This window comes from Syntrophorhabdaceae bacterium (genome assembly GCA_035541755.1).
Lineage (GTDB): Bacteria > Desulfobacterota > Syntrophorhabdia > Syntrophorhabdales > Syntrophorhabdaceae > PNOF01.
In genome coordinates, this window is record DATKMQ010000068.1 from 1 (window position 1) to 48800 (window position 48800).

Sequence of the window (48800 nt, forward strand, 5' to 3'; positions counted from 1 at the left end):
GAAGATTTGTCCTCCACGATGAGTAATATATCATCTTTGCTCTGTTTTATCTCGTCAATATCGACTCCTATGTGAACCGGCTTACCGAGGTAGAATATGATCCCCGCCGAATTGAAGCCGAGCGTGTAGAACTCCTTGGTGTTCTTGTACGGGGCAAGCTCATCGGTGATGAGCTTGAGAGACTTCGTCGATTTATCCACAAGTGGCATGTACCAAGCATTATAGAAATAGCCGGCCACAACAAGATAGACGATGAACATACCGAGGGCCAATCTTCCCGATCGCTTGACAAGCATGGCAAAAAACAATGCACCCGTGGCAGAAAGAAGGCCAAGATACGCATACAGGGACTTAGGACCGCTCCTCACCACATCGATCACGTCCGAGCCCCGCATGGAGGGAATCATGATCATGGCACAGGCTGGAAGCAGGACAAGGAAAGCGGCGAGCGCCTTGAGAGTACGATTTGTCCCGACTCCGTCCACGAGGCCGACCCAGGCATCCTTCAAAAAGAGGCCACAGATGAGCGCCGACGCCGGATACAGGGAAAGCAGGTATATGGCCCGTTTGCTCTGAGAAAACTCAAAGAACAAAAAGGTCAGCACAAACCATATAAGGGGCAGCCAGTACTTCTTTTTCCACGCGTGAACCAGGGCAAAAGGCAGAAACATGCTCCAGGGAAGAAAATTGAAGAAGAGTTTGTGGAAATAATAGAAGAACGATTCCCTATGGTCGAAGGCGTTCGCATAGCGGGTTATGTTCTGATGGAGGATGAACTCCCTGATGTAGGCTTCACCCGCGGCAAAAAACCAGATGGAGGCAACGGCAGCAGATAAAAGACATCCGCCTATGAGGGGTATAATGAACCGTTTCCATTTCCCCTCTGTAAGCAGGTAGACAAAGGCCACGCCGGCCGGGATGACAAGGCCCGCCGGGCCTTTTGTGAGGATCGCGATCGAAGCGGGAAGAAAAGAGAGCGCAAAAAAGAACCTCCTGTCTTTGGCCGAAGCAACATAATTCAGGAAGATTGTGAGGCCGATGAAAAATGCAAAGGTCATATCCATGACCGATTCCCTGGCGTTTGAGAGATACTGGTAATTAGTTGCAAGCACGAGCGCGGAGAGGAAACCGCACTGTACACCGACGAGCATCCTGCCCAGGAAAAAGACCACGAAAATAAGGAGCGTAGCCGCAATAGCCGAGGGTGCCCTTGAGGCAAATTCGTTGAGAGCTCCCCCTATCTTTGCGGCCGCCACAATCATCCACGGATAGAACGGAGGCTTCTCGAGATACGGCTGACCGTTGAGATAGGGATGCACATAGTCGCCCCTTTGCATCATCTCCCGGGCCATAATTGCCTGCCTGGGTTCGTCGGGGTCCCAGAGAGAAGTGGCCCCCAGATAGGAAAAGAAGAGCACTAAGGCGAGGGCAATCACGATTAATATTCTCAAGCGCATGAGTCTACCTGTCCTGTCAAGGGTACGGTAAAGAGAGGAGAAGACATCCGAGAGGAGGTACGCTTTCAAAACAACATTTTTTCTGGATGGATGTGCGACTCCTCGGTCGCCAAATATTTGGTAACTTTTATATGCTAATATTTGACATTTTTCAATAATTTTTATACCATATCCTTCAATTGTCATATGGAAAATATTGAAAGTAAAGAAGAAATCTATAAGCGGGCAAAAACCCAGCACGTTCTCTTGGATAAACGTTTACAGATACTGTTGAAAAAACCGTATCTTACCGACGAGGAAGAGCTTGAGGTGAGGGTCCTCAAAAAGAAGAAACTTTACTACAAGGACATTATGGAGAATATGAGCAAAACCGGGGAACCAGAGGAGAGGGATTGAAGAAGACAGGCGCCCAGATATTAGTCGAATCATTGAAAGCGGAGGGTGTGGAATCCCTGTTCTGTTACCCCGGAGGCGCCACACTCAATATCACTGACGCCCTCACCTACGCCGATGTCGAACAGATCGTTGTGAGGCACGAGCAGGCTGCGGTACACGCCTCTGACGGATATGCCCGCGCGTCGGGAAAGGTCGGCGTGTCGATTGTAACGTCCGGTCCGGGAGCCACGAATACCGTAACGGGCATAGCCACGGCCTACATGGACTCAATCCCGCTTGTCATCTTCTCCTGCCAGGTGAATACGGCGCTCATCGGCAACGACGCCTTTCAGGAAGCCGATATTGTCGGGATAACCCGACCCTGCACCAAACACAGTTACCTCGTGAAAGACGTGAGAGATTTGAGCCGAATCATCAAAGAGGCCTTTCATATTGCCAAATCGGGCCGTCCAGGGCCTGTGCTCGTCGATATCCCGAAAGACGTGTCGGCGCACGTCGCCGAATTCAAGTACCCCGACAAGGTCATGATCAGAAGCTATCAGCCCACGTATTCGGGCCATATAGGCCAGATCAAGAAGGCCATGCGGCTTATCGCGAGCTCGAAGAGACCCGTGCTCTATACGGGCGGCGGGATCATTTCCTCGGGCGCGGCCGAGGAGCTTCTCAAGTTCGCCGAGACGCTGTCGATTCCGGTCACGAATACCCTCATGGGGTTGGGTGGCATTCCGGGGAACCATCCACTTTTCCTCGGTATGCTCGGAATGCACGGCACGTACGCTGCCAATATGGCCGTCACCGAGTCGGACCTGATCATCGCCATGGGGGCGCGCTTCGACGACAGGGCAACGGGCAAGACCGATGAATTTGCCTCACACGCAAAGATCATACACGTGGATATAGACCCCACATCCATCAGCAAGAACATACAGGTCGACATACCGATCGTAGGCGACACAAAAAACGTCCTCCTTAAGATGTTTGAACTGATCGATGAAGAAAAAGAGACGTACAAACATCACCACAAAACCGTGTCCGAATGGCTCGCGAAGATCAATAAATGGAAAGAAGAGTACCCGCTCACGTACCAGAAGAACGGGACATTGAAGCCCCAATTCGTCATCGAGAGAATTTATGAACTCACTAAAGGCAAGGCCATCATCACGACCGAAGTGGGACAGAACCAGATGTGGACGGCCCAGTTCTACAAATTCCTCAAACCGAGGACCATGATCACCTCGGGAGGACTCGGTACCATGGGCTTTGGGTTCCCTGCCGCTATCGGCGCTCAGGTAGCTTTTCCAAAATCACTGGTTATCGACATAGCCGGTGACGGAAGCATCCAGATGAACATCCAGGAGTTGGCAACGGCGGTGCAACATAACCTGCCCGTCAAGGTCGTTATCCTCAATAACAGATTTCTCGGCATGGTCAGGCAATGGCAGGACCTCTTCTACGAGAAACGACATACGTGGACGCATCTTCACTCACCCGATTTCGTAAAAGTAGCAGAGGCTTATGGGGCCGTGGGATACAGGATTGAAGCGGAACATGAAGTCGACAAGATATTGAAAGAGGCCTTCCGCAATAACAAGCCGACCTTTATCGATGCGCGGGTAAACCCCGAAGAATGCGTCTATCCCATGGTACCGGCGGGAGCCGCGTTAAAAGAGATGCTTCTTGTTTGAGAAATGAGGTGAAGGCGTGACCTGTGGCCACATGGTTGCCAAGCTTCGGCACGGAAAAGTATCGAGATACGAACCCCATGTGTTCAGCCCGAACTTGTCTAGCATGTGCCCGACAGGAAGGGAAGTTCAGTTACCGGATTGCGGATGAATCTTTGCTGATGGAAGGGGCGCATGTCACACCCCTGAGAATCTAGGAGGAAATGGTGCGACACACAATATCGTTGCTCGTAGAGAATGAATTCGGAGTCCTTGCCCGGATCGCAAGCCTTTTCAGTGGTCGGGGCTTCAATATCGAAAGCCTCTGCGTGGCCGAGAGCCTCGATCCCACGATCTCCACCATGACAATCGTTACTCGCGGGAATGACGCAGTACTTGAACAAATTCTCAAACAGCTCAACAAGCTGATTAACGTGGTAAAAGTCGTCGACTTTAAGGAAATGGACTATGTCTCAAGGGAAATGGTTCTTGTCAAGGTACATGCGGACGACAAAACCAGGGAAGAAATCCTGCGCATGTCGGAAATATTCAGGGGAAGGATCATCGATGTGTCCAGCAAATCATACACAATTATGATCACCGGCGATGAAAACAAGCTCCAGGCCTTCTTGAATCTCATCAGGCCGCTCGGCATCAAGGAACTCGTCCGTACAGGCCCTATCGCTATGGCGCGAGGCGAAAGAACCATTAAAATGAAGGAAACCAATATAAAAGGAGGAGAACAAGATGGCTAAGATGTATTATGACCGCGATGCGGACCTCGGCGTACTAAAAGGGAAGAAGGTCGCCATCATCGGTTATGGCAGTCAGGGACACGCACAGGCGCAAAATTTGAGAGATAGTAAGGTCAACGTGATCGTTGCGGAGCTTCAGGGCACGGCCAATTATAAACTTGCTTTAAGCCACGGTTTCAAGCCTTTGAGCGCTGCCCAGGCGGCAAAGGAGGCTGATATTGTCCAGATACTCGCTCAGGACAACCTCCAGGCCCAACTTTACAGAACCGAGATTCAGACCCATCTGAAGAAAGGCAAGACCCTTGTCTTTTCCCACGGGTTCAATATCCACTATAACCAGATCGTGCCCCCGGCCGACATCGACGTGATCATGGTCGCCCCCAAGGGTCCGGGACACCTTGTGAGACGCGAGTTCGAAAGAGGAGCCGGCGTCCCCTCCTTGATCGCCGTATATCAGGACTACACAAAGAAGGCAAAAAAGACCGCCCTGGCCTATGCTAAGGGCATCGGTTCAACGAGGGCCGGGGTGCTGGAGACCACGTTTAAGGAAGAAACTGAGACTGACCTCTTCGGAGAGCAGGCCGTGCTTTGCGGCGGGGCTTCAGAACTCGTGCGGGCCGGATTCGATACGCTCGTGGAGGCAGGTTATCAACCGGAGATCGCCTATTTCGAATGTCTCCACGAATTAAAGCTCATTGTGGACCTCATGTACGAGGGCGGTATCGCCAACATGCGATACTCCATCAGCGACACCGCTGAGTATGGCGACCTCACAAGGGGTCGCAGAGTCATCAATGAGGATACCAGAGAAGAGATGCGGGCAATACTCGACGAAATCCAGACGGGCGAATTCGCTCGGGAATGGATACTGGAGAACATGGCCGGACGGCCCGTCTTTAACGCTGTACGAAGAATAGACAGCGAACATCTCATTGAAAAAGTCGGCAAGCAGCTCCGCTCCATGATGGGCTGGATCGGGAGAAGAGATTGAGACAAGCCTGTATCGCCAGGGAGGGGTGGAAACTGACTATCCCCTCCCTGGCACTTTTTTTTGTGCTCCTGTCTCTTCATTTCTGGAGCCTTGCAGCCCCCGTCTTCCTTTTCTGTGCATTCTGTCTTTACTTCTTCAGAAATCCCAGGCGTGAGACCGCGGCAGGCCGTGAGGCCCTTATCTCTCCGGCGGACGGCAGGGTAACCGAGATCAAGGACATGGTGGAGCCCGAGTTTGTAGGCGGGGAATGCAAAAGAATCAGTATCTTCATGTCTCCTACGGATGTGCATGTGAACCGGGCGCCCTGCGAGGGCCGCATCGTTCGGATGGTCCACAGGGCCGGCGATTTCGCGCTCGCCTTCAAGAAGGATATCGACAAGGAGAATGAGCGCAATTACATACTCCTGGACCGTGAGGGGGAGAAGATCCTCCTTGTCCAGATAGCAGGATTTCTCGCGAGAAGGATCATCCCCTACGTGAAAGAGAACGATCAGGTGAAAAGGGGCGAACCTGTCGGTATCATTGCTTTTGGGTCACGGGTTGATATTTACTTTCCCAAAATGTATGAATCTATGGTACAATTGCACGAGAAAGTAAAAGCGGGTCTTACACCGCTGGCACAGAAAAAGGGGAGTTTATGAAATACACAAAGAGACGAAAAGGCAAAGGGATCTATCTGCTTCCCAATCTTTTGACCTCTATCAGCCTGCTCGCCGGTTTCTATGCAATCGTGACGGCCATGGACAGGAATTTTGCCTATGCCGCGTATGCGATCTTTGTATCCTGCCTTTTCGACATGCTCGACGGCAGGGTCGCGCGACTTACCCATTCGAGTAGCAAATTCGGTGTGGAATACGACTCACTCTCTGACCTCGTGGCCTTCGGCGTGGCCCCGGGCGTGCTCGTCTATCTTTGGGCGCTGAAAAGCTATGGCAAGTTCGGCTGGCTCGCCGGTTTTCTCTATGTGGCCTGCGGCGCCGTCAGGCTTGCGCGGTTCAACATACAGGTCGATACTGTCCAGAAGAAGAGCTTCCTCGGTCTTCCCATACCGGCCGCCGCGGCAACAATTGCGGGCAGCGTGCTCTTTTACGCATGGCTCGAATACAAGGGCATGTTCAAATCAACCTTGATCCCGATACTCGTCTACGCACTTGCATTCCTTATGGTCAGCAACATCCGTTATTTCAGCTTCAAAGACATGCGTTTCTTTAAGGAAAAACCCTTTCGCTCAACCGTGGCAGCAATAATACTGCTTGTCATCATATTGAGCGAGCCCAAGATTACCCTTTTTGTGGCGACCCTGGGCTACGCTTTGTCAGGACCAGTCTATTCGCTTATTTTAAAAGTGAGGAAACCGGTGACTGAGGACGCTACCCATCCGCGAGAAACCTCAGCAGATCAAGGTGCTCGTCTATAGCACCGTCCGCTTCGAGGCCCTGATTCTTATAAGCGATAAATTTGACACCGGCCGCCCTCGCCGTACCCCTGTCAACCTCTGAATCGCCCACATAGAGCACCCGCTCACGGTCCATCTTCATTACATCGAGGATCTTCTCCACGCTCTCCGGATGGGGCTTGGGATTTTCCACATCCAGAGCGGTCACCACCATGTCAAACCACTTATTGAGACCGAACGCCTCCATAATGTGTTTCATGGTGGTGGTTCTGTTCGTGCTGATGGCGAGCTTCACGCCCCGCTCTTTGAGAGCGGCCAGTGTTTCCGTGAGGTGGGGCTCCATCTTGAGATAGACGATGAAATCCATAAAGTTTATGCTGCTCTTCCAGAAGGCAACGGCCCCCTCTTCTTTGTCAGAGGTGTCTTTAAAAACATAATGGATCGATTCGTAGACCGTATGAGCGTGGCAGTAATGGGCCTCTTCATCGGTAAGCGGTGCTCTTCCCTGAGATTGGGCGATATAATTGTAGAGCATTCTATTCTGCTCGAAAGAATCAAAAAGCACCCCGTCACAATCGTAGATCACGCAGTCGATATCCCATTTCTTTGTTTCCATATGCACTTTCTCCAAACGCTTTTTTTCTCGCTGTTTTAAACTCTATTTAAAAAAAAATCAAGCAAAAATGGGTGCGACGCCCGACTTTGCAGAGCGTTAAATCGTCTATCGCCTGCACTTAGGCTTCACGCATGCAAAATTTTAGTTTTAAATGCCTCAAGATATGGTACAATGGGTGTGGCAAATAAGAACAGGAGGTTGTAATGATAAGTGTTTCCATTCCAGGATGGGGAGATCTTGATATCGAATATCTTGTTGTGGACTATAACGGGACATGCGCTTTTGACGGCAAAATAAAAGAAAACGTAAAAGAAATGCTGGAGAAGGTGTCCCGGTACATCAAGGTCTTTATTATCACATCCGACACGTACGGCAATATTGACAGCGAAGGTAATACCATAGGGTTCAGCATAATCAAAGTCGGAAAAGAGGCAAGCGGTCAGGAAAAAGCGAAGATCATACGGGAGCTTGGACCGGAAAAGATCGTGGCCATAGGCAACGGGGCCAATGACGTTCTCATGCTCAGGGAAGCATCGCTCGGCATCGGCGTAATCGGCGGTGAAGGCTGTTCAAAAGATGTACTCAAAGAAGCTGATTTTGTGGTCAACAATATTCTCGATGCCCTAAGCATTCTTCTGCACCCTGAAAGAATCGTCGCGACATTGAGAGAGTAATTGGATTACAAAGGGTTACGGCTTGGCGAGGTCACCCGTAACCCTTTATTCATACGCCCCTAACCATGATTGGTAATCTCATAAAAAAAATCGTCGGCACCAAGAACGAGCGGGAACTCAAGCGCATTGAGCCGCTCGTCCAGGCGGCGAGCGGTTACGAAGAAGAGGTGAAGGGTCTCACCGATGACGCCCTCAAGGCAAAGACCCCCTATTTCAGAGAAAGGCTCGCCAACGGAGAGAACCTTGATGCCCTGCTCCCCGAGGCATTTGCCGTCACCCGCGAGGCAGCCAGGCGAGCTATCGGTATGAGGCATTTTGACGTGCAACTCATCGGCGGCATCGTGCTCCATGAAGGAAAGATCGCCGAAATGTCCACCGGCGAAGGAAAGACCCTCGTCGCCACCCTGCCCGTGTATCTCAATGCCTTAAGCGGACTCGGCGTGCACGTAGTTACCGTCAATGATTACCTGGCCAAAAGGGATGCCGAATGGATGGGACCAGTCTATAAGTTCCTCGGTCTTTCCGTGGGGACCATCGTAAACGACATGGACAACGAAGAGCGCAAAAAGGCCTATGGCTGCGACATTACCTACGGAACCAACAACGAATTTGGGTTCGACTATTTAAGAGACAACATGCACTATTCCCTCGATGATTGCGTACAGCGGGAATTCAACTACGCCATCGTGGATGAGGTGGATAGCATACTTATTGATGAGGCGAGGACACCGCTCATTATTTCGGGGCCTGCCGAAGAATCGACTGATAAATATTACAAGATCAACAAGCTGATTTATCAGCTCCAGAAAGAAAAAGACTTCATGCTCGATGAGAAGGCAAAAAGCGCTTATCTCACGGAAGAGGGAGTAGCAAAGGTCGAACGCCTCATCAACGTGGACAATCTCTACGATCCCAAGTATGTGGATTTTCTCCACCATATCAATCAGGCGCTCAAGGCGCACCAGTTCTTTGCCCGGGACGTAGATTATATCGTAAAAGACGGACAGGTCATCATCGTCGATGAGTTCACCGGACGGCTCATGCCGGGCAGACGCTATAGCGAGGGACTCCATCAGGCCCTGGAGGCAAAGGAAAACGTCAAAATAGAGCGGGAGAACCAGACCCTTGCCACGGTCACCTTTCAGAATTACTTCAGGATGTACAAGAAGCTTGCCGGCATGACCGGTACGGCGGACACGGAAGCGGTGGAGTTCAAGAAGATTTACAACCTCGAGGTCATTGTAATCCCCACAAACAGGCCGCTCATCCGCACCAATAATGCGGACGTGGTCTATCGGACGGAGAAAGAAAAATTCAAGGCCGCCGTGAACGAGATCGCCGACCTCTATGGTAAAGGCAAACCCGTGCTCGTGGGCACCCTCTCTATCGACAAATCTGAGCGTGTCTCTGAGATGCTCAAGCGCCGCGGCGTACCTCATCATATTCTCAACGCAAAGAACCACGAACGGGAAGCCGAAGTCGTGGCCCAGGCGGGCAGGTCCAAGGCCGTCACCATTTCGACTAATATGGCTGGCCGCGGCACCGACATCCTTCTCGGGGGCAATCCCGAGTTCCTGGCGCTCTCCATGTGTAAGGGACAGAAAGAGAGCGAGGAATATCAAAAGGCCCTTGAAGAGGCGAGGAAGATCTGCGAAAAGGATAAGCAGTACGTGATCAGTCTAGGTGGTCTCCATATCCTCGGCACGGAACGGCACGAATCCAGGCGCATCGATAACCAGCTGCGCGGACGATCGGGCAGGCAGGGAGATCCCGGTTCTTCGCGGTTCTACGTGTCGCTCGAAGATGAGATCATGCGGATCTTCGGATCGGACAAAGTGTCTCCTATCCTCGCAAAGCTGGGCATGGATGAGGACATGCCCATCGAGCATCCCTTCATCTCAAAGGCCATAGAGAACGCCCAAACAAGGGTGGAAGGACATAACTTCGAGATCAGAAAATATCTCCTCGAATATGATAATGTCATGAACAAACAGAGAGAGACTGTTTATGGCATGAGACGCGAGATCATGAAAGAGCAGAGCGTCAAAGACCGGATCAGCGACATGGTCGAAGACCTATGCGAGGACATAGTCTTCGAATGCGCTCCGGAGAAGGTCTATCCTGAGGAGTGGGACCTGGCCTCCCTGAAAAACAGGGTGTATGAGACGTTCTTTTTTCACATAGACCTCGAATCGATGCACGTGAAGGATATGACCCGGGAAGGGCTTTTCGACTCGGTGCTTCAGGCTGCGAAAACCTTTTACGAGAACAAGGAAAAGCAATTCGGAGAGGGCGAACTCCGTCCGGTCGAGCGATTCCTTGTGCTCAATTCACTCGACACGTTTTGGAAAGAGCATCTGCTCGCCCTGGATCACCTCAAGGAAGGCATAGGTCTCAGGGGATATGCCCAGAAAGACCCTTTGCGAGAGTATCAGCGGGAGAGTTTCGAGCTCTTCCTCGACATGCTCGAACGCGTGAAATACGACACCGTGAGAAAGCTTTACGCAGTCCAGCCCGCCAAAGAAGAGATCGAATACAAAGAACCGGTCATGTCCTTTAATCTTGGCGGCGACGGCAGTCTGTCCGGTCAGCAGGAAAAAAAGGGCAAGAAGGTCGGCAGAAATGATCCCTGTCCCTGCGGCAGCGGAAAGAAATACAAAAGGTGCTGCGGACGCTGAGATAAACGCCGGCCCGCGCATTCAGAGACTCGTAACTTGCGGATCCGACGTTTGACCTGAAAGCAGGATAATAAAACCATCGGCAGGTGAAACCATGATCAAAGGCATCAAGTTTTCGGGCATTGCATCGGGTATTAAACCATCGGGGCTCGATCTGGGGCTTGTTCTGTTTCAGGAGAAAACGCATGTCCTGTCTCTCTACACAAGCAATAGAGTAAAAGCCGCACATATACTCTACGACAGGAAATATGAGGGAGACCCCGTCAGGGCTCTTGTCGTGAACAGCGGATGCGCGAATGCGTGTACGGGAAAAGAGGGCATAGCCGATCTCGAGGTAATCGGCGAAAAGCTTGCTAAACTGCTTAAAATAGGACGCACGGAAGTGCTCTTCGCCTCTACAGGGGTTATCGGTAAAAGACTTCCCGTGGATACAATTAAGAGCGCCCTGCCCGTTGCGGTTAAGAGCTTGAGGGAAGGACACGCCGAGGATTTTGCCAAGGCCATCATTACGACAGACACCCATCACAAGTTGGTCAAGGAGACCTTCAAAGGAAAAAAAGACTATAGCATCATTGGTGTTGCGAAGGGATCAGGCATGCTCAACCCCAACTTCGCTACCATGCTCGCCTTTGTGTTTACGGATTATCCAATTGCACCCGATGCAATAAGGGCCGCCTTCCGCCAGGCCGTAACGGAAAGCTTTGAGAAGATAACCGTTGACGGTGAATGCAGCACCAACGACACGGTCATGCTTTTCACCAGGCGGGGGGAGCAGGACCTCTCGGCGCTCGGTGAATTCAAGGCAAAATTGCGCTCGGTGCTCAAGGACCTCGCCATAATGCTCATCCGGGACGGAGAGGGCGCCACAAAAGTCGCCCATATCATGATAAAGGGCGCCAGGAAAAAGGAAACGGCCGAGAAGATCGCCCGAAGGATAGCCATCTCGCCGCTCGTAAAGACCGCCTTTTTCGGTAGTGACCCCAATTGGGGACGGATCATCTGCGCTGCCGGCGACGCGGGCGTGCCCGTGGAACCGGCTAAGGTGGATATCACGCTGCAAGACCAGGAGATTGTTAAGGCGGGCGTTGAGCTACCCTTTGACGAAGAGAAGATGAAAAGAATGATGAACAAGAATGAAATAGCCGTTGTAGTGAACCTCAATGAGGGGAAGGCGGTATTTGATATATATACGACTGATCTTACCTTTGATTATGTCAAAATAAACGCTTCATACAGGTCATGAAGCGTTTATTTTGACATATGATCGTCTTAAGGCCTCGTGCTTTTCGCGGCAAGCTTTGTCAGCTGCGGCGCCTCACAATCCTCGATGTACGCTGTGGTACACCTCCCGTTGGCGGCGCCTTGTTTCGCGTTATCCATCGAAAATCTCTTCGGCCTGAAGAATCTGCGTAGCCGATAGACATCCACTTTCCCAGGAAAGCCGCTCGTGCCCTTCCGGGCGAATAAAGGTCCGCTCTGTGTTTTTTAACTATTAGCTGCACAGCGGCCCTGTCGAGCATGCCCGCCCTTGAAATCCATCGTGGAATGCTTAGAGGATATAAAGACAAACCTCTTGAAGACAGAACATAGGAGATATGATATGCCTGCATGGTACAGCGCAATCATGACGGAATCGGAGGAGATTAAATGGCGGGCTAAGTCTAACACCGAGCTTTCCGCCTTAGGGCCCGACGATCGCAGGGTCGTTATCGAGTTCGAAGGTGATCTCGAGAAGGTGCCGTGGATAGACGATATTCACTGCGAGGATATTACCGTGGACCTGGGAATGCTCGCTGATTCTGCTCCACAGCTCTTTGACAAGCCCTGGATCAAGGGTCGGCATGCCCGAAAGGTAACCCTTGCCGCCATGGGACACCATTATCTCATCGATATACAGCTATAGGCATAAACGTTCGCACGGGCAAGTTTGGCAGAGCTTAGTCTCGTTCACGAATTTGTCATCAGAGATTCTGTTTTAAGTCTCGGGCAAAGAAACGGGTTTTGCATCTCGCAGGCCAGTGACGGGGATGCACGAGTGAGATAAGGGCCGACCTCACCGGCCCAAAATACTCCGGGCAGACCGTAGCGTCTCCGTAGGCCTCCTTATTGAAGGCGCCCACAATAAGATTCACTTGAGCGGCCAAGTCAGGGAAATAGCCGTTTAAGCGCGAGCCGAACTCCAGAGGTGTTTCCTGAATTCCACGATGAATGCCGCTATGGTCTGCCCACCGCAGAAGTGCCTGAAAAACCTCGGATGCTCTGTCATATCCCCGGACGCGTTGCAGAATCGAACGATAGAGAAAGATAACGATCCGCCATAAACGCACGTACCACGGGATGTTCTCACCCGTCGCCCTCATCTTCTTGAGCCCGTACGAGGTCCTCGAAAAAAGCCATTTGACGAGATAGTAGATTAACATTGCACAGAGAAAGACGAGAAGCGCTACCGCGAGACCTCTTATCCCCCAGGCAAGGATCTTATCGAGAAGTCTCATCCACCAGGTGTCCGAGCCAAGCAACCGGTCGGCCACCATGCCTTTAAGCGAGGAGCCGGCGGGCTCGGGCCGCACGTTCCTGGCCCCGAAAACGAACCGCAAGACCGTCTCTATGCCGGGCACCATCCAACGCGCTCCTGTATGAAGCGCGCGATAGCCAACCGTGGCAGCGCCCTTGAGCACAGGCACAAAGAAGAGCGCCAGGCTGCCCGCCGACAGGAAGATAGCGGCTATGAATCCGGCCATGGTACCGACTCCGCGATAACCGGGCAGGAAATCAGTGGTCTCCCCGTTCTCGTCCTTTGCCATGCCAACAGCCATGAGACTGAACAGGAAGAATGGAAAGATCAAAGCAAGGGAAGTCCTATCCTCGATCACTACACCGCCTTTGGTGCCCAATAATAGTTTCAGGATGGAAAGGCCGAAGAATGCCGCGAGACCGGCATCGAACCGGTAACAGAGGTCGTAGTAGCTCATGGGCCGCCGGCAAAAGGTTATCCCACCTACCCAGAAAGCAAGTATCCAGAAAATAACGAGAAAAAGAACGAGCCATTCGAGAGGATCTCTTGCCATGTGGATAAATGCGACGCACCAGCCTGAGCTAAAGAGGGGACGCGTCTGTTCGTATATATCGTGGATGACGAGAAGGCTGACGCATAGAAAACCGAGTACTTGTAAACCTCCCACATAGATGACCCGCCACCCTTTTCCCTGGGAGATACGGGTGAGCATGGCCGCACCGACAAACGCAAGCAGGGCGCCGAGAATAGGAAAAGGCTGGTGCATGCAGGCCGTGACGGAGAATATCGCCCAGCTGTAAAGCCAGCATATCTCCATGCCTCCTGATGTAAGCGCGAGCGCGACCGTGGCTTGTTTTTTCATGTCCTCTCGACCCGCACTCCGACGGGACCATCCGTATGGCTCGTGTAAGCCCCCTGCGCTTGCCCATCCCTTCGCAAGAGACTCATCCCTTCACAGGTGATAACGGTTACGGGCGTCCTGCGGCTCCTGCCGTATTCTTTTACCATGCGAGTCATGTAATCTTCCTTCCTGGTAATATATACGCAGCTTGTTCCCCACGGAATTTCAAGGGAATCGCGTAGTACCTCCAATAGGGTTGCCCGCGGTTTCATTTCAAGCCTGGCCAGGACCTCCAAAATGGCCGGCACCTGTCGCGCGCTTCGCGCGACCGAGACAAATGCAGAGGTGCCTCCAACTATGGCGCCATTCGTCAGCATGCCTATAGCACATCCTTGCCTGTCAAACTTGACTGCGAGGGAAGCGGCCACCTCCAGTGAACGCTCAAAAGCTTGCGTGTCGGCATCGGTGAATTGTCCCACATCGACGATCAGGAGCACTTTCTCCTGCTCGGTGGATTCAAAAATCTTCTCCTGCAGGCGGTGGTGTCGAGCAGACGCTTTCCAGTGGATATACTTTGCCGGTCGTCCATATTGATAATCGGCGGTACCCAGAATGTAAACAGGATCGTTGACCGGGCTTTCACCCCCGGGCACGCCGAAAAAATCACGCTTAGGCAACGTAATCGGGTTAAGAGGCAAAAGCTTCGGGTAAACAATCACTTCAGTTGCCTCGCCGATACTCTGCTGTCTCACGAAAAACCCGAAGAGATCGCCCGACGATGCTTGTATCGGACCGATTGTGTGGACGCCCCGGTGGGCGGCCACAAAGCTCCACCGGAACTTCGTGATCTGATACCAGAGCAGGCTTCTTTGCGCGGTGAGCGGCGCATCAAAGAGCCGAGCGTGGCCACCGTCACCTACCGGGATCTCAACCTCCAGCCAGACAGGCAGGGCTTTTCCGTTTTGCGCATTGATGGTAAGCGTCATCTCTTCGCCCGCGAACACACGGACTTTGTCGAGCACCTGCCTCAAGCCGATCTTCGAGTGGGAGAACGCCGTCCAGAGTTTCAATCCTCCCATCATGACTATTACGAGGAGGGAAAGGATAAGGAGATCGTGGCCACCCCTTGAGACGTTGAGCAGGGCCACGAAAAGCAGTATGCCCACGAAAAAAATGATCATCGCTGTGGAGAAAAGGGTTGAGACCCTGCGCTGAGATATCGTCATCTGCTTTGAGTCCTTCGGATTTTATGCTTGAGGAACGGGTACAGGTATCCGCTCCATGATCTCATCGACCACGTGTCTCTGCGTGGTCCCGCGTAGGTGCTCCTCTTCCTTGAGAATCAGCCGGTGTGCAAGGACCGGGACAGCGAGGGATTTGATATCATCGGGTAACACATAATCGCGCCCACTCAGGGCCGCTTTCGCTTGGGCAGCGCGCATAAGCCCCAACGAACCGCGTGGACTCGCCCCGAGACGCAAAGCCGGATGGTTCCTCGTTGCCGCCACGATGGCCGTGATATACTCCTTGATGACAGCTGCCACATGGATTCTTCTTCGTGCAAGTTGCAGTGCGGAGATCTGCTCGGGGCTCCCCACCGGAGCGAGGTCGAGCAAAGGGTCCTGCTCCTGAAAGCGATCCAGGATATCTATCTCCTCTTGCTGCTCGGGATACCCAAGGCTGATCCTGAGCAGAAACCTGTCGAGCTGGGCCTCCGGCAAGGGGAAGGTGCCTTCAAGCTCGATGGGGTTCTGGGTCGCCATAACGAAAAAGGGATGGGGTAGGATATAGGTCTTGCCGTCCACGGTGACCTGTCGCTCTTCCATGCTCTCCAAAAGACTTGACTGGGTACGGGGAATCGTGCGGTTGATCTCGTCGGCCAGAAGCACGTGGGTCATAACGGGGCCGGCCTGAAACACAAACTCACCGGACTGCTGATTGTAGATATTGAATCCGGTAATATCTGCGGGCAGCAGGTCCGGGGTGAACTGCACCCGCTTGAAGGAGGCGCCCATGCTGCGCGCCAGCGACTTGGCAAGAAGGGTCTTACCAAGTCCGGGGAGATCTTCCAAAAGTACGTGGCCGTCAGCTAAGAGCCCTACGAGAAGCAGCTCTACGGAATCTCGCTTGCCCACGATGACCCGAGAGATATTCTTGATGATCTGCGTGCACAGTTCGAAATCCATGGCAATGCCTCCTACTTTGTAAACACTCCATATTGTCGCGTATGTCAGTCAGGATACGGATTGAACTCGCGTACTCGCGGCATGCGCATGTTCTTGTTATACCAGGCTATCTTCTTACGCTCGTCCTTCGCTCTCTTTTTACCGCTCTTTTCGAGGTACTTTCATGTACACCCGCCTTTGGGCCCGCCGGCTGACGAGCGTTCATCGCCATCTCATTCAAGCCCTGGAAGACGATGGCTGTGACATACGAACCTAACACGAAGTAGCTTCAGTTGTAAAGGAATTCACAGCACAAGAACCTGCATGAGAAGATCTTCCCGAGGCGCGTTCCATGGAACGCGAGACACCCTGCCCGCTACGGCTTATAGAGGAAGCTCACAGGCTGAGAAAATGTTCGAGACAGGATGTCCTGCATGGCCGATGAGATAAGCCACTTGAGAATTGAGAAAGGCCTCTTACCATGGATGAGGGTGGGTTTTCCTTTGATACCCAGGGTCTTCTTCATATCATCGACAACATCGTAGAACGTGCCGATACTATCGATGAGCTTCACTTCCCTGGCCTGCAAACCCGTATAGATTCTGCCATCGGCGAGCTCTCTGACCTTTTCCACGGGGAGCCGTCTTCCCTCGGATACGTCTTTGATGAACTGCTCATAAATGCTATTGATAATATCTTGAAGATATTTGCGTTCCTCATCGGTCATTTTACGAAAGGGCGATCCCGTGTCTTTTAACAGACCTGATTTAATCGTGTTCTCCTGCACGCCGATCTTCTTCATCAGGTCTTCCACCACAGCCTGTTGCATAATGACGCCTATGGAGCCGGTGATAGTTGACGGATTCGCATAGATTCGATCCCCCATGGCTGCAAGGTAGTATCCTCCCGAAGCGCAGACTGATCCCATGGACACATAGACGATCTTGTTCTTTGACTTAAGTTTCTTGAGTTCGGCATACATCTCCTGCGTGGGACCCACGGCGCCGCCGGGGGAATTGATCCTCAAGATGACCCCTCTAATGCTGTCATCTTCCTTGAATCGTATCACGTCCTCCATGGCATCGCTAAGATCGGTGATCGTGCCTTCGACCTCGATCACCCCGATTTTGCCCTTGCCTGTTCCCTTAACGAGAGAGAAGGTGAGAGGGACGACCACTCCGAAGACAAAAAGAATAATAACAATAATGAGAAGTATCTTTTTTCCTCTTGATATTGCCATGTGATTATCCCCTCCTTAATCTTATTGCAAAAAAACCATGGATCTCTCTACTGTTCAATATCGGCCTGGTTCGTCAATGTTCCCGCAATGGCCGTCAAGTCCCGTCTTTTCAGCACGATTTTGCCAAAAGGCCGTCGTTGGCTCAGGGTGGCCGCTCGCACCTTGGCCAACTCGAGTATCCCGAGGATCGTGGCCACCACTTCGCTACGTTCTTCCTCGCCATAGAGGTCCCACTCAAAACGGCCTGATGTTTCGAGGATACCTCTCAACATTTCGAGCTTCTCTTCCAGGGTAGGTTTTATGATGCGCACGGAAAAGTAACGCTCTTCCTTGACCTTGAGCAGTTCGAAATAGAGATTGCACAGGCCCAAAAGGTCGTATTCCGATTCCCGCTCTACTGCGCCGTTACCCACGGCGAATACATCCCGCTCGAGCATGGGCAGGGCGTCTATGGCCTGGGCCATATTCCGGAGCCGCTCGTATTCGATGATCCTCTCCACGAGCTCTTCCCTGGGGTCTTGTTCCTCGTCGCCACCGTTGCCGATTGACGGCAGAAGCATCTTGGATTTGATGAAGATAAGCAACGAGGCCATTTCGATGAAATCTTCAGCGATCCTCAGGTTCATATCCCTCACCAGTTCCACGTACTGAAGAAACCGCTCGGTGATCGCCGAGATCGGGATGTCCCAGATACTTATTTTATTCCGCTTGATGAGCGTGATGAGGACGGCCAGCGGACCTTCGTAGCATTCGAGCTGCACGTCGAGCGTGGGCACAAGGAGACTCATGGGATTATGCCTTTCTGCATCAGATAAATTTCGACGAAGTGTCGTTCTTCTTCTTTCGTCTTCAGGTTCATGTCTATTTTAGCATCTTTTAGCTTCTCAAGCACCTCTTTGTAGATCGGACCCTCCTCAATGCCGAACTCCTTCAAATCCTCGCCCGTCATAGAGGGCCTGCCAGGATCACGGCCCGTAATGTGGCCTGAAATGGCCTTTTTTATCTCCTCCGATTTGGTCTTGGCCATGATAAAAAGCATAGCTTCTCTGGAGAGCGGCGTCATGGTCCTGTAAACTTCGCTCTTCTTCATGACGGCAATACCCATGGAAAGCCTGGCCATGGCAGAACGTAATCGTTCCATGTTCTCGACAGTCTTTTTCTTGAGCCTCTCCATCATTTCCATGCGCCTGCAAAACTCCACCACATCCTCAATCTTCATGTGATCTGTGAGACCCAGTAGATAATATTCGAGCTTATCTACCGCTTTGCCCTGGTATAGGAATTCGTGCCATTTGAACACAGCGCGCATCTGACTGAAGAGCTTTTCCTTTTCCTTATCGAATGTAATCGCCGTAGAGATAAACCGCAAGAGATCATGTTCTTGTAAACCTCTTAAAACCTTTTCAGGCTCATCCTCCCGAAGGATCAGTGCGAGTTCTGTCCAGAGCCTTTTCCCCTTAATTCTCGCGAGAAAGTTGAGTTTCACCGCATTTTTGATGAGGTCCAGGGTGTGCTTGCCAAGCCTGAAATCAAAGCGATGCTCAAACCGAATGGCGCGAAACACGCGAGTGGGGTCCTCGACGAAACTTAAGGAGTGGAGCACCCTGATGGTCTTTTCCTTGATATCGCGCTGGGCGCCGAAAAAATCGATGAGCTCACCGAAGGTATTCTTATTGAGCGAGATGGCCAGCGTGTTGATGGTGAAGTCCCGTCGATGAAGATCGAGTTTCAGGGAGCTGTGCTCTACAACGGGAAGCGCAGCCGGAGCCTTGTAGTATTCGAGCCGCGCCGATGCAATGTCCACCTTAAAGCCGTCGGGATAGAGTATTTTTGCCGTGGCGAATTCCTTGTGGGAACGCATCTTAACCCGAAAATTCCTGGACATTTCTTCCGCAAACGCTATGCCGTCTCCCTCCACAACGATATCAATATCATAGTTATCGTTCCGAAGGATGAGGTCTCTCACGAACCCGCCCACGAGAAAGGCATGGTAGCCGAGTGCGTCGGCCAGCTCGCCGATGTCCTCAAGCCTTTTCATGGTTTCCTTAGGAAGCCGCTCCACCATGAGTTTCCTGACATTCTTTCTCTTCGCGTATTTTTCGTGGAATTCGAGTTTTTCAAGGACCGTTTTGGCTATCTCGTCTTCGAGTATCCTTAAAAGGTCTGTGCGGGTTATGGCCCCTTTGAGTTCTCCCTCTTCCACAACGGGTAGGAACCTCTGGCCGCTTCCTATGATCTGTTCTTTTACCCGCTCGATAGAGTCTTCGGGCTTCACACTCTGGAATTCCGTGAACATATATTCGCTTACGGGAACATTCTCCAGCTTGTGAAACGCTGCCTTCTCCGCCACCTGTCGCGTAATCACGCCTACAAGCTTACCGCCCGATAGAACCGGCAGGGCGTTGATATTATATTTGGTGAGGATGCTCTTGGCATCGTGTATCAAACCGGAGGCCTCCACAAACTTGACAGGGAAAAACATGATATCTTTTGCCTTCCATAACGGTTTTACGTTATACCGGAGGATCTCCACGAGGCGGTCTTTCGCCTCAACGAGAGTCATGTCTTTCACTGTGGCCGAAGCGGCAACTTTGTGGCCTCCACCTCCCATGAGCGACATGATGTAACCCGAATCGACCTCCGGTATGCGGCTGCGCCCTATTATGTGAACCCTGTCCTCCATCCTGAAGAGCGCAAAGAGCACGTTGATATTCTCCATGTCACGGAATTTGTGGACGATGACCGCAAGGTCTCCCACGTACTCTTCGGTGCTCGCCTCGGTAATCACCACATCGATTCCGTTGATGCTATAGACTGCGGCGTTTTTGATGATATCGTTGAGCAAGAAAACCTGCTCGGGGGTGAGTTCCCTAACGAGCATATCAGAAATGAGATTGACGCTGGCCCCTTTGGAAAGCAAATACGATGCGGCTTCGAAATCGAATGTGGTAGTCGATGAAAACCTGAAGCTGCCGGTTTCTTCGTAGATGCCGAGCATGATAATTGTGGCTTCTTCCGAAGTAACGGGTATTTCGCGCTCCTTCAGAATGGAAACAAGGATACTCACTGTGGCCCCCACGGTGCGTATCACCTCTAAGTCTCCTTTTATGTCGTCGCTCGATGCCGGATGATGGTCGTAGATGTGGACTTTGGCCTTACCGTTCTCGAGAATCTTGGCCAGTTCCCCGATGCGCGATTTCTGCCGCGTATCCACAAGAATAAGCGTATCTACGTCGTCGTAGTCGATCTTCTTCATCTTTTCGATGTCAAAGAGATAGAGCGTCGAGTGGATAAGAAAATCACGGAGCGTCTTCTCCTGTGAACCGGGGAAGACGAGCGCCGCATCAGGATAGAGCTTCTTGGCCGCCACCATGGACGAGAGCGAATCGAAATCAGCGTTCATGTGGGACGTAATGACCTTCATCAACCCCTCGGATGGTACTTTTTGTGGATCTCTTTGAGCCTTTTACTGTCCACGTGCGTGTATATCTGCGTGGTCGCAATATCTTCGTGACCGAGCAGCATTTGAACCGAACGGAGATCCGCGCCCCCTTGAAGCAGATGCGTGGCAAAGGTGTGCCGTATGGTGTGGGGAGAGACATGGCGGCTCTGCATACGCGCGCCGTACTTCTTGATGATCTTCCAGACCGCCTGCCGTGTGAGCATTCCGCCCCGGTTATTCGGGAAAAGATAGGTCCCGGCAGGCTTCTCCGTATCAAGATACAACTTTATGGCCTCTCTCGAATAGGTCCCGAGCGGCACGACCCTCTCCTTGGATCGCTTTCCCATGGCCACCACAAAGCCGCCTTCGAGGTTCACATCGCTCTTGTTGAGCTTCACCAGTTCGGAAACGCGAAGTCCCGTGGCGTAGAGAAGTTCCAGCATGGTCCTGTCGCGAAGCGATGTCTTGGAGCCTTCAGGCATCCGGATAAGCTCCACGATTTCCTGCTCGGACAAAACATCGGGGATCGGCGCCTTGAATCGGGGGATTTCAACGTCTTCGAGGGGGCTCACCTTGACTGTACCTTCCATGAGGAGAAAGTTGAAGAAACCTCTTAAGGCCGACACAGCACGCACGATGCTTCTCGCCTGCTTGCCCCGCTCGTGGAGATGGCCTATGTAGGCTTCCACGTGCCTTCGCTCCGGCATACCGGGGCCCGCGTTTTCTATGAACTTGAGAAATTCGATTATGTCTCTGTTGTATGCATCAACCGTATGCGGCGAGGCGCCCCGCTCGGTGATGAGGTATTGGATGAATTGGTCAAGGTAATGGTATAGGGACATAGATTCGCGTGAAAAGACCAGCATGATGTTATCGTATCAGCCATATTATGTCAACAGAAATCCCCGTGGTGATGTGGCAGACGTGCTCGAATTGTCTGTACGGCTTAACCCGGAGCACACCATTGAACAGCCCGCTTCATGGCAGATTTTGTCTCTTTTATCCGTTGCGCCCTTGCCACCGCTTACCGTGGATCGGGGTCACGGCATAGCCGCACCTGCCTGAGATGTCCCCTCAATCTTCTCCACCATTCCCCTGAGTTCTTCTATGAATAGGGAGTAACCGACCTCGTTGAGATGCACGCCATCGTCTTCATGGTATGCTTTCCTGAGATTGCCCGAAGAATCTGCAAACCTGGCAGTCGGGTCTATGAAGAAGCATCTGCTACCTTGGGCTTCGCAGAGTTTTCTCAAATCGCCGTTTAACTCCCTCACCCGTTTATTTCTGCCCGCAAGATCGCGTCGCACGCCCTCGTCAACGGGTAACACGGCAGTAAATAGACACGTGAGGTTGCCCGGCAGGGCCGAGATGATTGCCGAGTAATTCTTAAGGATTTCCTCGTTGCCTCTGCGCCGCAGGTCATTGCTGCCTATAGTTAAAATGCATATTCTTGCCCGCTCAAGAGAGCGATACTTGGGTAATCTCTTCAACACGCCCAATGTGGTATCGCCACCGATGCCGAAATTTACTGAGGGATTAGCTACGGCAGTGACGCAAAGCCCCTGGGTGAAGCTATCTCCGACAAAAATCGCCGCCCCCTTCGGGATGTTCACATCCATTCTTTCATGGAATTTGACCATTGTCTCATAATACTCACTCAACTCCGGTTCAATATCCTTAATAAGTCCCAACCGGAATCCAATGCGAGGGATAATGTCAGTCTTCACGACCAAAACAAGCAAAAGAAGATGCAGAGTAACGACGTAACCGATCATCAAGCCTTTTTGCATTTTGATCACCTCTGTCGCTTCTGACCGGTTACCCGGCTACCCCGCACGGCGAATTCACGCCTCGTTGCCAAAAACGGTCAAACCGGTTCGAAGAAAAAACCCTTCTGAGCAATACGATACATGAACTCAAACCGGAATTGAGCACGTCCTCGGCTCGCACAGCCAAACATCTCTTTTTACGCTTTACAAACGTCGTGATTAGCGGTGACCGGTTGAACCGAAGCCGCCCTGACCGCGTTCCGTCTCTTCCAGCCGGTCGACAATCTTCCACTCTACCCGGGCCACCTTGTTGAAGACCATTTGCGCAATCCTGTCCCCGCCCTTGATCACGAACGCCTCATTTCCCAGATTGACAAGGATGATCTTCACCTCGCCCCGGTAATCCGCATCGATAGTGCCGGGCGTATTGAGGACCGTCACACCATACTTGATCGCCAGCCCGCTCCTCGGTCGTATTTCCGCTTCGTACCCCTCGGGGATACTGATGGAGAGACCCGTAGGTATGAGGGAGCGTTCCATATGATTTAAGACCACAGGTTCGTCTATGAACGCGCAAAGATCCACGCCGGAGGAGGCGTCCGTGGCGTAGGTGGGTAGCTCAACGCCCTCACGCTTAGCCACCAAGACCTCTATCCTTTCCATACGTTCTCGACCTTTTTTGCGTCAACATTTCCGAGCACCGTTATAGATATTTCTTCGGGATTTTCGAAGATCTCCCGGGCAATCTTATCCACGTCCTTCTTCCGTATGTCCTCTATTTCGCGTACCGTCTCCTTGAGCGGTATGTAATCGCCGAAGTATATTTCGTTCTTGGCAAGCCTCCCCATCCGCGTTTCCGAACTCTCGAGCGAAATAAACAGGTTACCCTTAATGTGCTCCTTGGAAAATGCGAGCTCGGCGTCGCTAATTCCCTCATCCCTGAGCCGTCGTATCTCGGTCTTGATGAGATATAACACCTCGTCGATAAACTCTCTGGATGTGGATGTAGATATACCGAAGGTCCCCGCGTCGTGGTAACAGTTTACATAAGAATAGATGCTGTAGACAAGCCCCCTCTGCTCACGAATTTCCTGAAACAGATGGGAACTCATGCTCCCGCCCATAAGCGCGTTGAGCACGTATATGGGGTAGCGTCTTCGGTCCACCTGGCTTACGCCTTCGGTGCCGATGCAGAGATAGATGTGTTCGAGGTCTTTTTCGTAGATATCGATGCCCCGGTGCGCAACCGGCGGCCTGAGGTCCCTTGTTATCCCGTTATGCGCCACGCCCGCAAAGAATTGCTCGATCCTATTGGTGCAATCATCATGGTCCACCCTGCCCGATATGGTGATGATCGCAGCCCCGGGGCCGTAGTATTCTTTGAAGTAGCTTTTGAGTCCGCCCTCGTTGAAGCTCTCTACGTTCTTCTCCGATCCGAGGATCGTCATGCCCAGGGGATGATCCTTGAAATAGGAGGCGTTAAACATATCGTAGATCGACTCATCGGGCGTGTCATCGACCATTTTGATTTCCTGGACAACCACATACCTTTCCTTCTCGATATCGTCGCTTTTGAAAAGGGAGTTCTTATACATGTCGGAGATGATGCCGAGGGCGATATTCATGTCCTTTTTCAGCACCCGGGCATACAGACAGGTGTACTCTTTGCCGGTGAAAGCGTTGATTGAACCCCCGATGGCGTCGAACTCCCTCGCGATGTCGTAAGCACTCCGTGAGGATGTGCCCTTGAAAAGCATGTGCTCGATAAAGTGGGAGATGCCGTTGTTCTCCGGGGTTTCGTATCTGCTGCCCGCTTTCCACCAGATGCCGAGAGAGACCGTGGAAAAATACGGAACGGATTCCGTTACAACGGTGATGCCGTTACTAAGCACGGTCTTCTTGTACATTTACCCCCGCGGCGGCTTCTGGTCTCTCAGGACAGCCTTTCTTGACAATTTTATTCTGCCATTATCCTCGATATCGATGACCTTTACAGTCATCTCCTCGCCCTCTTTCGCAACATCGGATGCCTTTTTCACAAATCCGTCGGCTAGCTGACTCACATGGACAAAACCGTCCACATTGGGCCCTAATTCGACAACGACACCGGCGTCGATCACTTTCTTCACTTTGCCCGTGTAAATCGTTCCGATCTCGATCTCTTTGGTAAGCATCTTGATCATGTCAATTGCAGCATTTGCCGAGCCCTCATCGATGGAGGCAATCCTCACTATACCGGAATCCTCGATATCGATCTTCACGCCCGTCTCTTCAATGATGCCCCTGATAATCTTGCCGCCGGGGCCGATAACATCCCGTATCCTGTCCGGCTTTATCTGCATGGTGAAGATACGCGGGGCATAAGGGGATAGATGCTCTCTCGGCCCTTCGATGGTCTGCTTCATGATGTCGAGTATTGTTGCAATTCCCTTCTGGCCCTGGGTTACCGCTTTGGACATGATCTCCTTTGTAATGCCCTTGATCTTAATATCCATTTGAATGGCGGTGACGCCTTCCCTGGTACCGGCAATCTTGAAATCCATATCGCCTAAGTGATCTTCGTCGCCCAGGATATCGGAAAGGATCACTTCTCTATCCCCTTCCTTCACAAGACCCATGGCGATGCCGGCAACAGGCTCCTTAATGGGAACGCCCGCATCCATGAGAGAAAGGCACCCCCCGCAGACCGTAGCCATGGAGGAAGAACCGTTCGATTCGAGGATTTCCGAGACGATGCGTATGGTATAGGGAAAATCTTCCTTGGACGGCAAAATCGGGGTAAGCGCCCTTTCCGCCAGATTCCCATGACCGATCTCGCGACGTGTAGGGCCGCGAAGCATGCCGACTTCGCCCACAGAAAAAGGTGTAAAATTGTAGTGCAGCAGAAAGCTCTTGAAAGTCTCTCCTCCATGGAGGGATTCTATCTTCTGTTCGTCTTCGGAAGTCCCGAAGGTGGTGACTGCAAGCGCCTGTGTTTCACCTCTCGTGAACAGACCTGAGCCATGGGTCCTTGGAAGGATGCCCACCGCACAGGAGATATTCCTGATATCTTCGAAGCCTCGCCCGTCGATCCTTTTGCCGTTTGACAATAGCTGTTCGCGCATGATGTCCCGGGTCACGTCTTCAAAAACCTTGCTTACCGCACCTTCTTCAGTATCAGGGTAGGCCTTTTTCACCTCGGCGAGAATCTCTTGCTGGCGCGCACCCCTCTCAAGCTTCGCCTTTACGGCAAAGCTTTCCATGAGGTCCTTCTCGACCTTCCCACGCATCTCCTTCTTGAGATCTTCCGTATCTAAAGGCGCCTTGATCTGCCACTTCGGTTTCCCCACCTTGTCCTGCAGTTTCTCCTGCATTTCGATAAGAGGAAGCAAGCTCTGATGGCCAAACTGAATTGCCTCTATCAGATCGGCTCCGCTCACAAATTGTGCTTCACCTTCCACCATGATGATCGCGTCCTTGGTGCCCACGACGACGATGTCGATATCGCTCCCTTCCATATCGGCGGGTGCGGGGTTCACAATGAAGGTGCCATCTTTCCTGCCCACCTTCACTCCGGCAAAAGGACCGGCAAAGGGTATCCCTGAGACGGTTACCGCACAGGAAGCTCCGATGAGTCCGGCGATGGCCGGATCATGCTCCTGGTCAGCAGAGAGTACCGTGGCGATAACCTGCGTCTCGTTGCGAAAACTCTTGGGGAAGAGAGGTCTCAGCGGTCTGTCGATGAGACGTGACATGAGCGTTTCCAGCCCCGAGGGTCTTCCCTCTCGTTTAAAAAACCCGCCGGGAAATTTCCCTGCCGCGTAGGACATTTCCTGGTAATTGACCGTGAGAGGAAGGAAATCGTTTGTCGATTCTTCCTTTTCGGCCACTGCCGTTACCAGTACAACTGTGTCTCCGTACTGGACAAGGACGCTGCCATCCGCCTGTTTCGCAAGGTCCCCTGTGCTGATCGTGAGCGGTTTGCCCGCAAAATCAATACTAATACTTTCTTTCATGTTTTCTTCCTATCTTTATTTTTATTTTCTCAGACCGAGCTTCTCGACAACTTTCTTGTATCGATCCACATTTTTTTCCCTGAGATAGTTGAGAAGTCTTCTCCTGCTACCCACAAGAACGAGCATGCCCCTGCGGGAATTATGGTCTTTCGAGAATTTCTTAAAATGCTCTGTCAGTGATTTGATCCTTTCCGTGAGAAGAGCAATCTGAACCTCGGGAGAGCCCGTATCTTTTTCATGGACTTTAAAGTCCTCGATGACTGTCTTTTTCCGATCCGTGGTAAGCGCCATGTAATCCTCCTTAGTTGTTGATTAACCTTTTGATCTTTATGGTCTTCGAGGCGGTGTCGGCGACTCCGATGCCGATAAGTGCGCCCTGCTTGTTGAGAAGCCGCGTGGCCTCGCCGTTCTTCCATTCCCTGGAATTACCCGTAATCGGCACGGGCATGCCATTTTTCAAGAATCTTTCCAAAGCCGTTTCCACTACAACCCCTCGTACAGATTGTAGTACATTTTCCAACGATAATAAATAGTTATTTAGATCTTCTTGAATTTTGAAGCGATCCACGTCTACACCCATATCTTCAGTAAATTCCCCATGACGGGTGCGTTTCAAGGCGTATAGCGTTGACCCGCAGCCAAGTTTCTTTCCAAAATCGTGGGCAAGGGCCCTGATGTAGGTCCCCTTGGAACAGGTCACTTCAACATCCACGTAGGGGTGGGAATAATCGAGAAAATTGATATCGAAGATCTCCACCTCTTTTTCCGGAGGCTCAATAGGTATCCCTTTACGCGCCCACTTGTAAAGAGGTTTCTTGTTGATCTTTTTGGACGAGTAGACCGGAATGACCTGGGTTATCTTGCCCACAAACCCTCTCAGCATGGCTTCAAGTGTGGCCCTGTCGAAAACCGGAGGATCGACCTTAGTAAGCACCTTCCCTTCAATGTCAAGCGTATCGGTCGTAACGCCGAGGAGAAACCTTGCCCGATAGGCTTTTTCGACATTTTCAAGAAAAGGGATGAGCTTGACCCCTTCATTGAGCGCGACCGGCAATATTCCTGTCGCGTTTCTGTCAAGGGTCCCTATGTAGCCGATCTTGGTAAAAGTATCGATTTTTTTGAGCCGTCTTATCACATCAAAGGAAGACATGCCCGCTTGTTTGTCAATAATCAGAAAACCATTCAAAACAAAGACCTCCGCATTGTCAAAATCCACGTCATGATATGTTAAATGCCTTTTTCAGCTCGCGTTCCACCGCCTCAAGATCGCCGTCTATCTGGCAACCTGCGGCGTTCTTGTGCCCGCCTCCGTCGAAACGGTTGCAGATCTCCGCCACATCCACGGTTCCTTTTGAGCGCATACTGATTTTGTAGCGTCTCTCATCAACCTGGCGCATGAGAATCGCGACCTCTACGCCGCGGATCTGTTTAATCTCTTCGGCAAAACCATCGGTATGCGCCCTGTCCGTACCCGTCTTCCGGAACATATCGGCAGTCACGTGCGCCATGGCGATTCTATCGTTGTCGAAGGTTCGCAGGGTGCAGAAGACTTCACCGAGAAGCCTGAATCGTTCTTTAGGATGGTTCTCATAGACCATACGGGATACATAGGAGGGTTTAACACCTAATTCAATCATCTCGGTGCAGATGGCATAGGCCGCCACCGAGGCGTTATCGTAGCGCAAAGAACCGGTGTCTGTAAAGACCGCCGTGTAGAGATTGATCGCCATCTCTTCTGTGACATCGAGCTTCATTGACGCATAGAGGTTGCAGAGAATTTCTCCGGTGGACGAAGCCCCGGGATCTACGAGATTGATCCTTGCGAAGGCCTCGTTCGTCTCATGGTGATCGATATTTACGAGGGGCCCCATAGCATGCAGGGAATCGCTTACCTGACCGACCCTTGAAAGATCGCCGCAATCGAGCACGAATATCGCGTCGTACTTCTCATGCGCAAGGCGGTGAATCACGGGGTTCGGCCGCGGCAAGAAGTCATAACGGTATGGCATTTGGTCTTTCAAATAAACGACGGACTCCTTACCAAGCGACTTGAGGACCCATGCGAGAGAGAAGACCGAACCAAGCGCGTCCCCATCCGGGTCTATGTGTGTCGTAATCAGGAACCTCTTTCCTTCACGAATCGTCGTTTCAATCTGACTGAGCATGGGCCTCTTTCTTGAGAATCTCGTCAATCCTTGCTGCCTTCTCAAAGGTATCATCAAGCACAAAATTGATCTCCGGCATGTATCTGAGATTTACTCTCTTACCGAGCAGAAATTTTATATAACCCTTTGACCTTTTGAGCGCCTCCAGCGTATTTTTCTTTGCCTCCTCATCCCCGTATATGGAGAGGTACACCTTTGCAATTTTCAGGTCCTCACTCATCTTTACCCCAAGAATCGTAATGAACCCCATCCCTGGATCCCGTATGTCCCGCTGGATAATCAGTGAGATCTCTTCCTGCAACAACTCCTGAACTTTGAGCTTCCTATATCTCATTTCCCATCACGATGATTTCCGTCCAGGTGTCGATCACCTCGCCGGCGTACAGAGATTCCACATAACGCTGGACATTCTCGAGAGCTGCATGCACATGATCCTTCTTGACGCCCATGACCGCAAAGCCTATGCTCCCCCTTTGCCAGAGGTTCGAGTCCGCGATCTCCACCATGGATATGTTAAACTTCACCCTCGTTTTTTCAACAATCTTCTTTATCATCTGTCTCTTGTCTTTGAGCGATTGAGCTTCAGGAAAGAAGATCTCTATTTGAGAAACGCCAACAACCATCTCTCTTATCCGTCAAGGGTTTGCCTTTCTTTTTCTTCAACGAAGAATTCAAATACATCGCCTTCTTGTATGTCGTTATACCCCTCAAGGGAGATCCCGCATTCGTATCCGGACTGCACTTCTCTCACGTCATCTTTGAATCGTTTCAGTGAAGCGATCTTGCCCGTGAAAGTAACCTCGCCATTTCTTACCACCCTGGCTAAGGCGCTTCTCGTTACCTTGCCCTCGGTCACATAAGACCCTGCAATGGTACCCACCTTGGATACGCTGATGGCTTTTCTCACTTCAGCTTTTCCGATCACGACCTCTACGATCTTGGGTTCGAGCAGGCCTTCCATGGCCTTTCTCACATCATCAATCATTTCATAGATGATCGAATACGTCCTGATCTCGATCTTCTCCTGTTCGGCTAAAGCCTGTGCCTTCTGAACGGGTTTCACGTTAAAACCGATTATGATGGCGCCCGTGGCCATAGCAAGGTTGATATCAGTCTCGGTAACAGCCCCGACGCCGCTGTGGGTGATCTGCACCTCTACCGCATCGGTTGAAAGTTTCTTCAACGCCTCTACGATCGCGTCAATAGTGCCCCGCACATCGCCTTTAAGAATGACATTTAGCACGACCTTCTCGGACCCGCCGATCTTGGAATAGAGGTCCTCCAGGGTGGTCCTTGAGCTTTTCAACGCTTCCTTTTCTCTGAGCTTTTCCTGTCTGAATTTAGAAAGCTCCCGCGCGTAATACTCTTCTGTGGTCACGATGAACCGATCCCCACCATGGGGCACGTCCTGAAAACCGACAACAACGACGGGCGTGGCAGGGGGCGCTTTTTGAATCCTCTTTCCCCGGTCATCGATCATGGCCCGTACCCTTCCGAAGGTCATGCCGGCAATAAAGGGGTCCTGAATTTTCAAGGTGCCTTCCTGGATGATGACCGTACCAACGGCGCCATGTCCCCTGTCCAGTTCTGATTCTATTACAGTGCCCTTGGCAAGCTTATCGGGATTGGCCTTTAGTTCAAGCATCTCGGCCTGGAGTATGATAAGTTCGAGAAGTGCCTCAATACCCTGTTTCTTTTTTGCGGAAATCTTCGCATAGAGCGTGGTCCCGCCCCATTCCTCCGGTATAAGATTGAGCTCCGCCAACTCCTTCATGACCTTGTCCGGGTTTGCATTCGATTTATCAATTTTGTTGATGGCAACAATAAGCGGCACACCGGCCGACTTGGCGTGGTTAATAGCCTCTATGGTCTGCGGCATGACGCCATCATCAGCGGCCACAACGAGAACAACGATGTCGGTGACGAGCGCCCCGCGTGCCCTCATCGCAGTAAATGCTTCATGACCGGGGGTGTCTACAAAGACTATTTCTTTGTTGTTCACGTTCACCTTGTAGGCCCCGATGTGCTGCGTGATACCCCCGGCTTCGCGCTCCGCCACGTTGGTATTGCGTATGGTATCGAGAAGAAGGGTCTTGCCATGGTCCACGTGTCCCATGATTGTCACCACGGGAGATCTGGGCTTTAAATTCTCATCCTTTTCCTTTTCCCCCTCCTCGCGCTCTTCACGGGCAAGAAACTCTTCTTCAATAGAGACGATCTTTTCCACGTCGTACCCCAGCTCGGCGGCTGCAAGACTGGCCGTATCATAATCGATGCTCTTGTTCACCGTCGCGATTATTCCGAGCGGGAGCAGCCTGGTGATAATGTCCTGGGCTTTTATGTTCATCCTCTTTGCAAGCTCACCGACCTGAATTTCATCACTTATCTTCACGACCTTGCGAAGAGGCTTTACTTCCTTTTTCTCTTCTTCCTCCACCCTTTTCTCTATGGCCCGGTCTCTCCTGTCCTTCCTGAAGGGCGCCCCTTTGGGTCTCTGGCGCCTGAAGGCATAGAGATCCTCTTCCTTGATGACCACCTTCCGCTTGAGCATACCTTTCTTCTTAACTTTGGTTTCCTCAAGCTCCTGCTCCTCTATCTTCTTGAGAAGTTTTTCGGTTTTCTTCCTCTGTCGTTCCTCCTCGCTACCCCCCTCGGCGAGTGTAAAATCTTTCTCAAGGTCATGTTTGTACGCTTCTTCCAGGACCTTGGTTATCTCTTTCTCTTTTGCCTGCTCGATACGCTCTGCCCCGCCCTTCAGCGCCTCTTCTTTCTCCTCGGGAACCTCTTCGATTTCCGTCCCGGCAACCTCTTCTTCGCGGGGCCTCTCTTCGATCACTACCTGCGGGCCTGTTTTGGCCTTTCTCCCGGCAGGTTTCTTGGGCTCTTCCTCAGGTTCCTTTGCCGCCTTTTCCCCAACCCTCTTCCTCGGAGCCTTGGGCTCTGTCTTCTCCTCAGACGGTTCCTTTACTTCCTCTTTGACCTCTTCTTTTGGCGGGGCCGGCGGCGGTTGGACCCTCCGGCGGATGATCGTCGAGGCGACCCGCTTCTCTACGAGCGTCTCCCCTCCGGCCGAAGCCTGTTCCCTGGCCTCTTCTTTGCTTGACTCTTCTTTGGTTTTATCTTTTATTTTGACGCCGATTTTTTTCAGTTTGGCGAGGATTTCTTCGTCATTGGCTTTATCGGTAAGAGCTGTAATCTTTATTTTTGTCATTTCTTGAACCTTCCTTGCTCCCAGAAATATGAGGAATTCTCCATACGCTTCGACTTTTACTCTGTCTTATCTTCCTTATCTTCCGTACCCCCTTCGGTCTGTTTCGGTTCCTCGTTTTCGGCGTTTGCGCTCAGAAGAGATTTTGCCTCATCGATGATCCGCCTGCAATCGTCAACGGAAATACTGGTAATCTTGTTTAACTCTTCAGGCGTCAATTTGGCAATATCTTTGGGATCTCGCAAATACTCATCGTGCAGTACGCGGGCAAGGATTTCGCTGATTTTCAGTTTTTCTGTGAGCTCATCAATAATCTTCTTCGACGTCTTCTCGACTTCCGATTCACTGCTGATATCGATCTTCCATCCGGTCAGCTTTGACGCGAGCCTGACGTTCTGCCCTTTCTTTCCGATGGCAAGGGAAAGCTGGTCATCGTTGACGATCACTTCCATCGAATGGTCTTCTTCATTTATGTATACCTTCGATACCTTGGCCGGGGCAAGTGTGTTACAAACGAACTTGGCTATCTCCTTGCTGTAAGGGATAATGTCGATCTTCTCACCGCGCAGCTCCTGGACGATGGCCTGGACCCTCGATCCTTTGACGCCCACGCAGGCTCCGATCGGATCGATGTCGTGGTCCTCGCTGTAGACCGATATTTTGGCCCGCTCTCCCGGCTCGCGCGCAGCGCCGAGAATTTTGATAATGCCCTCCTGTATCTCAGGGACCTCCAACTCGAAAAGCTTCATGAGGAACCCGGGGTGCGTCCTTGAAAGCAGGATTGAACATCCCTTCTGGCTTTTCTCCACGTCGAGTATATAGGCCTTCACCCGTTCTCTCTGCCGAAACGTTTCCCCCGGTATGACCTCTTTGACCGGCAGAAGCGCCTCAGTCCTCCCGAGATTCACGATAAAGTGGTTCTTCTCTATCCTCTGGATCACACCTGTGACGATTTCGCCCCTCTTGTTCTTGTATTCGTTATATATAACATCGCTCTCAGCGTTGCGCACCTTTTGAATAATGATCTGCTTGGCCGTCTGCGCAGCAATTCGACCCAGAGAAGAGGTGTTCAGCTTGATACCGATGGCGTCTCCTATCATGCACTCCGGGTCGTGGACCTTTGCGTCCTCCACGGAGATCTCCATATCGGACTCTGCGATCTCTTCGACCACGGTCTTGAATTGGAATACCTCTATCTCGCCGAGCTCCTCGTTATAATGGGCCTCGAGGTCCAGGTGACTGCCGTATTTCTTCTTGGAGGCGGATAAAATGGCCTCCTCCAGGGCTTCCACAATGGTCTCCTTGGGTATCCCCTTTTCTTTTCCCACCTGTTCGATCACATAGTTCAAATCAAAGTACATCGTAACTCCTCATAGATCAAATTCTAAGTATGCCTTTTTTATAGCACAAATCGGGATAGTAAAAATACCTATTTTTTCTTTGATTTCCAACTGCTCGGGGGTAACTCTCCCGATCTCTCCCCTGAACTCGCGCTTACCCGCAATCGGATCTCGTGTGACGATTCTACACGTCCGTCCCTCGTATCGTTCGAAATCGGTGCTTTCCTTGAGCCGCCTCGTTAGGCCCGGAGAGGAGACTTCAAGTGTGTAGGGGTGGTCAATGATATCGTCCACATCGAGGCGCCTGGACAGCTCGCGGCTTACGTATTCGCAATCATTTATCGCAATGCCCCCGGTCTTATCGATATAGACCCTGACTAGCCACCTCTTGCCGGCAGGCTTAAACTCTATTTCCACAAGATCGAGACGTCCATCCTCCAGGATAGGTAGCACTATATCCCTGATCTTTTCTATTATTTCCGTATTGGATAGCATCCCTTTAAAACAAAAAAGCGGGCTGAACCCACTTGAACGTAATACATTACCACAATATGGAATTTAGTGCAATAATTAATACTCGCTGCAGGTTACGGGCTTTCAAGCCTCCCCATAAGGTTTGTGGTGGAAATCGTTTCTTAGTTGACTTTGGCGAGCACCCATGATTAAAGAGATGAGAGGGGTCGACAATTACGGATCAAATAAGTTTTATCCGCAGGCTTTGTGGAAAAGTGGCAGCAAAATTCTGCACGGGGAGGACAGATGTATCACTATAACACCTATCAGGAGCCAAAACGTATACTCGTCACGGGCGGTGCGGGTTTCATCGGCTCGCATCTCTGCGAGCGTCTCGTTGAGGATGGGCACGATGTACTATGCCTCGACAACTATTTCACGGGGACCAAGAATAATATCCTCCACCTGCTCAAGCATCCGCGATTTGAATTTATGCGATACGACGTAACCGAACCCCTTCTCGTGGAGGTGGATTGGATCTTCAACCTCGCCTGTCCCGCGAGCCCCATACACTATCAGTACAATCCGGTAAAAACGATCAAGGTGAATGTACTCGGTGCCATGAACATGCTGGGACTCGCCAAAAGAGTGAGGGCACGGATACTTCAAGCCTCAACAAGCGAAGTTTACGGTGATCCCGAAATTCATCCGCAAACGGAGGATTACTGGGGCCACGTGAACCCGATCGGCAAGAGAAGTTGCTATGACGAAGGCAAACGGGTTGCCGAGACGCTTTTCTTTGATTATCTCAGACAGAATAAAGTGGATATCAAGGTGGTGCGTATCTTCAACACGTATGGTCCGCGCATGAGACCCGATGACGGTCGCGTGGTAAGTAATTTTGTGGTAAGCGCCCTTAAAGGTATGCCCATTACCATTTATGGAAAAGGGTCGCAGACAAGGTCCTTCTGCTATATCGAAGACATGATAGAGGGCCTCATACGAATGATGGATTATGAGACAGGAGAACAGAAGCGGGGGCGTGATTACACAAAACCATACCTCTCAGGTTTCCCCGGCCCCATAAACCTCGGAAATCCTGATGAAGTCTCTATCTTTTCCATTGCTGATAAGATCGTCCGCCTCACAGGCTCGAAATCAAAGCTCGTGTTCGAAGATCTCCCCGAAGACGATCCTATGCGCAGACGTCCTGACATAAGCACAGCGAAGAAAATCCTGAAATGGCAGCCACACACGAGGCTGGATGAGGGATTGAAAAAAACTATCGCTTTCTTTAAAGAGGCGAAGAAACATTAATGAGACGGGACGATGAGCTTGCTCGAGCCGGTTGGGAAAGGCGCTTTATCGCGTGCGAGCCGAGGCTTTCCGAGATGGCTGCAATGTACCAGGAGATAGGGCTCGATGTTCACCTTGAACCGCTTCCCGCTGAAGAAGGCGAGGCCGAGGAGCGAGGATTGTCCTGCGCCGACAGAGAATGTACCGCATGTTTTGATGCGGATAGGGATCGCTACCGGATCATCTTCACAAGGCCGCGGGCCGACAGCTAGCAGCTCCTCTACGGTATCGAGCGAGAAGACCGTTTCCCGCCTATCGGTCGGCCTTGGTCACATATGGCTAATCTTTTGAAGAGGGCATAATGGCTGAGGCCAAAAACACGGCACATCCGCTGAAGAATCTGATCTTAAGAGCCAAATTCGCGCAGAGGGTTCGGGGTACGACCTCACCTTGGGACGCGTAAAGGTCGTCTGCATTCTGCCTTAACAGGTGCCCGCACAACACAAACAGGGATATAATCAGTTTGATTTCTTTGTGAGCGAGGCCCAGAGTTTTTCGGCTTCGTCCCGAGCTGATTGTTTGGCCGAAAGGTCCGTAAAACGGAAATAATCGCAGTAGTTGGCTTTCTCCTTTTCCTTCACGTAGTCGGCCTGGTCTTCTCTGCATGAGTTCGCTTTTCCCGTATCGTAAAAGGAACAGTTGAGGCAGACGTGGAGGTCAGAGCCGCATACGGGACATTCTTCACGGAAAGAAATCTTCTCGCTTTCGATCTCCGCCTTGCATTTATAGCACTTTTTCATAAGTCCCCCAGATCTAAAAGCTCCCTGAGATCTTTGATGGTCCTCCTTCCGTTGATATATGCCCCGGGCCCCGTGTCGGCGCCGTCGCCATCTGTGAGGTGGTAAGATTCGATACCCGCGCTCGCCGGTACATCATAATCGAATACCGGATGGTCACCGACATGGACAATCTGTGAGGCCGGCACCTGTAACTCATCGCAAAGCCTCTTGTAGAATGCCTTTTCTTTTTTTACCATCCTGTAATCGGTGGTCGCCGATACAATGTGCGCAAAATAACCGCGAAGGCCTGTGAGGGCAAGCTCTCTGTCGATGAATATCCTGGCGGCGTTCGAGGCGATAACGAGCGAATACCTTCGGCCCAAAGCGGCAAGCGTCGCTTCTGCATGGGGGGCGGGCTCTATGTACGATTCATAGAGCTTGAGCAAATCTTCTTTTGAGATGGGAAGCTTAAATTTCTTAAGCCAGTGGTCTATTTCATACCATAACAGGTTGTGATCACCCACGGATTCATATTCCCGACGGATAATGATCCTGGCCTTGTCAACGGGGACACCGTACTTCTTCGAATACTCGAGGGGAATCCCGTAGTTCCATACAACGTCGCCGTACGCCGCGTTCACGAGTGTGCCATCGAGATCAAAGGAGATGATCTTTTTCATGGGCATCATTATAACACTATTCCATAGGCCTTTGGCATCTCAAGCGGCACCCCGATTCTTCAAACATTCGTTGATAATTGGTCAAGAATCGGTATAGAGTATGGACTCCAGGGGTTCTATGGATATGGACGGTAAGATGCAACAGAAAGGATTCTCCGTAAGACGGCTTCAGGATTTCACAAGCGCCGTAAACCCCCTCGGCCCTTCCAGGAAAGCCAAGAATGTGTTGCGACGACATCTTAAGGACCTGGAATTTCCCGATAATCAATCGTACCACTTACTTAACCTCCTCGCGAAGAACGAACATATAGACGGGGAGATGCTTATGCTCAGGCACGGCTCAACAGACCTTCTTCATACCGTACTGCATGTTTGCAAGCCTTCACGGGTCTTTGTTCCTGCGCCGGTTTCTCAGGGTTATAGACAAGTGATTTCCCGCGCCGGCGCTACCCTTCACGAGGAACGACTCGGGCAGGATGAACTATTTTCTATGAGCCTTCCCAGACTTATCAAAGGAATGGAAAGAGCGGATGCCGTGATTCTACCCTACCCTCACGACATTGTGGGGACTCACCTCCCGATAGATGATCTCAAATCAATCATCGCGGAAGCCGATGCACAGAGAAAGGTTCTCATTCTCGACGAATCGTTGCGAGATTTTACCACACTTAACTCACCCGTGGACGAGGCAAGCCAATCGAAATATGCGATCATCGTGAGGACATTTTCGCTCTTTTATGCACTGGCCGGTTTACCGGTCGGCTACGCCATTGGCAGCGCATCGATGATCGGAAACATAAAAAAAAGCGCGCTTCCCTTTCGGACAAACACCCTTGCGATTCGTGCAGCCATGGCTTCGCTGAAAGACAGGCCTTACGGGATAAGAACACACCGTTTCGTTCATGAGGAAAAGAAATATTTCATGAAGACCCTCGCCGCAATTAATGAGGGCGTGTCCTGCATCGATACGACTTGTCCGTTCCTTGTGCTCAAGATTGAAAAAGAGGAGAACCAATTGAAAGACCTCTTTTCCCGCTACGGCATGTTGATCGATACGTTTTTTTGCGGTGCAAACAACGAACGGTATCTCAGGGTGCCGATAAGGAACCATCACTGGAATGCCCGTTTCCTCAAAACCTTGAAAAACACCTTTGGGGTTACAAAAGAATGAAGGATACGAGGAAGCTTCTTTGCGGCCTGCTCCTTTCCGCTTTCCTGCTCCTTTTCTTTCTGCCCACACATGGGCAGGCAGAGGAGCTGAGAATACTCTATATGAACGATTTTCACGGCTTTGCGGCGCCTCAGAAACTTCTCGGCTCGGACGAAACCCAGGGCGGGATCGCCTACGTCGCGGCCCTTATCGATCGCTTGAGAAAGGAAAAACCCACTCTTCTACTGGCTGCAGGCGATATGATCCAGGGCGATGCCTGGGCAAACATATTTCAGGGGAAACCTGTCATTGAGATCATGAATACGATGCGCTTCGACGCCATGGTAGTCGGCAACCATGAATTTGACTTCGGCCAGGAAGCCCTCAAACAGAGGATACTGGAAGCAGGCTTCCCCGTGCTTGGCGCAAACGTGTCCGGATTTTCCGCATTGAGACCCTATGTGTTGAAGGAAATAGCCGGCCTCAAGGTAGCGATAATAGGTCTTGTCACGCAAGACACACCCACGGCCACCCGTTGGGGGAACGTGGAAGGTCTCACCTTTCTCTCTGTTGCGGACACGTCAGAGCGATATGTGGCCGAGCTACGTAACAAGGTCGATATCATCGTGGTCCTCTCTCACATTGGATATAATGCGGACATGGTGCTCGCGAGCATCGATCTCATCGTCGGCGGCCATTCGCATACAAAAGTGGATAAACAAATCCTTATCGGAGATACCCTGCTCGTCCAGGCCTGGGAGCACGCCTTGGTGCTTGGCGTTCTTGACCTGCAGATCAAAGACGGAAAGATTATAGAGGCAAAGAACCGGCTCGAAGAAATCAGGCCCGCTTCCATGGTAAAGGACCCCTCGGTGGCGGCGATCGTTGAGAAATATTCGACGCAGGTGAATGGTGCTCTGAATAAAGTAATCGGGCATACCGAGATCGACCTGGACGGCGACAACGTGCGGGTGAGAGAAACAAATCTTGGAGATCTTATCGCGGACATCATGAGGAAGGAATCCAGTGCCGATGTGGCAATCATAAACGGAGGGGCGATCCGGACCAGCATCCGAAGAGGAGCGATAAAGGCCGGAGATATTTACTCCACAGTGCCTTTTGACAACTATATTGTGGCTATGAAGGTGAGCGGCAAACAGATCCATGACGCCTTAGAGCATGGGGTGTCAGCCGTAGAATCAAAAGACGGGCGTTTCCCGCAGGTATCCGGCATCTCTCTCACCTATTCGACTTCCGAAAACCCTGGCGCCAGAATACGCGCGATCACCGTGAACACCGATCCTCTTGACGACGGCAAAACGTACACCGTAGCAACGACCGATTTTCTCGCGGCAGGCGGAGATGCGTATCAAGTGTTTCGGGACGCGATCAGGGACTCTGGCGGTTTTTCTGTAACGGGCGGCACGATCAAGAGCCCGGGTATTGTCTATAACGATGCGGGAAGATGGCTCAATGAGGTTGTGGTCCAGTATATCATGGGGCAGAAAAAGATCGGGCCGAAGACCGAAGGGAGGATTAGACAAGTCGACTGTAATGAAAATATTTGTAAATGACAAGGAAATATATCTTCTTCCCGGCATGAAGGCGATACACGCCGTCATTGGGGCCGGGCTCATGGATCAAATAGAAAGCGGAAGAAGAGTGTATGATGAATGGGGCAACGAAATCGGGCTTAACGGGGAGTTCGTATCGGACACAAAGATCTTTGTGCGGTAGACTATCATCATATGCGTGTTTATTTTATTAGTATATGGTCAATACATTCCTCTTCGCCTTCATCCCCCTTTTCGTAGCCTTCGATGTCCTGGGGATCCTCCCTATCTATATCAAATTCACCTTGAATCTCGACAGCACAACGAGAAACAAACACCTGCGGGATTCCCTTATCACGTCATTCCTGACCGCCCTTATCTTTGTCATCATAGGCAACAGGGTCCTTACATACCTTGGCATATCCATCAGAGATTTTCTCATTGCCGGCGGGATTGTAATCTTTATAACAGCAATCAAGGATATTGTAAGCGACCACACCGAACCCATGCAGGAAAATGAGATGTTCGGCGTCGTGCCTCTTGGAATCCCCCTGCTCGCCGGGCCTGCCGTACTTGCGACATCAGCAATCCTCTGGAACGAGTATGAACATGTTTACTATATGATATCGCTCATTCTCAATATCGTAATTTGCGGAACGGTATTGAAATTTTCTTCGCTTATTTCGAAAATCCTCGGCAAGAGACTCATTGAAGCCCTCTCCAAGATCTTTAGCCTGATCATCGCGAGCATAGCTATCATGTTCATCCGCAAAGGTTTTCAAGGGATGTAGCGAGAGGGATGGAAGGGGAAGACACGAAGGCCCGTGGATGTCTTTTTGTAATCCTCAGGACACCGCTTCCGCAAGCACAAATTCCGTAAGGCGCTCCACCCCCTCTCTGAAAGGTTTAGTCCGAAAGCCACCTGTCCAGAGTCCATGAGAAAATCTGTCCGAGACTACGAGGAAGGCAACGCCACTCACGTTCTTGAAACGGCACACGGCATAGAATGATGCAACTTCCATCTCAACGGCCAGGATACCATGCTCCCCGTACAGGCCTATCTTGCTTACGGTCTCTCGATACACGGCATCGCAACTCCACACGGCGCCACGATGGAAGCTCTGTGCAGGATTAGAAGATACCCATTCTTCGAGCCAGTTGCATTCAACAAAACTGTCATTACGCTCGAGATAGTGGTAGGAAACCCCGTCTTCTCTCAACGCTTTTGTCGCAATTATAATATCGCCGATCCGTATTCCCTCCTTGATTCCTCCGCAATACCCCCAGAGAACGAACTCTTTCACGCCAAAAGCGCTCAGTTCCTCCACCAGACTCGCGATATTGGGACCCCCAAAACCGGAGCGCGTGATCAGCGTATCACTTCCCTTAATCAGAAAGAGTGAGCGAAACGGTCGCCAGGCCTCGCAGGAGAGTGTCTCTCTCTTACCGGTAATCCGCCGTAGGTCTTGCGCACTGAAGGTGATAATGGCCCTCTCGGGCAGGAGGAGTTCATCAGGTTTTCGTCCCGTAAAGGCAGATACGATATGGGAAGGCTTAAGCAGGGTCTTGGAAGGATCAAAGAACCTTTTCAATAAACTTTCTCTTCAGTTTTTGATAAGACTCAAAGAGATGTTCGGATATGACCCGCGTCTCTCCGACAACGGGCATGAAGTTAGTGTCACCGAACCAACGCGGCACCATGTGAATATGGACGTGGTCCTCAAGCCCTGCTCCGGCCGCCCTGCCCAAATTCATTCCCACGTTCACACCGTCCACCTTGAACTCGTCTTTGAACAATGAAACTGTTCTCTTTACCAGACGCATCATATCGAGCGATTCTTCATCGGTAAGTTCTTCGGCGAGGCCGATATGCCTCACAGGCACTACCATTACGTGACCATTCGTATAGGGGTATCTGTTCATGATGAGAAATGCACTGCCCAGCCTGCCTACTACGAGGTTCTCCTGATCATGACCTGGCTCGATGCAGAGAAAGCATTTGGCCCCTTTCGGCTTGGCGCTGCCTATATACTCTATTCTCCACGGAGCCCAAATTCTGTCCATATCAATCCCTCAAAAATAGATAATCTTTCCAGTACTCCGGCGGAACCTTTACACCGAGATGGAGCATGAACATATAGAAACCATTCGGTCTCGACGGTCTTTTTCGCGGGAACATCTTTACTTCCTCGGGCAGCTTGTCGCCCTTCTCAAGGTTACACCGGATACAGGACGTGACGATATTCGTCCATTCCGTGATGCCACCCCTTGATTTAGGAATGATGTGATCGCACGTTAGGTGTTTTGGGTCAAATCTTTTTCCGCAGTACTGGCACGTGTGGTCATCCCTGAGAAAGATGTTTTTGCGAGAAAACTTCACATTAGCGTGATTACTCCGTACAAGCCTTAACAGCCTGATCACGGACGGCTGCCGCATGCTGATTGAAACCCCTTTTATTTCCCGCTCGTGTTCTTTCAATACTTCGACCTTGCCGAGGTAGACAAGCGTAATCGCCTTCTTCCAGGGCAAAACACTGATCGGCTCAAAGGTTGTGTTGAGAAGCAATGTTCTGTCCATAAACCATTTGAAAATAACGTTTTTCGCCCCTATTGTCAAGGATAGTCAACTACCTGAAATAACTCGTGGTACGCGGAACCGGACCATCGTTAAGAAGCGTGCTCAAGGCGCTCTTGCCCCTGCGGAGAGACAAATGCTACGGCGCCTAATAGCGATGCAAGAATAGACGCTGCAAAGATGCAAAATATAACGTCGTGGCTTTTGAATGAAACGCGAATTCAAAGATTAGCGGAGAGTCGTTACGTCCCCTCAACCGTCCCTGTTCATTCCGTAATATCGTTCGGGGTTTGGTCATTCTCAAGCATCTCAAGTACATGTACAACGAGGTTAAGCCTCTCTCGCGGGTTGAGTTCGAAATATGACCTGCTCTCCATCAGAATCCTGACGATTTCTTTCTTGGCATCAGATTCCATGCCGTAAGCTCCTTAAATATTGGTCGCAAAAGATGAGAAAAACTTTACCCTCCCGCCACTTTATTTTTGTATTCGAAACTGTTCTGTGTTAATTAGATAGAAACACTTTAACAAGGAGAAGACTATGGCGGTTGATGAAGGCGGGCAGCAGATGATCGATAACGAAGATCTCCCCAACTTGAGAGATCCCGAAGACGGCTCGGATAGTCGTAAGCCGAAATCAATTTTCAGAAGGGTACCGCTCGCGACCCTGCTTTTCGCCGTATTCGCTATCATCCTGCTTGTCCTCGTCGTCATGCTTGCGTTGAAGGTAACGTCTCTCAATCAGGAGGTCGCCGATTTATCCAAAGCCAAGCAACAGCTGGTTTCAGCCCAAAAGAAACTTGCCGACCTCAATGCCGAAAAGGAAAAGCTAGGCGCTGACTTGAGTCTTACCAAAGAAGAACTGGATACGGTAAAGAAACAAAAGGAAGATCTCGACGAGCAGCTGCAGAAACTGCAGGCCGCAAAGAAAGCCCAGGCGCCCAGGGCGGCGAAGAGACCGAACGCTTCTTCAAGGTAAGGTCGGGGTTCGCTTCAGATATTCCGCAAGTGTAGTTCTCTCGCGTGACGTAAAGTAGTGATATCTTCGTGAGGGTATTTCGAATAAAACAGTTATGGGCCGTGGAGGATTCGAACCTCCGACCAATTGATTAAGAGTCACGTGTCGCATTTGTGATATCTTGACTATCAACGGTCTGCAAGCAATCTATGTCACCATGAAATCTTTCTACCCCGGCAGAAAAGGAGTTCATGGTGGCAAAATCCGACAACAAATCCATCCAAATAACAGACGAGCGTGAGAGGGATTTCTACATCGCCCAGCGCGATCTTGTAGACAGGGCTGGAAGAATAATTGGCCCGTTCGGCTGCGCCGTGTACAATAGCCTCCTGAGGCACGCGGACCAAGACCGCGAATCCTGGCCGTCCCTTGCCACCATAGCTGACGAGTTCGGCATGAGCAAGCCAACAGTCATAAAGGCAATCGAACAACTGCAAGAAGTTAACATAATCCAGATCGTCAAGAGAAAAGACCGCCGTGGCAACAAGTACCGCCTCATCGACGCAAAGCAGTGGAAACTTCCCGAACCGGCCGGAACAGTAAACGTGGTTGACCGTTCTTCTCATGGAACAGTAAACGTGGTTGACCGTTCTTCTCATGGAACAGTAAACGACATTGACCGTTCCGCGAAAAGAACAGTAAACGTGGTTGACCCGAAGTATATAAAAGAATCTTTAAAAGAAAAAACACTCTCGCGCGAGAGCGATGAAAAAAATGTGGATTACCAAACCGCGATAAAAAATCGCCTTGCACCGTTTGACCCCGAAACTCGAACCACGATCAAAGCGTTTCTCGACAACGTAAAGGATCACAACAAAACAGGGCGTATGAAAGATAGTCGTTACCTGTCCTTGCTTGACCAGGTGATTGAGATTGCACGAAGCACGGAAAAAGACGTATTCAGGTATGCACTACAAAAAGCCACCGACAAAGAAGCGTACAGCCCGAACTACGTCAAAGTCGTAGCTGAGGCAAAGAAAGCCGAGGCAAAGCCGCCGCTCTTCGTTGACAGAGGTCCCGAGCTTGATGGCAAGAAGTACATCGTCTATGGCGGGATGGAAAATCATGACGGAAAAGTCGTAAAACCCGTGAGCGCGGAATACGTGATGAAAGCTTTCAAGGTAGACCCGACAGAGTGCTTTATCGAGAGTGCACGCGCGCCGCTCAAAACCAAAGGCGTGGATGTCTCGCAGTACATCCATCTGCGCCCACAACACAACGGTATCTACGATCTGCAGAAAGTCCTGCAGGAAGGGAGAGCATAGCCATGGAATTCGATATGAAACTTGAAGGCGTAGAACAGGCCTTGAAATTATTCGATCCCAACCTCGTGAGGCGGGCGGCGAACACTGCGATCAACGACGCTGCCAAAGAAGGAATCACCGGGGCAGAAAGAGAGATCCAGACCGAATACAACATCAACAAATCGAAACTTTCTCAGTTCCTCAAGCTGACAGTGAAGGCAAAAGGGTACGATGTCGAAGCGACCATTACCGGAAAAGGTAGAGGTCTTGCCCTTTCGTATTTCGATGCTAAGCAAGTAGGCGTTATGATTCGCAATCTTAAGATTGGGGCTGAGAAATTCAAGACAGTCATGACCAAGAATGGACGGAGATTCGGTGGCGACGTGACAGCTCTCGTCAAGCTGGCCAGCGGACGCAAGATCGTACAGGGCAAGTATGGTAATAAGCCTTTCATCGCACAGATGAAGACAGGACACATTGGCGTGTGGGTTCGCCAGGGCAAAGAGAGAAAACCAATCGAGCAGCTATTCGGCCCGGGTGTAGGTGGTTTATTTGGAACTAAGAAGGTGATGGATCGGACCATAAGCATCATTAACGAGAAGTTCGGGTCTAGGTTTGCCTATTGGTTTAATCGATATAATGGAGATGCCCGATGAGCGCGGGTCCTTCCCTGAGTTCTGCGCCTTGCGATAGCCCAGGGCGCGAAACATCACTACTTTTGAAAAAAATCAGAAGTGGAAAAATGGAAACGGCTGAGAAAACCGCAAGAACCCCCGGCTCAGGAGCGATCCAGCTCGGAGAGATTCTGAGTCAATTCTCGGCCGCTTTCTTCGACGAAACCAACTGCCGAACGTGGATATTGCGACAATTGCACCCCCATGGGGCGAAATGTCCCAGTTGCGGTGCGGAACTCCAGGGAAAATCCGAGAAATCTTTTTGGGAGAATCGCCGGATCCATTGTTCGCGGTGCAAAAACTGGTTCACGGCCCTCTCTAAGACCGCTTTCTCATCCGTACATATGCCTTTCTCCAAAATGATGCTCGTGGGCCTCATGTTTGCGCTCGGACAGCCGGTGCGCCTTATTGCCACCATGGCCGAATCCAACCGAAACACCGTCAGGGGGTGGCGGCGAAGGTTCCTCTGCTCGGGAGATTCACGATAGATGCAGAACATCCCCGATCGCACCGACGCCATCCTGAACAATCTTGAAGTCGGCAAACTCGCCAAACCCAAGATGTACAATAACCTCCTAAAAAGGGTCAATTCCGGCGAGGTCCTAACCAAGAAAGAGCTTGAGACCTTCGAAGCTCTCGATACGGAACTCAGGGCAATGTACCTTCCGCACCTTCCGGACCAGACGGCCCCTAAAAAGCCGGAGAAAGAAGCACCCGACAAGTTTGAAAGCGTGCTCAAAGTCGAGAAACACCTCACCGAAAAAGGATGGAAGGTAAAGAAGTCGGCTCTCTATAACGCAGTCAAAGCCCACAAACTGATACCCGACGCTCGCGGTCATTTCACTCAGGCCGAGGTCGACCGCTATGCCCTCGCCAATCTCAAGAAAGCCGATGGTTCGATCCCCAAGGAGCAGCTCTCCGAGGCCGACAAGATCGCCATGGAAGCGGCTGACGCCCGCCGTCGCCGTGAACTCGCCCAGGCCGCGATCCTCGAGAGTAAACTTGCCACCCTTCAGGGGTCTCTTGTGCCCCGCTACCTCTTTGAGACGGAGCTCGCCGCCCGGGCCGTTGTCTTCCGTTCCGATGGCGAGAACTTCTTCCGCTCTCAGGCCGCAGTGATCGTCAACGTGGTCTCCGGAGATCCGGCCAAGATCCCCGACCTAGTCGCCTTCTGCCTGGAGGCGTACGAGCAGCAGCTCGCCCGCTATCTCCAGGAGGAAGAATTCAAGGTGGATGCGTCCGTCTATGAGCGAATCTTCGAGAAAGCAGGCAAAGATGAACAGGACCGCGAGGAGATCGACGGGTGAACGCTGCCTCCTCTTCCCCCTCCGCCCTTTCCGCTAACTCCCCCTTCGCCCCTTCTTCCCCCTTGGCCTCTTCCCCCGCCGCCTCTTCCTCCTCCGCCCTTTCCGCCGCCTCCCCCTTGGCCTCTTCCCCCGCCCTCTCGCTTCCTCCCTCCATCCGCTTCACCGAGGGCGAGCGCCGCGCATTCCGGCCGCGCGAGATCGATCCCCGCACAGGCCGCCCGCTCACGGTGTCGCAATGGGCCGAGCGCTACCGCATGGTGACAGACGGGAACCTCAAGGGCCGCTGGCAAAACATCAATTCCCCCTACGCCGTCGAGATCATGGACCTCTGGACAGCCCCGCATGTCCGCGAAATCTACGTCTGCGCCGCCCCGCAAATCGTGAAGACGCAGATCGCCTTCAACTGCATGGGCTATTCCATCGACCAGGATCCCGCCGGCATCATGTACACCATGCCAGACGAGAAGACCACGAAACGGATCGCCCGCACGCGCATCCTTCCCATGATCAAGGCGACGCCCCGCCTGGCGGAACTCCTCTCGCCGCGCTACGACGACACGACCACGCTCGCGATCCGCTTCAAAAACGGCGCCGACATCATCATGGCCTGGGCCACCTCAGTCGCAGAGCTTTCCTCAGAGCCGCGCCGCTACGTCATCGGCGACGAGGTGAGCAAATTCCCCGGCTACGCCTCCGGGCAGAATAAGAAAGAGGCCTCCCCGATTGATCTCATGCGCGCCCGTCTTAATTCATACACCTACACGAGCAAAGCACTCTTTCTCTCTTCGCCCGGCGAGGACCCCTGCGCCATCACGGATCTCATGCACTACCATGCAGACGAAGTCCGCCGCCTCCAGGTCCCGTGCCCCGTCTGCGGCTATTGGCAGATCCTCGATGATGATCACATCGTCATTCTCCAGAACGCCGGCGACCCCCGCATCATTCTCCGCGACAACCTGGCCCGCTACGCCTGCGACAAATGCGGAATGTACTGGGACGACTACATGCGAGTCCGCTCCATCCGTGCCGGCCAATGGGTATCAGGGCAATTCGACGAGGATGGTGAGTGGCATCCGGCCCCGCGCCTCTTGCGCCCCCTCGCCGTGGCCTTCCACCTTCCGAGCTGGTACGGGGTAAATACGCTCCTCTCGCGTGTGGCAGCGGCGAAAATACGTGCCAACGACGGGCCCGTAAAAAGACAGGTCTATGTCACCCAGCACAAAGCCGAACGCTACAAGGAAATCATCGAGACCAAGAAGGAATCAAAACTCCTCGAAGAGCACAGGACCACTCTCCCCTCGCAGATCGCCCCCGCAGACGCCCTGACCCTTGTTGCCGCCTTCGACTCGCACACCTGGGGATATCGCTTTGCCGTGTGCGCCGCCGTTGAGGGTGCGCTCGGCTTTACGCTGCAAAAGATCCATCACGGACATCTCGGCACGCTCGCGGACGTGGAGAATCTCATTTACCGCGTCCGCTACCCGGTAGAAAATTCTGTCGAGACTATGGGCATCTTCCGCGCCGCCATCGACACCGGCGGCAACCGGCCCGGCTCCGGCGAGACGGACGCAGAAAAGACCATGACCTCGGAGATCTACGAATGGCTCCGCAAACAGCCCCGCACAGGCCTCATCACCGGCATCAAGGGCGCCTCGCGCGATCAGATCAAGGGCGTGAAACCGACGACCATCGACTCCTTTCCGCATTCAAACAGGCCCATCCCCGGAGGCCTGGAGCTGCGCCTCATCGATACTGGCCGTTTCAAGGCCTGGCTTCATTGGCGGTTTACCCGGGGTCCGAATGAGTCGCAGCGGGTCCTCTTCGATGCGGATACGGACAACGACTTCGTCCGGGAACTTTTAGCCGAGGAGCGTCAGAAACGGCACGGCCGCATACAGTGGGTCAAGGTCCGTTCGGCCAACCATTACCTCGATTGCATGGTCTACTGTCTCGCCATGATCGACAGCGAGTGGCACCCGGCGCTCAAAATCATGAGCCCCTTGATCAAGCAGAAAAGAATGGCCCGAATAGCATCCGCTTCCGCTCCAGTCCCAATGCCCGCGCTTGGGCAACAGCAAAACGAATTGAGACTATACCAGGATCGCCGCGATATGACGTCCATCCGCGAGCGCCTGGCCGACAGATTCAATAGGTAGGGAACATTGGCACAGATGGAAAGAGGATTTGCCGCTGAAGATATGCTCACAACGAAAGACGAAATCAAGGTTGCATTCAACCTGTCGGAATACATGTTCTGGGAATTCATCGAGCAGGGAATGCCGGCTGTCTATCTTAAGGGACGCTGGTCCGCCTCCATCCGGGCAATCAATGACTGGTGGCGTAATTCGAGGAACGTCCAGATGCGCGGCATGATCAAAGAGATCCGCGCGGACGAAGAAAAAAACGCTACTTTGGAAAATCGCCCGCAGCGATAGCCATTTGCGCGCCCAAAAAGGTATCACCAGGTCGTAAGACCTGAGCAAATAAAAAACGGACAGCAGTCCAGGGAGTCCTAGCTCCCTTAGACCATGCGCTTGCAACGCATGACGGGAAACCCGCTACCGTCCGCATTTCGCTTTAGCCGGCGAGTGCGACATTGTATCAGGGAGACTCGTCAAGGTCAAGGGAGGAGGGCTCCTTGAAAGCAATCTCAAACCGCATCACAAAGACCGATCTTATTCCGTGGAGAGATCTCAAATGGTTCCATACTGACCTAAAGAAACTCTCTGGTGCGGCGTTTGAGAAGCTCAAGCAATCCCTGGTTTCCA

Annotated in this window: 51 protein-coding genes; 24 read left to right on the plus strand and 27 right to left on the minus strand. The window is 51.7% G+C overall.

Features of this window, described 5'->3' with window-relative positions:
* The coding region (locus VMT62_06240; GenBank protein HVN96009.1) for a glycosyltransferase family 39 protein at window positions 1-1526 on the minus strand (1526 nt) is incomplete at its 3' end.
* A gap of 177 nt (window positions 1527-1703) precedes the next feature.
* Here VMT62_06240 and VMT62_06245 point away from each other — a divergent pair.
* From VMT62_06245 to pssA, 6 genes are all read left to right on the plus strand, one after another.
* Entirely contained in the window at window positions 1704-1853 is a 150-nt protein-coding gene (locus tag VMT62_06245) for a hypothetical protein (protein ID HVN96010.1), read from the plus strand.
* Entirely contained in the window at window positions 1850-3538 is a 1689-nt protein-coding gene (gene ilvB, locus VMT62_06250; GenBank protein HVN96011.1) for a biosynthetic-type acetolactate synthase large subunit, read from the plus strand. Before VMT62_06245 ends, ilvB begins: the two co-directional genes overlap by 4 nt.
* 200 nt (window positions 3539-3738) lie before the next feature.
* Window positions 3739-4269, plus strand: coding sequence for an acetolactate synthase small subunit (gene ilvN, locus VMT62_06255; GenBank protein HVN96012.1), 531 nt, complete (start codon window positions 3739-3741; stop codon window positions 4267-4269).
* Entirely contained in the window at window positions 4262-5260 is a 999-nt protein-coding gene (ilvC, locus tag VMT62_06260) for a ketol-acid reductoisomerase (GenBank protein ID HVN96013.1), read from the plus strand. The genes ilvN and ilvC overlap by 8 nt, the downstream gene beginning before the upstream one ends.
* On the plus strand, window positions 5257-5901 hold the full coding sequence (locus VMT62_06265; protein HVN96014.1) for a phosphatidylserine decarboxylase family protein: 645 nt from the start codon (window positions 5257-5259) through the stop codon (window positions 5899-5901). The genes ilvC and VMT62_06265 overlap by 4 nt, the downstream gene beginning before the upstream one ends.
* Complete coding sequence (gene pssA / locus VMT62_06270; GenBank protein ID HVN96015.1) at window positions 5898-6677, plus strand: CDP-diacylglycerol--serine O-phosphatidyltransferase; 780 nt, start codon at window positions 5898-5900, stop codon at window positions 6675-6677. The genes VMT62_06265 and pssA overlap by 4 nt, the downstream gene beginning before the upstream one ends.
* On the opposite strand, the gene VMT62_06275 is transcribed toward pssA, so the two are convergent.
* On the minus strand, window positions 6631-7272 hold the full coding sequence (locus VMT62_06275) for an HAD-IA family hydrolase (protein ID HVN96016.1): 642 nt from the start codon (window positions 7270-7272) through the stop codon (window positions 6631-6633). The two genes, pssA and VMT62_06275, sit on opposite strands and share 47 nt — an antisense overlap.
* A gap of 203 nt (window positions 7273-7475) precedes the next feature.
* Here VMT62_06275 and VMT62_06280 point away from each other — a divergent pair, with 203 nt between their 5' ends.
* The 4 genes from VMT62_06280 to VMT62_06295 all read left to right on the plus strand — a co-directional run bounded on the left by VMT62_06280 (window position 7476) and on the right by VMT62_06295 (window position 12527).
* Window positions 7476-7946, plus strand: coding sequence for an HAD family hydrolase (locus VMT62_06280; protein HVN96017.1), 471 nt, complete (start codon window positions 7476-7478; stop codon window positions 7944-7946).
* Window positions 7947-8011: 65 nt separating this feature from the next.
* Window positions 8012-10624 (plus strand): preprotein translocase subunit SecA, encoded by a 2613-nt coding sequence (secA, locus tag VMT62_06285; GenBank protein HVN96018.1) that lies wholly within the window; start codon window positions 8012-8014, stop codon window positions 10622-10624.
* Window positions 10625-10718: 94 nt separating this feature from the next.
* The gene (gene argJ, locus VMT62_06290) at window positions 10719-11867 is read left to right on the plus strand and encodes a bifunctional glutamate N-acetyltransferase/amino-acid acetyltransferase ArgJ (protein HVN96019.1); all 1149 of its coding nucleotides are present in this window, start codon (window positions 10719-10721) and stop codon (window positions 11865-11867) included.
* A 357-nt stretch (window positions 11868-12224) separates the two neighbouring features.
* Window positions 12225-12527 (plus strand): hypothetical protein, encoded by a 303-nt coding sequence (locus VMT62_06295; GenBank protein HVN96020.1) that lies wholly within the window; start codon window positions 12225-12227, stop codon window positions 12525-12527.
* A gap of 58 nt (window positions 12528-12585) precedes the next feature.
* Here the strand turns inward: VMT62_06295 and VMT62_06300 are convergent, their stop codons facing one another.
* The 7 genes from VMT62_06300 to xerD all read right to left on the minus strand — a co-directional run bounded on the left by VMT62_06300 (window position 12586) and on the right by xerD (window position 21693).
* Window positions 12586-14001, minus strand: a complete 1416-nt coding sequence (locus VMT62_06300; protein ID HVN96021.1) for a DUF4129 domain-containing protein — start codon at window positions 13999-14001, stop codon at window positions 12586-12588.
* Window positions 13998-15206, minus strand: a complete 1209-nt coding sequence (locus VMT62_06305; GenBank protein HVN96022.1) for a DUF58 domain-containing protein — start codon at window positions 15204-15206, stop codon at window positions 13998-14000. Before VMT62_06305 ends, VMT62_06300 begins: the two co-directional genes overlap by 4 nt.
* A gap of 21 nt (window positions 15207-15227) precedes the next feature.
* The gene (locus tag VMT62_06310) at window positions 15228-16166 is read right to left on the minus strand and encodes a MoxR family ATPase (protein ID HVN96023.1); all 939 of its coding nucleotides are present in this window, start codon (window positions 16164-16166) and stop codon (window positions 15228-15230) included.
* 355 nt (window positions 16167-16521) lie between these two features.
* Window positions 16522-17385, minus strand: a complete 864-nt coding sequence (sppA, locus tag VMT62_06315; GenBank protein HVN96024.1) for a signal peptide peptidase SppA — start codon at window positions 17383-17385, stop codon at window positions 16522-16524.
* Window positions 17386-17432: 47 nt separating this feature from the next.
* Entirely contained in the window at window positions 17433-18173 is a 741-nt protein-coding gene (locus VMT62_06320; GenBank protein ID HVN96025.1) for a segregation/condensation protein A, read from the minus strand.
* Window positions 18170-20809 (minus strand): CBS domain-containing protein, encoded by a 2640-nt coding sequence (locus VMT62_06325; protein HVN96026.1) that lies wholly within the window; start codon window positions 20807-20809, stop codon window positions 18170-18172. Before VMT62_06325 ends, VMT62_06320 begins: the two co-directional genes overlap by 4 nt.
* Window positions 20809-21693, minus strand: coding sequence for a site-specific tyrosine recombinase XerD (gene xerD, locus VMT62_06330; GenBank protein HVN96027.1), 885 nt, complete (start codon window positions 21691-21693; stop codon window positions 20809-20811). Before xerD ends, VMT62_06325 begins: the two co-directional genes overlap by 1 nt.
* Between xerD and VMT62_06335 the strand changes: the two genes are divergently transcribed.
* On the plus strand, window positions 21692-21892 hold the full coding sequence (locus VMT62_06335; protein HVN96028.1) for a hypothetical protein: 201 nt from the start codon (window positions 21692-21694) through the stop codon (window positions 21890-21892). The genes xerD and VMT62_06335 overlap by 2 nt on opposite strands.
* On the opposite strand, the gene VMT62_06340 is transcribed toward VMT62_06335, so the two are convergent.
* The 12 genes from VMT62_06340 to rimP form a co-directional block, all read right to left on the minus strand.
* Entirely contained in the window at window positions 21868-22617 is a 750-nt protein-coding gene (locus VMT62_06340) for a GDSL-type esterase/lipase family protein (GenBank protein ID HVN96029.1), read from the minus strand. The two genes, VMT62_06335 and VMT62_06340, sit on opposite strands and share 25 nt — an antisense overlap.
* Window positions 22618-22815: 198 nt before the next feature.
* Window positions 22816-23259: a dUTP diphosphatase gene (gene dut, locus VMT62_06345; GenBank protein HVN96030.1), complete on the minus strand. Its 444-nt coding sequence runs from the start codon at window positions 23257-23259 to the stop codon at window positions 22816-22818.
* Window positions 23247-24503: a pitrilysin family protein gene (locus VMT62_06350; protein ID HVN96031.1), complete on the minus strand. Its 1257-nt coding sequence runs from the start codon at window positions 24501-24503 to the stop codon at window positions 23247-23249. Before VMT62_06350 ends, dut begins: the two co-directional genes overlap by 13 nt.
* Entirely contained in the window at window positions 24504-26591 is a 2088-nt protein-coding gene (gene pnp, locus VMT62_06355; GenBank protein HVN96032.1) for a polyribonucleotide nucleotidyltransferase, read from the minus strand.
* Between the two features lie 21 nt (window positions 26592-26612).
* Window positions 26613-26882: a 30S ribosomal protein S15 gene (gene rpsO / locus VMT62_06360; GenBank protein ID HVN96033.1), complete on the minus strand. Its 270-nt coding sequence runs from the start codon at window positions 26880-26882 to the stop codon at window positions 26613-26615.
* Window positions 26883-26892: 10 nt separating this feature from the next.
* Window positions 26893-27777, minus strand: coding sequence for a tRNA pseudouridine(55) synthase TruB (gene truB / locus VMT62_06365; GenBank protein HVN96034.1), 885 nt, complete (start codon window positions 27775-27777; stop codon window positions 26893-26895).
* Between the two features lie 31 nt (window positions 27778-27808).
* Window positions 27809-28756: a bifunctional oligoribonuclease/PAP phosphatase NrnA gene (locus tag VMT62_06370; GenBank protein ID HVN96035.1), complete on the minus strand. Its 948-nt coding sequence runs from the start codon at window positions 28754-28756 to the stop codon at window positions 27809-27811.
* Window positions 28740-29090, minus strand: a complete 351-nt coding sequence (gene rbfA / locus VMT62_06375; GenBank protein ID HVN96036.1) for a 30S ribosome-binding factor RbfA — start codon at window positions 29088-29090, stop codon at window positions 28740-28742. The genes VMT62_06370 and rbfA overlap by 17 nt, the downstream gene beginning before the upstream one ends.
* Complete coding sequence (locus VMT62_06380) at window positions 29080-29379, minus strand: DUF503 domain-containing protein (GenBank protein ID HVN96037.1); 300 nt, start codon at window positions 29377-29379, stop codon at window positions 29080-29082. The genes rbfA and VMT62_06380 overlap by 11 nt, the downstream gene beginning before the upstream one ends.
* A gap of 5 nt (window positions 29380-29384) precedes the next feature.
* A complete protein-coding gene (gene infB / locus VMT62_06385; GenBank protein ID HVN96038.1) occupies window positions 29385-31967 on the minus strand; it encodes a translation initiation factor IF-2 in 2583 nt (860 codons plus the stop codon).
* A gap of 56 nt (window positions 31968-32023) precedes the next feature.
* Window positions 32024-33325, minus strand: a complete 1302-nt coding sequence (nusA, locus tag VMT62_06390) for a transcription termination factor NusA (GenBank protein ID HVN96039.1) — start codon at window positions 33323-33325, stop codon at window positions 32024-32026.
* A gap of 9 nt (window positions 33326-33334) precedes the next feature.
* Complete coding sequence (gene rimP / locus VMT62_06395; GenBank protein ID HVN96040.1) at window positions 33335-33799, minus strand: ribosome maturation factor RimP; 465 nt, start codon at window positions 33797-33799, stop codon at window positions 33335-33337.
* 264 nt (window positions 33800-34063) lie between these two features.
* On the opposite strand from rimP, the gene VMT62_06400 reads away from it, so the two are divergent.
* Window positions 34064-35074: a UDP-glucuronic acid decarboxylase family protein gene (locus VMT62_06400; GenBank protein HVN96041.1), complete on the plus strand. Its 1011-nt coding sequence runs from the start codon at window positions 34064-34066 to the stop codon at window positions 35072-35074.
* Window positions 35074-35325 carry a hypothetical protein gene (locus tag VMT62_06405; GenBank protein ID HVN96042.1) on the plus strand — a complete coding sequence of 84 codons (252 nt, stop codon included), beginning with the start codon at window positions 35074-35076 and terminating at the stop codon, window positions 35323-35325. Before VMT62_06400 ends, VMT62_06405 begins: the two co-directional genes overlap by 1 nt.
* 246 nt (window positions 35326-35571) lie before the next feature.
* Here VMT62_06405 and VMT62_06410 read toward each other — a convergent pair whose 3' ends face one another.
* Together VMT62_06410 and VMT62_06415 are read right to left on the minus strand one after the other, a co-directional pair.
* On the minus strand, window positions 35572-35853 hold the full coding sequence (locus VMT62_06410) for a hypothetical protein (protein ID HVN96043.1): 282 nt from the start codon (window positions 35851-35853) through the stop codon (window positions 35572-35574).
* A complete protein-coding gene (locus tag VMT62_06415) occupies window positions 35850-36512 on the minus strand; it encodes an HAD family hydrolase (protein HVN96044.1) in 663 nt (220 codons plus the stop codon). The genes VMT62_06410 and VMT62_06415 overlap by 4 nt, the downstream gene beginning before the upstream one ends.
* A 136-nt stretch (window positions 36513-36648) precedes the next feature.
* Here VMT62_06415 and VMT62_06420 point away from each other — a divergent pair, with 136 nt between their 5' ends.
* The 4 genes from VMT62_06420 to VMT62_06435 are packed head-to-tail and all read left to right on the plus strand — an operon-like array spanning window position 36649 to window position 40006.
* On the plus strand, window positions 36649-37683 hold the full coding sequence (locus VMT62_06420; GenBank protein HVN96045.1) for an aminotransferase class I/II-fold pyridoxal phosphate-dependent enzyme: 1035 nt from the start codon (window positions 36649-36651) through the stop codon (window positions 37681-37683).
* A complete protein-coding gene (locus VMT62_06425; protein HVN96046.1) occupies window positions 37680-39236 on the plus strand; it encodes a 5'-nucleotidase C-terminal domain-containing protein in 1557 nt (518 codons plus the stop codon). The genes VMT62_06420 and VMT62_06425 overlap by 4 nt, the downstream gene beginning before the upstream one ends.
* Entirely contained in the window at window positions 39217-39399 is a 183-nt protein-coding gene (locus tag VMT62_06430; protein ID HVN96047.1) for a hypothetical protein, read from the plus strand. The genes VMT62_06425 and VMT62_06430 overlap by 20 nt, the downstream gene beginning before the upstream one ends.
* A 34-nt stretch (window positions 39400-39433) precedes the next feature.
* On the plus strand, window positions 39434-40006 hold the full coding sequence (locus tag VMT62_06435) for a MarC family protein (GenBank protein ID HVN96048.1): 573 nt from the start codon (window positions 39434-39436) through the stop codon (window positions 40004-40006).
* A 54-nt stretch (window positions 40007-40060) separates the two neighbouring features.
* On the opposite strand, the gene VMT62_06440 is transcribed toward VMT62_06435, so the two are convergent.
* The 4 genes from VMT62_06440 to VMT62_06455 form a co-directional block, all read right to left on the minus strand.
* Window positions 40061-40807 carry a nucleoside phosphorylase gene (locus tag VMT62_06440; protein ID HVN96049.1) on the minus strand — a complete coding sequence of 249 codons (747 nt, stop codon included), beginning with the start codon at window positions 40805-40807 and terminating at the stop codon, window positions 40061-40063.
* Window positions 40791-41279 (minus strand): HIT domain-containing protein, encoded by a 489-nt coding sequence (locus tag VMT62_06445; GenBank protein ID HVN96050.1) that lies wholly within the window; start codon window positions 41277-41279, stop codon window positions 40791-40793. Before VMT62_06445 ends, VMT62_06440 begins: the two co-directional genes overlap by 17 nt.
* A gap of 1 nt (window position 41280) precedes the next feature.
* Window positions 41281-41793, minus strand: a complete 513-nt coding sequence (locus VMT62_06450) for an HNH endonuclease (GenBank protein ID HVN96051.1) — start codon at window positions 41791-41793, stop codon at window positions 41281-41283.
* Between the two features lie 263 nt (window positions 41794-42056).
* A complete protein-coding gene (locus VMT62_06455) occupies window positions 42057-42206 on the minus strand; it encodes a hypothetical protein (GenBank protein ID HVN96052.1) in 150 nt (49 codons plus the stop codon).
* 124 nt (window positions 42207-42330) lie between these two features.
* Between VMT62_06455 and VMT62_06460 the strand changes: the two genes are divergently transcribed.
* From VMT62_06460 to VMT62_06490, 7 genes are all read left to right on the plus strand, one after another.
* Entirely contained in the window at window positions 42331-42768 is a 438-nt protein-coding gene (locus VMT62_06460; GenBank protein HVN96053.1) for a hypothetical protein, read from the plus strand.
* 230 nt (window positions 42769-42998) lie between these two features.
* On the plus strand, window positions 42999-44072 hold the full coding sequence (locus tag VMT62_06465; protein ID HVN96054.1) for a helix-turn-helix domain-containing protein: 1074 nt from the start codon (window positions 42999-43001) through the stop codon (window positions 44070-44072).
* A gap of 2 nt (window positions 44073-44074) precedes the next feature.
* Window positions 44075-44707: a phage tail protein gene (locus VMT62_06470; GenBank protein HVN96055.1), complete on the plus strand. Its 633-nt coding sequence runs from the start codon at window positions 44075-44077 to the stop codon at window positions 44705-44707.
* Between the two features lie 86 nt (window positions 44708-44793).
* Window positions 44794-45213: a hypothetical protein gene (locus tag VMT62_06475; protein HVN96056.1), complete on the plus strand. Its 420-nt coding sequence runs from the start codon at window positions 44794-44796 to the stop codon at window positions 45211-45213.
* Window positions 45214-46032: a hypothetical protein gene (locus VMT62_06480; GenBank protein ID HVN96057.1), complete on the plus strand. Its 819-nt coding sequence runs from the start codon at window positions 45214-45216 to the stop codon at window positions 46030-46032.
* A 254-nt stretch (window positions 46033-46286) separates the two neighbouring features.
* Window positions 46287-48188, plus strand: coding sequence for a terminase gpA endonuclease subunit (locus VMT62_06485; GenBank protein ID HVN96058.1), 1902 nt, complete (start codon window positions 46287-46289; stop codon window positions 48186-48188).
* 15 nt (window positions 48189-48203) lie between these two features.
* On the plus strand, window positions 48204-48467 hold the full coding sequence (locus VMT62_06490) for a hypothetical protein (GenBank protein ID HVN96059.1): 264 nt from the start codon (window positions 48204-48206) through the stop codon (window positions 48465-48467).
* Window positions 48468-48800 lie beyond the last annotated feature (333 nt).

Bases quoted from the DNA above. Each gene is read 5' to 3' on its own strand.
- ilvN (HVN96012.1), top strand. From the start codon at position 3,739: ATGGTGCGACACACAATATCGTTGCTCGTAGAGAATGAATTCGGAGTC.
- ilvC (HVN96013.1), top strand. From the start codon at position 4,262: ATGGCTAAGATGTATTATGACCGCGATGCGGACCTCGGCGTACTAAAA.
- pssA (HVN96015.1), top strand. From the start codon at position 5,898: ATGAAATACACAAAGAGACGAAAAGGCAAAGGGATCTATCTGCTTCCC.
- VMT62_06275 (HVN96016.1), bottom strand. From the start codon at position 7,272: ATGGAAACAAAGAAATGGGATATCGACTGCGTGATCTACGATTGTGAC.
- VMT62_06280 (HVN96017.1), top strand. From the start codon at position 7,476: ATGATAAGTGTTTCCATTCCAGGATGGGGAGATCTTGATATCGAATAT.
- secA (HVN96018.1), top strand. From the start codon at position 8,012: ATGATTGGTAATCTCATAAAAAAAATCGTCGGCACCAAGAACGAGCGG.
- argJ (HVN96019.1), top strand. From the start codon at position 10,719: ATGATCAAAGGCATCAAGTTTTCGGGCATTGCATCGGGTATTAAACCA.
- VMT62_06295 (HVN96020.1), top strand. From the start codon at position 12,225: ATGCCTGCATGGTACAGCGCAATCATGACGGAATCGGAGGAGATTAAA.
- VMT62_06300 (HVN96021.1), bottom strand. From the start codon at position 14,001: ATGAAAAAACAAGCCACGGTCGCGCTCGCGCTTACATCAGGAGGCATG.
- VMT62_06305 (HVN96022.1), bottom strand. From the start codon at position 15,206: ATGACGATATCTCAGCGCAGGGTCTCAACCCTTTTCTCCACAGCGATG.
- VMT62_06310 (HVN96023.1), bottom strand. From the start codon at position 16,166: ATGGATTTCGAACTGTGCACGCAGATCATCAAGAATATCTCTCGGGTC.
- sppA (HVN96024.1), bottom strand. From the start codon at position 17,385: ATGGCAATATCAAGAGGAAAAAAGATACTTCTCATTATTGTTATTATT.
- VMT62_06320 (HVN96025.1), bottom strand. From the start codon at position 18,173: ATGAGTCTCCTTGTGCCCACGCTCGACGTGCAGCTCGAATGCTACGAA.
- VMT62_06325 (HVN96026.1), bottom strand. From the start codon at position 20,809: ATGAAGGTCATTACGTCCCACATGAACGCTGATTTCGATTCGCTCTCG.
- VMT62_06335 (HVN96028.1), top strand. From the start codon at position 21,692: ATGATGTTATCGTATCAGCCATATTATGTCAACAGAAATCCCCGTGGT.
- xerD (HVN96027.1), bottom strand. From the start codon at position 21,693: ATGCTGGTCTTTTCACGCGAATCTATGTCCCTATACCATTACCTTGAC.
- VMT62_06340 (HVN96029.1), bottom strand. From the start codon at position 22,617: ATGCAAAAAGGCTTGATGATCGGTTACGTCGTTACTCTGCATCTTCTT.
- dut (HVN96030.1), bottom strand. From the start codon at position 23,259: ATGGAAAGGATAGAGGTCTTGGTGGCTAAGCGTGAGGGCGTTGAGCTA.
- VMT62_06350 (HVN96031.1), bottom strand. From the start codon at position 24,503: ATGTACAAGAAGACCGTGCTTAGTAACGGCATCACCGTTGTAACGGAA.
- pnp (HVN96032.1), bottom strand. From the start codon at position 26,591: ATGAAAGAAAGTATTAGTATTGATTTTGCGGGCAAACCGCTCACGATC.
- rpsO (HVN96033.1), bottom strand. From the start codon at position 26,882: ATGGCGCTTACCACGGATCGGAAAAAGACAGTCATCGAGGACTTTAAA.
- VMT62_06370 (HVN96035.1), bottom strand. From the start codon at position 28,756: ATGCTCAGTCAGATTGAAACGACGATTCGTGAAGGAAAGAGGTTCCTG.
- rbfA (HVN96036.1), bottom strand. From the start codon at position 29,090: ATGAGATATAGGAAGCTCAAAGTTCAGGAGTTGTTGCAGGAAGAGATC.
- VMT62_06380 (HVN96037.1), bottom strand. From the start codon at position 29,379: ATGGTTGTTGGCGTTTCTCAAATAGAGATCTTCTTTCCTGAAGCTCAA.
- infB (HVN96038.1), bottom strand. From the start codon at position 31,967: ATGACAAAAATAAAGATTACAGCTCTTACCGATAAAGCCAATGACGAA.
- nusA (HVN96039.1), bottom strand. From the start codon at position 33,325: ATGTACTTTGATTTGAACTATGTGATCGAACAGGTGGGAAAAGAAAAG.
- rimP (HVN96040.1), bottom strand. From the start codon at position 33,799: ATGCTATCCAATACGGAAATAATAGAAAAGATCAGGGATATAGTGCTA.
- VMT62_06400 (HVN96041.1), top strand. From the start codon at position 34,064: ATGTATCACTATAACACCTATCAGGAGCCAAAACGTATACTCGTCACG.
- VMT62_06405 (HVN96042.1), top strand. From the start codon at position 35,074: ATGAGACGGGACGATGAGCTTGCTCGAGCCGGTTGGGAAAGGCGCTTT.
- VMT62_06410 (HVN96043.1), bottom strand. From the start codon at position 35,853: ATGAAAAAGTGCTATAAATGCAAGGCGGAGATCGAAAGCGAGAAGATT.
- VMT62_06415 (HVN96044.1), bottom strand. From the start codon at position 36,512: ATGAAAAAGATCATCTCCTTTGATCTCGATGGCACACTCGTGAACGCG.
- VMT62_06420 (HVN96045.1), top strand. From the start codon at position 36,649: ATGCAACAGAAAGGATTCTCCGTAAGACGGCTTCAGGATTTCACAAGC.
- VMT62_06425 (HVN96046.1), top strand. From the start codon at position 37,680: ATGAAGGATACGAGGAAGCTTCTTTGCGGCCTGCTCCTTTCCGCTTTC.
- VMT62_06430 (HVN96047.1), top strand. From the start codon at position 39,217: ATGAAAATATTTGTAAATGACAAGGAAATATATCTTCTTCCCGGCATG.
- VMT62_06435 (HVN96048.1), top strand. From the start codon at position 39,434: ATGGTCAATACATTCCTCTTCGCCTTCATCCCCCTTTTCGTAGCCTTC.
- VMT62_06445 (HVN96050.1), bottom strand. From the start codon at position 41,279: ATGGACAGAATTTGGGCTCCGTGGAGAATAGAGTATATAGGCAGCGCC.
- VMT62_06450 (HVN96051.1), bottom strand. From the start codon at position 41,793: ATGGACAGAACATTGCTTCTCAACACAACCTTTGAGCCGATCAGTGTT.
- VMT62_06455 (HVN96052.1), bottom strand. From the start codon at position 42,206: ATGGAATCTGATGCCAAGAAAGAAATCGTCAGGATTCTGATGGAGAGC.
- VMT62_06460 (HVN96053.1), top strand. From the start codon at position 42,331: ATGGCGGTTGATGAAGGCGGGCAGCAGATGATCGATAACGAAGATCTC.
- VMT62_06465 (HVN96054.1), top strand. From the start codon at position 42,999: ATGGTGGCAAAATCCGACAACAAATCCATCCAAATAACAGACGAGCGT.
- VMT62_06470 (HVN96055.1), top strand. From the start codon at position 44,075: ATGGAATTCGATATGAAACTTGAAGGCGTAGAACAGGCCTTGAAATTA.
- VMT62_06475 (HVN96056.1), top strand. From the start codon at position 44,794: ATGGAAACGGCTGAGAAAACCGCAAGAACCCCCGGCTCAGGAGCGATC.
- VMT62_06480 (HVN96057.1), top strand. From the start codon at position 45,214: ATGCAGAACATCCCCGATCGCACCGACGCCATCCTGAACAATCTTGAA.
- VMT62_06485 (HVN96058.1), top strand. From the start codon at position 46,287: ATGGTGACAGACGGGAACCTCAAGGGCCGCTGGCAAAACATCAATTCC.
- VMT62_06490 (HVN96059.1), top strand. From the start codon at position 48,204: ATGGAAAGAGGATTTGCCGCTGAAGATATGCTCACAACGAAAGACGAA.